Origin of the sequence: Carnobacterium sp. AT7 (assembly GCF_000171855.1) — a bacterium.
Lineage (GTDB): Bacteria > Bacillota > Bacilli > Lactobacillales > Carnobacteriaceae > Carnobacterium_B > Carnobacterium_B jeotgali.
Window position 1 is genome coordinate 1 of the sequence record NZ_ABHH01000011.1, and the last position, 57,671, is coordinate 57,671.

General features: G+C 34.8%; 58 protein-coding genes (1 of these 58 running past the window's edge). 7 read left to right on the forward strand and 51 right to left on the reverse strand.

Annotated elements, in window-relative coordinates; all coding sequences use genetic code 11:
• The 30 genes from ileS to dapG form a co-directional block, all read right to left on the reverse strand.
• Nucleotides 1–2,239 (reverse strand): isoleucine--tRNA ligase (gene ileS / locus CAT7_RS05630; protein ID WP_007723020.1); only part of this gene is annotated, 2,239 nt, incomplete at its 3' end.
• Nucleotides 2,240–2,597: 358 nt separating this feature from the next.
• Nucleotides 2,598–3,293: a DivIVA domain-containing protein gene (locus tag CAT7_RS05635; RefSeq protein WP_007723023.1), complete on the reverse strand. Its 696-nt coding sequence runs from the start codon at nucleotides 3,291–3,293 to the stop codon at nucleotides 2,598–2,600.
• 82 nt (nucleotides 3,294–3,375) lie between these two features.
• The gene (locus tag CAT7_RS05640; protein ID WP_007723026.1) at nucleotides 3,376–4,158 is read right to left on the reverse strand and encodes a YlmH family RNA-binding protein; all 783 of its coding nucleotides are present in this window, start codon (nucleotides 4,156–4,158) and stop codon (nucleotides 3,376–3,378) included.
• Nucleotides 4,159–4,178: 20 nt separating this feature from the next.
• Nucleotides 4,179–4,466, reverse strand: coding sequence for a YggT family protein (locus CAT7_RS05645; RefSeq protein WP_007723029.1), 288 nt, complete (start codon nucleotides 4,464–4,466; stop codon nucleotides 4,179–4,181).
• 21 nt (nucleotides 4,467–4,487) lie between these two features.
• Nucleotides 4,488–4,973, reverse strand: coding sequence for a cell division protein SepF (locus CAT7_RS05650; RefSeq protein ID WP_007723031.1), 486 nt, complete (start codon nucleotides 4,971–4,973; stop codon nucleotides 4,488–4,490).
• Between the two features lie 48 nt (nucleotides 4,974–5,021).
• The gene (locus CAT7_RS05655; RefSeq protein ID WP_007723034.1) at nucleotides 5,022–5,693 is read right to left on the reverse strand and encodes a YggS family pyridoxal phosphate-dependent enzyme; all 672 of its coding nucleotides are present in this window, start codon (nucleotides 5,691–5,693) and stop codon (nucleotides 5,022–5,024) included.
• A gap of 2 nt (nucleotides 5,694–5,695) precedes the next feature.
• A complete protein-coding gene (gene ftsZ / locus CAT7_RS05660) occupies nucleotides 5,696–6,952 on the reverse strand; it encodes a cell division protein FtsZ (RefSeq protein WP_007723036.1) in 1,257 nt (418 codons plus the stop codon).
• Nucleotides 6,953–6,987: 35 nt separating this feature from the next.
• Entirely contained in the window at nucleotides 6,988–8,319 is a 1,332-nt protein-coding gene (ftsA, locus tag CAT7_RS05665) for a cell division protein FtsA (protein ID WP_007723038.1), read from the reverse strand.
• A 134-nt stretch (nucleotides 8,320–8,453) separates the two neighbouring features.
• Nucleotides 8,454–9,401 carry a cell division protein FtsQ/DivIB gene (locus CAT7_RS05670; RefSeq protein WP_007723039.1) on the reverse strand — a complete coding sequence of 316 codons (948 nt, stop codon included), beginning with the start codon at nucleotides 9,399–9,401 and terminating at the stop codon, nucleotides 8,454–8,456.
• A gap of 24 nt (nucleotides 9,402–9,425) precedes the next feature.
• Nucleotides 9,426–10,529 carry an undecaprenyldiphospho-muramoylpentapeptide beta-N-acetylglucosaminyltransferase gene (gene murG / locus CAT7_RS05675; protein ID WP_007723040.1) on the reverse strand — a complete coding sequence of 368 codons (1,104 nt, stop codon included), beginning with the start codon at nucleotides 10,527–10,529 and terminating at the stop codon, nucleotides 9,426–9,428.
• A gap of 20 nt (nucleotides 10,530–10,549) precedes the next feature.
• On the reverse strand, nucleotides 10,550–11,935 hold the full coding sequence (gene murD / locus CAT7_RS05680; protein ID WP_007723042.1) for a UDP-N-acetylmuramoyl-L-alanine--D-glutamate ligase: 1,386 nt from the start codon (nucleotides 11,933–11,935) through the stop codon (nucleotides 10,550–10,552).
• Nucleotides 11,936–12,006: 71 nt separating this feature from the next.
• Entirely contained in the window at nucleotides 12,007–12,972 is a 966-nt protein-coding gene (gene mraY, locus CAT7_RS05685) for a phospho-N-acetylmuramoyl-pentapeptide-transferase (protein WP_007723044.1), read from the reverse strand.
• 12 nt (nucleotides 12,973–12,984) lie between these two features.
• Complete coding sequence (locus CAT7_RS05690) at nucleotides 12,985–14,463, reverse strand: UDP-N-acetylmuramoyl-L-alanyl-D-glutamate--2,6-diaminopimelate ligase (RefSeq protein WP_007723049.1); 1,479 nt, start codon at nucleotides 14,461–14,463, stop codon at nucleotides 12,985–12,987.
• A gap of 14 nt (nucleotides 14,464–14,477) precedes the next feature.
• Complete coding sequence (locus CAT7_RS05695; RefSeq protein ID WP_007723052.1) at nucleotides 14,478–16,652, reverse strand: penicillin-binding transpeptidase domain-containing protein; 2,175 nt, start codon at nucleotides 16,650–16,652, stop codon at nucleotides 14,478–14,480.
• On the reverse strand, nucleotides 16,649–17,032 hold the full coding sequence (gene ftsL / locus CAT7_RS05700) for a cell division protein FtsL (protein ID WP_007723054.1): 384 nt from the start codon (nucleotides 17,030–17,032) through the stop codon (nucleotides 16,649–16,651). Before ftsL ends, CAT7_RS05695 begins: the two co-directional genes overlap by 4 nt.
• A 30-nt stretch (nucleotides 17,033–17,062) precedes the next feature.
• Nucleotides 17,063–18,019 carry a 16S rRNA (cytosine(1402)-N(4))-methyltransferase RsmH gene (gene rsmH / locus CAT7_RS05705; RefSeq protein WP_007723056.1) on the reverse strand — a complete coding sequence of 319 codons (957 nt, stop codon included), beginning with the start codon at nucleotides 18,017–18,019 and terminating at the stop codon, nucleotides 17,063–17,065.
• Between the two features lie 69 nt (nucleotides 18,020–18,088).
• Nucleotides 18,089–18,520, reverse strand: a complete 432-nt coding sequence (gene mraZ / locus CAT7_RS05710) for a division/cell wall cluster transcriptional repressor MraZ (RefSeq protein WP_007723059.1) — start codon at nucleotides 18,518–18,520, stop codon at nucleotides 18,089–18,091.
• A 408-nt stretch (nucleotides 18,521–18,928) separates the two neighbouring features.
• Nucleotides 18,929–19,303 (reverse strand): DUF3397 domain-containing protein, encoded by a 375-nt coding sequence (locus CAT7_RS05715; protein ID WP_007723070.1) that lies wholly within the window; start codon nucleotides 19,301–19,303, stop codon nucleotides 18,929–18,931.
• Between the two features lie 216 nt (nucleotides 19,304–19,519).
• Nucleotides 19,520–19,699, reverse strand: coding sequence for a 50S ribosomal protein L32 (gene rpmF / locus CAT7_RS05720; RefSeq protein ID WP_007723076.1), 180 nt, complete (start codon nucleotides 19,697–19,699; stop codon nucleotides 19,520–19,522).
• 67 nt (nucleotides 19,700–19,766) lie between these two features.
• Entirely contained in the window at nucleotides 19,767–20,330 is a 564-nt protein-coding gene (locus CAT7_RS05725) for a YceD family protein (protein WP_007723078.1), read from the reverse strand.
• 118 nt (nucleotides 20,331–20,448) lie between these two features.
• On the reverse strand, nucleotides 20,449–21,636 hold the full coding sequence (locus CAT7_RS05730; protein ID WP_007723080.1) for a nucleotidyltransferase: 1,188 nt from the start codon (nucleotides 21,634–21,636) through the stop codon (nucleotides 20,449–20,451).
• A 16-nt stretch (nucleotides 21,637–21,652) separates the two neighbouring features.
• Entirely contained in the window at nucleotides 21,653–23,422 is a 1,770-nt protein-coding gene (gene recQ / locus CAT7_RS05735) for a DNA helicase RecQ (RefSeq protein ID WP_007723083.1), read from the reverse strand.
• Between the two features lie 98 nt (nucleotides 23,423–23,520).
• On the reverse strand, nucleotides 23,521–24,255 hold the full coding sequence (locus CAT7_RS05740; RefSeq protein WP_007723086.1) for a class I SAM-dependent DNA methyltransferase: 735 nt from the start codon (nucleotides 24,253–24,255) through the stop codon (nucleotides 23,521–23,523).
• 5 nt (nucleotides 24,256–24,260) lie between these two features.
• Nucleotides 24,261–24,617, reverse strand: a complete 357-nt coding sequence (gene rsfS, locus CAT7_RS05745; RefSeq protein WP_007723087.1) for a ribosome silencing factor — start codon at nucleotides 24,615–24,617, stop codon at nucleotides 24,261–24,263.
• A gap of 10 nt (nucleotides 24,618–24,627) precedes the next feature.
• Nucleotides 24,628–25,236 carry a bis(5'-nucleosyl)-tetraphosphatase (symmetrical) YqeK gene (gene yqeK / locus CAT7_RS05750; protein WP_007723089.1) on the reverse strand — a complete coding sequence of 203 codons (609 nt, stop codon included), beginning with the start codon at nucleotides 25,234–25,236 and terminating at the stop codon, nucleotides 24,628–24,630.
• Entirely contained in the window at nucleotides 25,226–25,870 is a 645-nt protein-coding gene (locus CAT7_RS05755; RefSeq protein ID WP_007723091.1) for a nicotinate-nucleotide adenylyltransferase, read from the reverse strand. Before CAT7_RS05755 ends, yqeK begins: the two co-directional genes overlap by 11 nt.
• A 43-nt stretch (nucleotides 25,871–25,913) precedes the next feature.
• Entirely contained in the window at nucleotides 25,914–26,228 is a 315-nt protein-coding gene (gene yhbY / locus CAT7_RS05760; RefSeq protein ID WP_007723092.1) for a ribosome assembly RNA-binding protein YhbY, read from the reverse strand.
• 49 nt (nucleotides 26,229–26,277) lie between these two features.
• A complete protein-coding gene (gene yqeH, locus CAT7_RS05765) occupies nucleotides 26,278–27,411 on the reverse strand; it encodes a ribosome biogenesis GTPase YqeH (protein ID WP_007723093.1) in 1,134 nt (377 codons plus the stop codon).
• Nucleotides 27,389–27,934 (reverse strand): YqeG family HAD IIIA-type phosphatase, encoded by a 546-nt coding sequence (locus tag CAT7_RS05770; RefSeq protein WP_007723094.1) that lies wholly within the window; start codon nucleotides 27,932–27,934, stop codon nucleotides 27,389–27,391. The genes yqeH and CAT7_RS05770 overlap by 23 nt, the downstream gene beginning before the upstream one ends.
• 170 nt (nucleotides 27,935–28,104) lie before the next feature.
• The gene (dapG, locus tag CAT7_RS05775) at nucleotides 28,105–29,310 is read right to left on the reverse strand and encodes an aspartate kinase (protein WP_007723095.1); all 1,206 of its coding nucleotides are present in this window, start codon (nucleotides 29,308–29,310) and stop codon (nucleotides 28,105–28,107) included.
• A 253-nt stretch (nucleotides 29,311–29,563) separates the two neighbouring features.
• Between dapG and CAT7_RS05780 the strand changes: the two genes are divergently transcribed.
• Nucleotides 29,564–30,205, forward strand: coding sequence for a copper homeostasis protein CutC (locus CAT7_RS05780; RefSeq protein ID WP_007723096.1), 642 nt, complete (start codon nucleotides 29,564–29,566; stop codon nucleotides 30,203–30,205).
• A 71-nt stretch (nucleotides 30,206–30,276) separates the two neighbouring features.
• On the opposite strand, the gene thrB is transcribed toward CAT7_RS05780, so the two are convergent.
• From thrB to CAT7_RS05800, 4 genes are all read right to left on the reverse strand, one after another.
• Complete coding sequence (thrB, locus tag CAT7_RS05785) at nucleotides 30,277–31,143, reverse strand: homoserine kinase (RefSeq protein ID WP_007723097.1); 867 nt, start codon at nucleotides 31,141–31,143, stop codon at nucleotides 30,277–30,279.
• The gene (gene thrC / locus CAT7_RS05790; RefSeq protein WP_007723098.1) at nucleotides 31,140–32,198 is read right to left on the reverse strand and encodes a threonine synthase; all 1,059 of its coding nucleotides are present in this window, start codon (nucleotides 32,196–32,198) and stop codon (nucleotides 31,140–31,142) included. Before thrC ends, thrB begins: the two co-directional genes overlap by 4 nt.
• A complete protein-coding gene (locus CAT7_RS05795; protein WP_007723099.1) occupies nucleotides 32,198–33,487 on the reverse strand; it encodes a homoserine dehydrogenase in 1,290 nt (429 codons plus the stop codon). The genes thrC and CAT7_RS05795 overlap by 1 nt, the downstream gene beginning before the upstream one ends.
• A 221-nt stretch (nucleotides 33,488–33,708) precedes the next feature.
• Complete coding sequence (locus CAT7_RS05800; protein ID WP_007723100.1) at nucleotides 33,709–33,942, reverse strand: YkuJ family protein; 234 nt, start codon at nucleotides 33,940–33,942, stop codon at nucleotides 33,709–33,711.
• Between the two features lie 179 nt (nucleotides 33,943–34,121).
• Here CAT7_RS05800 and CAT7_RS05805 point away from each other — a divergent pair, with 179 nt between their 5' ends.
• The gene (locus CAT7_RS05805; RefSeq protein WP_007723101.1) at nucleotides 34,122–35,303 is read left to right on the forward strand and encodes a pyridoxal phosphate-dependent aminotransferase; all 1,182 of its coding nucleotides are present in this window, start codon (nucleotides 34,122–34,124) and stop codon (nucleotides 35,301–35,303) included.
• Nucleotides 35,304–35,513: 210 nt separating this feature from the next.
• On the opposite strand, the gene CAT7_RS05810 is transcribed toward CAT7_RS05805, so the two are convergent.
• From CAT7_RS05810 to CAT7_RS05825, 4 genes are all read right to left on the reverse strand, one after another.
• Entirely contained in the window at nucleotides 35,514–36,389 is an 876-nt protein-coding gene (locus CAT7_RS05810; RefSeq protein ID WP_007723102.1) for an NAD(P)-dependent oxidoreductase, read from the reverse strand.
• A gap of 126 nt (nucleotides 36,390–36,515) precedes the next feature.
• Nucleotides 36,516–38,237: a phosphoenolpyruvate--protein phosphotransferase gene (gene ptsP / locus CAT7_RS05815; RefSeq protein ID WP_007723104.1), complete on the reverse strand. Its 1,722-nt coding sequence runs from the start codon at nucleotides 38,235–38,237 to the stop codon at nucleotides 36,516–36,518.
• A complete protein-coding gene (locus tag CAT7_RS05820; RefSeq protein WP_007723107.1) occupies nucleotides 38,237–38,503 on the reverse strand; it encodes a phosphocarrier protein HPr in 267 nt (88 codons plus the stop codon). Before CAT7_RS05820 ends, ptsP begins: the two co-directional genes overlap by 1 nt.
• A 168-nt stretch (nucleotides 38,504–38,671) precedes the next feature.
• Nucleotides 38,672–38,857: a hypothetical protein gene (locus tag CAT7_RS05825; RefSeq protein ID WP_007723111.1), complete on the reverse strand. Its 186-nt coding sequence runs from the start codon at nucleotides 38,855–38,857 to the stop codon at nucleotides 38,672–38,674.
• A 197-nt stretch (nucleotides 38,858–39,054) separates the two neighbouring features.
• Here CAT7_RS05825 and CAT7_RS05830 point away from each other — a divergent pair, with 197 nt between their 5' ends.
• On the forward strand, nucleotides 39,055–41,298 hold the full coding sequence (locus CAT7_RS05830) for an ATP-dependent Clp protease ATP-binding subunit (protein WP_007723113.1): 2,244 nt from the start codon (nucleotides 39,055–39,057) through the stop codon (nucleotides 41,296–41,298).
• A gap of 104 nt (nucleotides 41,299–41,402) precedes the next feature.
• On the opposite strand, the gene CAT7_RS05835 is transcribed toward CAT7_RS05830, so the two are convergent.
• Nucleotides 41,403–42,776: a TrkH family potassium uptake protein gene (locus CAT7_RS05835; RefSeq protein ID WP_007723115.1), complete on the reverse strand. Its 1,374-nt coding sequence runs from the start codon at nucleotides 42,774–42,776 to the stop codon at nucleotides 41,403–41,405.
• 144 nt (nucleotides 42,777–42,920) lie between these two features.
• On the opposite strand from CAT7_RS05835, the gene CAT7_RS05840 reads away from it, so the two are divergent.
• Nucleotides 42,921–43,202: a DUF1827 family protein gene (locus tag CAT7_RS05840; protein WP_007723116.1), complete on the forward strand. Its 282-nt coding sequence runs from the start codon at nucleotides 42,921–42,923 to the stop codon at nucleotides 43,200–43,202.
• 246 nt (nucleotides 43,203–43,448) lie between these two features.
• Here CAT7_RS05840 and CAT7_RS05845 read toward each other — a convergent pair whose 3' ends face one another.
• The 5 genes from CAT7_RS05845 to CAT7_RS05865 form a co-directional block, all read right to left on the reverse strand.
• Nucleotides 43,449–45,032 (reverse strand): peptide chain release factor 3, encoded by a 1,584-nt coding sequence (locus CAT7_RS05845; RefSeq protein WP_007723117.1) that lies wholly within the window; start codon nucleotides 45,030–45,032, stop codon nucleotides 43,449–43,451.
• Between the two features lie 144 nt (nucleotides 45,033–45,176).
• Nucleotides 45,177–45,725 carry a thermonuclease family protein gene (locus CAT7_RS05850; protein WP_007723118.1) on the reverse strand — a complete coding sequence of 183 codons (549 nt, stop codon included), beginning with the start codon at nucleotides 45,723–45,725 and terminating at the stop codon, nucleotides 45,177–45,179.
• A gap of 124 nt (nucleotides 45,726–45,849) precedes the next feature.
• Nucleotides 45,850–47,205 carry an FAD-dependent oxidoreductase gene (locus CAT7_RS05855; protein WP_007723120.1) on the reverse strand — a complete coding sequence of 452 codons (1,356 nt, stop codon included), beginning with the start codon at nucleotides 47,203–47,205 and terminating at the stop codon, nucleotides 45,850–45,852.
• 138 nt (nucleotides 47,206–47,343) lie between these two features.
• Nucleotides 47,344–48,438: an AI-2E family transporter gene (locus CAT7_RS05860; protein ID WP_007723122.1), complete on the reverse strand. Its 1,095-nt coding sequence runs from the start codon at nucleotides 48,436–48,438 to the stop codon at nucleotides 47,344–47,346.
• Between the two features lie 20 nt (nucleotides 48,439–48,458).
• Complete coding sequence (locus CAT7_RS05865; protein WP_007723124.1) at nucleotides 48,459–49,493, reverse strand: M42 family metallopeptidase; 1,035 nt, start codon at nucleotides 49,491–49,493, stop codon at nucleotides 48,459–48,461.
• A gap of 156 nt (nucleotides 49,494–49,649) precedes the next feature.
• Here CAT7_RS05865 and CAT7_RS05870 point away from each other — a divergent pair, with 156 nt between their 5' ends.
• A complete protein-coding gene (locus CAT7_RS05870; protein WP_007723126.1) occupies nucleotides 49,650–50,084 on the forward strand; it encodes a GNAT family N-acetyltransferase in 435 nt (144 codons plus the stop codon).
• Between the two features lie 74 nt (nucleotides 50,085–50,158).
• Here CAT7_RS05870 and CAT7_RS05875 read toward each other — a convergent pair whose 3' ends face one another.
• From CAT7_RS05875 to CAT7_RS05900, 6 genes are all read right to left on the reverse strand, one after another.
• Nucleotides 50,159–50,404: a DUF3006 family protein gene (locus CAT7_RS05875; protein ID WP_007723128.1), complete on the reverse strand. Its 246-nt coding sequence runs from the start codon at nucleotides 50,402–50,404 to the stop codon at nucleotides 50,159–50,161.
• On the reverse strand, nucleotides 50,388–51,407 hold the full coding sequence (locus CAT7_RS05880; protein WP_007723130.1) for a ComEC/Rec2 family competence protein: 1,020 nt from the start codon (nucleotides 51,405–51,407) through the stop codon (nucleotides 50,388–50,390). Before CAT7_RS05880 ends, CAT7_RS05875 begins: the two co-directional genes overlap by 17 nt.
• A gap of 71 nt (nucleotides 51,408–51,478) precedes the next feature.
• Nucleotides 51,479–52,828 (reverse strand): magnesium transporter, encoded by a 1,350-nt coding sequence (gene mgtE, locus CAT7_RS05885; protein ID WP_029278243.1) that lies wholly within the window; start codon nucleotides 52,826–52,828, stop codon nucleotides 51,479–51,481.
• Nucleotides 52,829–52,872: 44 nt separating this feature from the next.
• The gene (locus CAT7_RS05890; protein ID WP_035019426.1) at nucleotides 52,873–53,778 is read right to left on the reverse strand and encodes an RluA family pseudouridine synthase; all 906 of its coding nucleotides are present in this window, start codon (nucleotides 53,776–53,778) and stop codon (nucleotides 52,873–52,875) included.
• Entirely contained in the window at nucleotides 53,768–54,580 is an 813-nt protein-coding gene (locus CAT7_RS05895) for an NAD kinase (protein WP_007723136.1), read from the reverse strand. The genes CAT7_RS05890 and CAT7_RS05895 overlap by 11 nt, the downstream gene beginning before the upstream one ends.
• Nucleotides 54,581–54,639: 59 nt before the next feature.
• A complete protein-coding gene (locus tag CAT7_RS05900) occupies nucleotides 54,640–55,302 on the reverse strand; it encodes a GTP pyrophosphokinase (RefSeq protein ID WP_007723138.1) in 663 nt (220 codons plus the stop codon).
• Between the two features lie 187 nt (nucleotides 55,303–55,489).
• Between CAT7_RS05900 and CAT7_RS05905 the strand changes: the two genes are divergently transcribed.
• On the forward strand, nucleotides 55,490–56,071 hold the full coding sequence (locus CAT7_RS05905) for a CYTH domain-containing protein (protein ID WP_007723140.1): 582 nt from the start codon (nucleotides 55,490–55,492) through the stop codon (nucleotides 56,069–56,071).
• Between the two features lie 187 nt (nucleotides 56,072–56,258).
• Nucleotides 56,259–56,945 carry a DsbA family protein gene (locus CAT7_RS05910; protein WP_007723142.1) on the forward strand — a complete coding sequence of 229 codons (687 nt, stop codon included), beginning with the start codon at nucleotides 56,259–56,261 and terminating at the stop codon, nucleotides 56,943–56,945.
• 71 nt (nucleotides 56,946–57,016) lie between these two features.
• Here CAT7_RS05910 and pepF read toward each other — a convergent pair whose 3' ends face one another.
• Nucleotides 57,017–57,671, reverse strand: partial view of an oligoendopeptidase F gene (gene pepF, locus CAT7_RS05915; protein ID WP_007723145.1) — the final stretch only. The gene runs 1,163 nt beyond the window's last position; the window shows 655 of its 1,818 coding nt (coding positions 1,164–1,818); its start codon lies off the right edge, out of view; the stop codon is at nucleotides 57,017–57,019.

Here is a 57,671-nt window from a genome sequence, read left to right on the forward strand (position 1 = left end):
AGACTTCATAAAAGACAGTTTGCATTGCACGACGTTCATAAGAATCTTCCGCTTCAATATAAACAACATCTTTAGCAAAATCCAAGTAAAATTGAGATAGATCAACTGTACAGAAGTTGTTAATCAACTGATAGATAGAAGAGAACTCATATTTTTCATAATGAACTTCCACTTTTTCTACTAATTGGTTTAATCGGATCATTAGATATTTATCTACCGATCTTAAATCTTCAAAGGCAACTTTATTTACTGATGGATCGTAATCATCCGTATTAGCTAATAAGAAACGCATTGTATTACGAATTTTACGATAAACTTCAGAGACTTGTTTTAAGATTTCATCACTTACACGTACGTCAGCTTGAGTATCTACACTAGAAACCCACAAACGTATGATGTCAGCTCCCATTTGTTTGATTACTTTGCTTGGTGCAATCGTATTTCCTATTGATTTACTCATCTTACGTCCATCGCCATCTAAAACCATTCCTTGAGATAGTACGGTTTTATAAGGTGCTACTCCATTGATAGCAACACTAGTTGTAATACTTGAATTGAACCAACCTCGGTATTGATCTGAACCTTCAAGATACATATCCGCTGGGAAAGTTAAGTTTTCTCTTGCTCTTAAAACAGCTTCATGTGATGAGCCAGAATCAAACCATACATCCATAATATCCGTTTCTTTTGTAAAGGTATTATTTGGACTTGAAGGATGAGTGAATCCTGCTGGCAATAAATCTTTGGCTTCACGTTCAAACCAAATATTTGAACCGTATTCTCCAAATAAAGCAGCTACATGTTCAATGGTTTCAGGTGTGATGATAGATTCGCCATTTTCACCATAAAAAATTGGTAAAGGTACTCCCCATGCGCGTTGACGTGAAATAACCCAATCTCCACGATCACGAACCATGTTATACAAACGTTGCATGCCCCATTTTTGGACCCATTCAACGCCTTCAACAGCTTCTAAAATATCTCCGCGGAACTTATCAATAGATGCGAACCATTGCGGTGTAGCACGGAAAATAACCGGTTTCTTAGTTCTCCAGTCATGTGGATAGCTATGGGTAAAGAAGTTTAACTTCAATAGAGCTTCTTCTTTTTCCAACCATTCTGTAATTACTTTATTCGCTTTATCGTAAAAAATACCTTCTAATCCTGGAGCTTCGTCTGTAAAACAACCTTTATCATCGACGGGTGATAAAACACCTAATTTGTATTTTTGACCCACAATAAAGTCATCATCCCCATGTCCTGGAGCAGTATGAACAAGTCCAGTACCAGCCTCAAGAGTAACGTGGTCTCCTAAAATCAAAAGAGACGTACGATCATACATTGGGTGTTGAGCCGTCATTAACTCTAACTCTTTCCCTTTTAATTCTTGAATCGTCTCAACTTGATTCCAACCAATTTCTTGTGCTACAGTTTCAATCAAATCTTTTGCTACAACATATTTTTTACCATCTGCTACAACAACTGAATAATCGTAATCAGGATTAACGGTAATGGCAAGGTTTGACGGAATAGTCCATGGTGTCGTTGTCCAAATAACAAAAGATGTATCTTCATCAATTAAGCCTTTTCCATCAACTACCTTAAATGCTACATAAATACTAGCTGACTTAACATCTTTGTATTCAATTTCTGCTTCTGCAAGGGCTGATTCACTAGATGGTGACCAATAAATAGGTTTCAACCCTTTATAGATATACCCTTTTTCAGCCATTTTCCCAAACACACGAATTTGTGCTTCTTCGTATTCTTTAGTGAGTGTTACATATGGATAGTCCCACTCTCCAGCTACACCTAAACGTTTAAAATCTTCTTTTTGTTTATTCACTTGTTCCCAAGCATATTCTTCACATAATTGACGAAATTCAGCAATACTCATTTCTTTGCGTTTCACGCCTTTATTCGTTAATGCTTGCTCAATAGGCAATCCATGAGTGTCCCATCCAGGAACGTAAGGAGAACGGAATCCAGACATAGATTTGTAACGAACAATGATATCTTTACTAATTTTATTCAAAGCATGTCCGATATGAATATTTCCATTTGCATATGGAGGACCATCATGTAAGACGAATGTTGGTTTACCTTCATTGATTTTTTGACGTTGTCCATAAATATCTAGTTCTTCCCAGTTTTTTTGCCACTCTAGTTCACGAACTGGTAAATTTCCACGCATTGGGAAATTTGTTTTTCCTAATTGTAATGTTTCTTTCATTTTCATTAAAAATCTACCCCTTATTTATTATATTTATCTCACTCATTTAAAAATGACATGCTCATCATACAGCTGAGATTTATCAATTGCAACTATTCTTGCCAATAAAAAAAAGACTCCATCCCTAGAGGGACGAAATCTTCGTGGTACCACCCAAATTTAGAGAAAAAGTAACTACTGACTTTTTCATCTCTTAAGTAATTGTATAACGCCAATTAAACGGTTAATTTTACTCTAGTTCAAATTAACACTCATGGAGGATCTTACAAATAGAAGGGACTGTTAGACTTTCACTGGGTTCTAACTCGCTTAAATTAGTATTCTATCGTTTTTCTGTTCCATTCACTGATTTACTTTTTTAAATTTATTTAGGCAACTCAATAGCTGGCAATGTTCCTTCTATTGAATCTTGTTCTTCTTCATGGTTGTGTTCTGAATTAGCATTACTAACCTCAGTCGTTTTTTCAACTACTTCAGCGTCATCTTCTTCAATTGTATGATTACTTGCTTCAACATCAGCATTCACTGCATTATCTTTACTTTGACTAACGCTTAATATTTCTTTTAATGTTGGAATATTAAGAACCTCTTCTTCAGCCGGTCTTAATAAATCATCCCATTCAGAGTTTTTGACCATCTCTAATTGTGATTCTATCATAATCTGTAAACGTTGTTTAAAGACTCTGCTTTGCTTCTTCAATTCATCTGTTTCTGTTGTAATTTTCTTAGCTTTAGCAACAGCTTCATCTAATAAACGATCCGCATGTTTTTCAGCTTCAAGCCCTATAATATTTGCTTCTTTAGCTGCATTTTCTCTTAATCGATCTGCTGCGTCTTGAGCAACAATAATTGATTTGTTTAAAGCATCTTGAAGATTGTTAAAATGTCCTACTTTTTCTTCAGAAAATTGCAATTGTTTTTCTAATTCACGCTTTTCTTTTAAAACGATTTCGTAGTCTTTAATAATTTGGTCCAAATAATCATTTACTTGATCTTGATCGTAGCCTCGCATCTTGACAGGGAACTCTTTGTTATGTATATCCAAGGGAGTCAACACCATATAAGACACCTCCAATTTTCAAATTTAACGTGCTTTACTACTAAATTATCATAAACTTACTCACATGTAAATGAGTTACTGGTTATTTGTACAAGACACCTAACTGAAGGCGCCATTTATCTTTTTTAGTTTTGCCTTCTATTTCTTGTACTTGCAATCGTCCATAACCGCGAACTGAAACAATATCTAACAAACCAATTTCAAAATCCGGTCGAGTTAATTCTACCCAATTTAATTTCACTTTGCCAGATTCAATCATTTGTTTGGCACGTTGCCTAGAAATCTTAAACACACTAGAAACGAGCGTATCCAATCGCATAGATGAAACCGTTTGGTTTTCGATTGACCAATTATCTATCGGTATTAAAATATCTGTATACGCTCTTTCTTCCATTCGAACCGCAACTTTACCAATGCTAACAACTTGTTGCTCAATATAACTTTTTGTTGAATTTTCGACAAATACTTGCCAACGCGATCCGTCTGATATGATATCTCCAAAATAATCTCTTTTTAACCCAGTTGAAAGCAATGTACCTAATACTTTTCCATGAGATAATGAAGCAAATTTTGTAGGGTACCGTATTTCACAAATAGTTACTTCGAAATCTTCTTGTTTTGGTGTGAAATAGGCGGGGCAGATGAAAGCTCTCACTCGCTCTGCCGCCTCATAGCCACCAAAAGAATGAATAGTGATGTCACTATTTTTCCCAACTATTGTTTTAACGATATGCAATTGTCGTGGGTCTAAAAAATTTGTTAAGTAAGGAGTATATTGGTCTTCTACACTTCTTATCCAACCAATAACACTATCAATAAAGGATTGCTCTTCTTTTCTAAAATGTTGATAGACATTTTCAATCATAAGAAAAACACCTCCCTTACTTAATAAATAATTCTTATAATCAACTGAAAGAGTGAAAACAAACCGCTTTTAGCTAAATTTAAAACAATCAATGCAACAATTCCCGAAAAGCTGATCATGCCAATTGGTGGAATAAATCTTCTGAAAAAATTTAGATATGGCTCACAAATCGTTGCTAATATTTGGCCGAATTTAGATTGATAAGCCCCAGGAAACCATGACATTAAGATATAAACTACAATAAGCGTGGAATAAATATCTAAGCCTTTAGAAAGTACTGTATATAGTAATGATATAAAATAAGCCACTATTTATTTTTCCTCTTTTCTTTAGTAAAACTCTTTTTCTTGCATGACATCAGATAAGACACCATCAATTTCGACATTCTTAGGTGTGCATAGGAAAATTTCTTCTCCAATTCGTTGAATATCTCCACTTATAGCGTAGATTGTACCCGTTAAGAAATCAACGATTCTTTTAGCCTGATCTTCTTCAATCCGAGTGAAATTTAAAATCACTGATTGATTACTAAGCAGTAAATCAGCAATCTCTTGAACTTCAGAGTAAACTCTAGGCTCAAATACAACAATTTTTGATTGATAAGGATTTTCAGGATTTTTCATTGAGACTACCTTATTCGTTGTTGCAGGTTCACGACGAGTGTTAAACGCTCGTTGATTTTTCAATTCACGTTTTTCATCATTTTTTTTAGCACTTAGTTGTATCTTTTCTTTAGTATCAGCTACTTGTTCTACTTCAAACTCTTCTTCATCATTTAAGCCGAAAAATTGAGTGAAATTACTTAACATTCCCATTTAAAGTCCTCCTTTTTAAATCGATTTCGTTTTACTCCTAATCGATTTTTATTCAAAAAAAGACGTTCCAATTCGAACAAAAGTTGCTCCTTCTTCGACAGCAATTGTGAAATCTTTACTCATTCCCATACTAAGTTCAGTACAAGGCGCATATGGCAGAGCTTTATCTTTAATTGATTCTTGCAATTTTCTTAAATGAACAAAAGCAGAACGAATGACCATCTCACTCGCATTCAGTGGTGCCATAGTCATTAGACCCACTATTTTTATTTTTGAGTACTGTGAAAGACTCGTTATAAATGCATCAAGTTGCTCTGGGCTAACGCCACTTTTGGTTTCTTCCCCTGTAACGTTAACCTGAACAAAACACAAAACAACTTTATTTGCTCTTTTTTCAATCTCTTCAGCTAAAGACAAACGGTCAAGCGCATGAAAGTAATCAATATCATTGATTACTTTCTTAACTTTTCTTGCTTGTAGATTTCCAATGAAATGCCAAACTAATCTGTGATCACTTAACTCTTTTTGTTTTAATGCTAAACCTTCAGGTCGATTCTCAGCAAGATGTAGATAGCCTTCTTCAATTGCTTCAACAGCTTGTTCACTAGAAACACTTTTGGTTACTGCAATTACTTGCACATCAGAACGTTTTCGACTGGATTTGGCCAATGACACATCTAATAGCTGCTCGATTTTTTGACTATTTTCTTTTACGGACATTTTTATTTACGGCGTCTTCTAAAGAATGGAGGAGTATCAAGATTTTCCTCATCCTGATGGTTATCTTGCTCTTGTTTCTCTTCACGTTTAAAGATATCAAATTCAGGTTTTTCACTTTGTTGATTCAAATCATTTGATTGAGCTTTTCTTTGGTCACGTAAACTAGGTTCACGACGAATATCCCAATCACCAAATGGATCTTTTGCTTGATCTGCTTGTGGAGCAGACGCTTCAGGGATGTTTCTTTGCGTAGCGCTATTTCTATTTCGTTCAGATGTTTGTGGTTTTACTTCTTTGGCTTTATTTATATCAATACCTGTTGCAATAACTGTAACAATAACTTCATCACCAAGGTTTTCATTGATTGAAGTCCCAAAAATAATATTAACTTCTGTAGTAGATGCAGATGAAACGATATCTGATGCATCTTGTGCTTCAAATAATGTCAAATCAGAACCACCCGTAATATTTAACAATACCGATTCTGCTCCATCAATGGATACCTCTAACAATGGAGAAGAAATAGCTTTTTTAGTTGCTTCAACTGTTCGGTTTTCACCACTAGCCATTCCAATTCCCATCAATGCTGACCCTTGATTTTCCATCACTGTTTTTACGTCAGCAAAATCTAAGTTTACATATCCAGGTGATGTAATTAAATCTGAAATTCCTTGTACACCTTGTCGTAAAACATTATCTGCCTCATGAAATGCTTCAAGCATTGGTGTTTTCTTATCAACGATTTCTAGTAAGCGATTATTAGAAATAATGACTAAAGTATCTACGTGTTCTTTCATTTGTGCTACACCTTCTGCAGCAAAACGTCCACGTTTAGGTCCTTCAAAAGTAAAGGGTCTAGTAATAACACCAACAGTTAAAGCTCCTTGTTCTTTAGCAATACGGGCTACAATAGGTGCAGCTCCAGTACCTGTTCCGCCACCCATACCGGCCGTTACGAAAATCATATCTGCTCCGCGCAAAGCTTCAGCAATCTGTTCTTCACTTTCTTCAGCTGCTTTACGTCCAATTTCTGGGTTTGCTCCTGCTCCAAGTCCACGAGTCAATTTTGGCCCTAATTGTATTTTAACTTCAGCATTTGATCCTGCTAATGCTTGCAAGTCAGTATTTACTACAATAAATTCTACACCTTGAACATTTTCATCAATCATGCGGTTAACAGCGTTATTCCCTGCTCCACCGACACCTATTACTTTAATTATTGCTCCATTAGCTGGATTTGTATCAAATTCTAAGTCCATTCCATTTCCTCCTAATACAATTTGAATTTAGCTATTTAATCAAAAAAGTTTGAGATGAAGCTTTTTGCTTTAGTGCTCCACTTATCTTCTTTATTCTTTTCTTTTTTTACGGGTTTTTCTCTTTCGAATTCTAAAGAATTTATCTCATCATTTTCTGATAAGTATTCTGATTTAGCGTTATATGAAGAAGTTTCTTTTTTTGCAATACCCAACTGGTATTCTTTAACAATTTGATGGATTTCATCCAAGTTGGCTTCATATTGGATTAACCCGATCCCAGTGGTAAATGCAGGATAACGCATACCCATCTGATTGGGTATATAAAGCTTCACTGGTATTTCAAAGATATCTTCAGCCAATTCCACTGTACCAGGTAACGCAGCAGCACCACCCGTTAAAATAACTCCACCAGGTAATTCTCTCGCTCCTACTTTATCCAATTCATTTTTGACTTTTTCAAAAATTTGAACCAATCGAGCTTCTATAATCTCTGACAAATACCGTTCATCCATTTTTACTGGCTGACTCTTGCCAATCACTTCGACCGGGAATTTTTCTTCTTGAGACGTTTCCTCAGGCAAAGCATACCCATAGTCACGTTTAATGCGTTCTGCATTTTCAATAGTCGTATTCAAAACAACCGATATATCTTTCGTTACGTAATCTCCACCTTCTTGATTTACACTTGTGTATTTCAATTGATGATCATGCATAACTGAAGCCGTTGTTTGTCCACCGCCTAAATCAACCAATATAGTACCGAAATCTCTTTCACCACTAGACATAGCTACACTGCTAGCTGCCAAAGGTTGCAAGACAATATTTTGAATTTGCAGACCGGCTTTTTCTACACAACGTTTGGTGTTATGTATAACCGTTTTGGGGCCAGTCAACATGACTGCATGCATTTCCAATCGAACGCCAATCATCCCTCTAGGATCCTTGATTCCATCAAAACCATCTACGATAAACTCTTCAGGCAATATGGTTAAAATTTCTCTTTCAGGCGGAACCGATTTTACCATAGCAGCTGCCAAAACATTTTGGACATCTTCTTCAGTAATTTCACGATTTTCTCCGGATACGGCTATCATTCCATGACAAGCTTCTATTTCTACCGAATTACTTGGAATGCCTACAATAACATTATGAATATCTACATTTGCTTTTTGTTCTGCTTGTTTAATAGCTTTATTAATTGATTGTACGGTTTTATCGATATCAACGATAATTCCACGATTTAAACCTTCTGATTTTTCATTTCCTACTCCAATAATATTCATTTGGCCATTAATGTATTCAGCTACAACTACTTTTATTGAAGTGGTTCCAATATCTAGACTTACATACATTTCAGTAGTTCCCATTCATTGAAACCTCCTATTTCATCATTATTTTATTAAAACCTATAGTAATACCAATTTTAACATAAGCGTTACCAATTTACGAAGTATTTCAGCATTTTTTTCTATTTAGACAAAACCTTTTCACCTATTCTATTTTACTGTATTTCTGCGTCTAAATCGAGTTTTACGCTATTTTCATCAGAAATTGTTTTCGGTTCTTCTTTTTTTTCATTATTGAATTCAAAAGGAGAAAAATAGGCTCCAACTTCAATATTGAATGTTCCTTTTTGATCACCAATTTTTTTTACCATATCAGGGTAATAAATCATTTTTTCAGCAAAGGACGGAATAGAAGCGACCACTTCATTTCCATCATTCATGTATAACTTAATTAGATAATCATCTATCTCACTTGGTGTGTATTCCACTTCTGAAATGCTATTTTGAATATTCTCGTTTAGCAATTTGTATTGCTCAATCATTGCCTTTAAAGCTTTATTTTCTTCAAAACTTTTAAATATTGGTGGATTTCCAATAGATACTTTTCTACTTTCATTTACAATTTTCCCATTTTCCAGAATATTGTAGTACTTGTTTTCTTCAGCTAAATAAGCAACTGTTTGATACTCTTCAATTTTTATAATGTAATCATTCAGACCATCAAAACTAATCTTCATAGATTTCACTTGCGGCAACTCAGACAAGAGATTTTTTGAGATTTCTTTTCTCTCAAAGAAAACTTTCCAAAGGTTGTCTCCCGATTTAATTTGACTAACATCAATTATTTCTTGATCTGCAACTTCTTTTGTTCCGCTAACAGAAAGCATATCAACCTTGCTTAAGGGGCTTATAAAATACACAACTACTAAAATTGCAAATGAAAATAATAAAATAAGCGCAATCAATCGTGTAATCAATTTCTTTTGACGTTGTTTCTTTAATTTTGGCATAGTATCTTCTAACGATTTTGGATTTTTATTTGATTGATTTCTTGTTTCTCGAATTTTAGCGTGCTCATCAACGACTATTTTTTTTTCTTTCTTTCTTCCTTTTTTCAAGGAAGAAAGATGCAACTTAACTTGTTTTTTAGATTCTTTTTTCATGCATCTATCCTCCTTTAATAAAGGTTATTTTCCCACGATTTCATTTATCACATCAATTAATCGATCTGAAGCAAACGGCATGCCTATCTTTTTAGCATTTTTTGCCATTTCATGACGCTTAGTTGGATTCATCATTAATTCGTCTAACGTTTGAATTAATCGTTTACCCGTTAGTTCTGGCTCTTTAATTAAAAGTGCAGCATGCTTATTCACTAAGCTTTCTGCATTTTTTGTTTGATGATCATTCGTAACATATGGACTAGGAATTAAGACACTAGGCAACCCTAAAGCAGTAAGTTCAGCTAAAGTTGTAGCACCACTTCTAGAAACAACCAACGAAACGGTTGAAAAAACTTCTGGCATATTTGGAATGTATGAAACAACCGACACATTAAACTTATCATTTGCCATTTTAGCCAATTGGCTTTTAATGGTATCAAAATGAATATCTCCCGTAGCCATTAAAACTTGATAGTTTTTAGTAACTAACTCTGGCAGAGCCTCAATAAAAGCATCATTAATTTTTTTAGCTCCTCTGCTTCCACCAAAAATTAAAACAGTTGGTTTTTCAGAATCTAAATTATAAGCTTCTAATGCGGCTTTTTTTTGAACTGTACTAACTTCTTGTGCTCTAGGATTACCAGTAAAACAGACCTTTTCAGGGTATTTTGAAAACTCCATTTTGGCTTCTTCAAAACAAACAGCAATCTTAGTCACATAGCGTGCAAGAAATTTATTTGTTACACCGGCCACGCTATTTTGTTCATGAATAATGCTAGGGATTTTTAGTTTTGATGCAGCATAGACTACTGGAGCACAGACATATCCACCAGTTCCGATAACAACATCGGGTTGAAAATCTTTAACAATTTTCTTAGCTTGTTTAATGCTATTGATAAATAGCTGAATTGTTTTTAGGGTATCAAAAGAAATTGAACGTTTAAACCCTTGGATTTTGACAGCAGCAAATGGAATATTATAATCTTTTACAATTCTGCTTTCTAGGCCTTTTTCAGTTCCGACATATAAAAACTCAGCTGTTGGATCAACTTCTTGTATACGGCGCATAAGTGCTAGTGCTGGATAAACATGTCCTCCAGTCCCACCACCGGACAATAATATTTTCATTAGTTGTTAGACCAATTGGCCTATTCCTCCTCTTCTATTGCGTCTTCAACTAGTTGCTCAACAGAATGAATAAAGGCATCTCCACGGACCTCAAAGCTTCTATACTGGTCCCAACTGGCACATGCAGGAGAGAGTAAAATGACATCTTTTGCTTCACTTAATTCGTAGGCTACCGGTACAGCTGCTTCAACATTTTGAACATCAATAATCGTTGGAATTCCAGCTTTTTCGCCTGTTTCAGCTAACTTCGTTGCCGTTTCTCCAAAAACAATTAAAGCTTTTACTTTTCCACTCATAGCTGGAATCAAGTCATCAAAATCGTTTCCGCGGTCCAATCCACCTGCTAATAAAATAACTGGTACGTCAAACCCTTTTAATGCATTCTCTGTTGCCAAAGTGTTGGTAGCTTTTGAATCATTGTAAAAACGTCTTTCTTCGAACTCTGTTACAAATTGAGTCCGGTGTTTTACGCCCGTAAATTTTTCTAATGTCGCACGAATAGCTCCGTTTTCTTGATTTAATAATTTAGCTACAGCAATAGCTGCCATTGCATTCTCAACATTATGATCACCAGGAACCAAGATTGTTTCTTTGGCCATTACAGGCTCACCTTGATAATAAATAACATCATCTTGCAGATATACGCCATTGTCTAAGATTTCTTTTCTTGAAAAAGGAATGATTGTGGCTTTACTTTTTTCAGACAAAGCTCTTAACTCAGGCTGATCCCAGTTTAAAATTAAATAATCTTCTTCTGTTTGATTTTTGGTGATTGTCATTTTTGCTGCTACATATTCTTCTCTTGTTCCATGATAGTCTAAATGAGCAGAATAAATATTTGTAATCACAGCAATATGGGGTTTCAACTCAGTGATACCCATCAACTGAAAACTAGACAATTCCATAATGATTTCATCATCTTTAGTCGCTTTTTGAGCCACCAAGCTGGCTGGAGTTCCAATGTTCCCTGCCACATATGCTTGTCCTTTAGAACGTTCTGCATTTAATAATTCAGCAATCATTGTTGTAGTAGTTGTTTTTCCATTGGTACCCGTAATACCTATAACCATGCTCTCAGCTACTTCATAAGCTAATTCGACTTCGGTAATGACAGGTATACCTTTTTCAATCGCCTTCACAATAATAGGATTATTATACATAATTCCTGGGTTTTTCACGATCCATTCAAAATCTTCATCTAATAATTCAACAGGATGACCTCCTGTAACTACTCGTATTCCCGATTCTAACAATTCTTGAGCTTCAGGGTTCTCATCAAAATTTTTGTAATCATTCACGGTCACTAATGCCCCTAAAGAATGCAATAATTTAGCAGCATTCACACCACTTAAAGCTAATCCTAAAACTAAAACTTTTTTATGTTCATAACGTTTTATGTTTTTCATCACTAAACCTCTTTTTCTCAAGATAAGGATTTTTTATAATTTAAAAAGTATTTATACTCTTACAGTTAGTCTTATAGAATAATCGCTAGACAAGCTATTGCAGCTATTAAACCAATTGCCCAAAAAGTTAAAACAACACGCCATTCGCTCCAGCCGCTCATTTCAAAATGGTGATGAATAGGGCTCATTTTAAAGACTCTTTTGCCTCTCAATTTAAAAGAAGTCACTTGAATCATAACACTGGCTGTTTCCATAACAAATACAAGACCGATCAAAAGAAGTGACCATTCTTGATGCAACAAAATTGAAATAGCTGCTAATCCGCCACCTAAAGCTAATGAGCCTACATCACCCATAAATATTTTAGCGGGTTTTTTATTGAAAAAGAAAAAGCCAATCAATCCGCCGATAACAGTTAAACAAATAATTAAAATATCCAACTGTTGTTGATTCCAAGCAATTATTGCATATGCACCATAGGCAATGCTTGCTGTTCCAGCTACTAATCCATCTAAACCATCTGTTAAGTTAACGGCATTTGAAAACCCAACTAGCCAAAAAATAATAAATAGTCCATAGAACCAGCCAATATCAACTGTTCCTAAAAACGGAAAAGCTAGTTCAGTCGGCAGTCCATCATAATTGTAAGCAATAAAAAAGAGTACTCCACCGAGTATTTGACCGATTAATTTTTGTTTAGACGTTAACCCTAGATTTCTCTTTTTAAACACTTTAATAAAGTCATCTAAAAAACCAAGTAACCCATACAAGATTAAGATGAATAAGGATAATAAAATGCCTAACGAAAGGACATTCTGCCATATAGCAACCCAGATAGTTGATATAATAGCGGCTACTAGAAAAACGATTCCTCCCATTGTTGGAGTTCCTGTTTTTACTTCATGCCATTTGGGGCCTTCATCTCTAGTCGTTTGACCTAATTGTTTTGTTCTGAAAAATCCAATCACGATTGGCATAGCCATAATAGTTAAGGCAAATCCGCTCACAATTGCAATTACCATTTCTGTCCACTGCATTGTTTTTCGCTCCTATTTATTATTCTTTTTTAAATCTATTGCTCTTTTAGCTTCTTCAACATCATCGAAATGAATTTTTTCAGTACCAATGATTTGATAATCTTCGTGGCCTTTTCCGGCTATTAACACAATATCATTTGTGTTTGCTTGTTCGATTGCTGCTTGAATAGCTTCTCTTCTATCGGGAATCAATTGATAGGTCCCTTCTTCTAATCCATCGACCACTTCATGTAAGATTGCAATAGGATCTTCAGTCCTTGGGTTATCCGAGGTAAAAATGACTGTATCCGAGTTTTGTTGTGCAATTTCAGCCATGATTGGGCGCTTAGTGCGGTCGCGATCTCCACCACAACCAACAACACAAAAGACAGTACCTGTTTTAATTTCATTTACTGCGTTTAAAACATTCAATAATCCATCTGGAGTGTGAGCATAATCAACAATTACGGCAAAGTCATGATCACCTTTAACTATTTCAAAACGGCCTCTTACACCACTTATTTTTTCGATAGACTGAATAACAGAAGTCAGATCAAGTCCGGCAGCATAGGCTCCTGCTATTGCAGCTAGAGCATTTGATACATTGAACTTGCCAACTAATTGCAATTGTACTTCATATACTCGATTTTCAAAATTTAAATTAAACCGTGTTCCTCTATTTGTGATACTCAGATCAGTTGCTTTAAAATCTGCTGGTTGATCGATCCCATATGAGAATACACGAGCAGCTGTTTTTTCTTCAAAACTTCTACCCACTGGATCATCAAAATTTAAAATAGCAAATTTTGGTTTGCCTTGTTGATACCCATTTCCTAATTGTGAGAACAATAAACTTTTTGCTTCAGCATATTTTTCCATAGTATGATGATACTCTAGGTGATCTTGGCTTAAATTAGTAAAAATCGCAATATCAAAATCCGTTCCCCACACTCTACCTTGAACCAGCGAGTGAGAAGAAACCTCCATAGAACAAGTAGCTACACCGCTATCTTGCATTTCACGTAATGTCTTTTGTAAAGTGATGCTATCTGGTGTTGTGTTTTTTGTTTCGTATACTTTTGAACCAATACGACGGTACATCGTTCCAATGACGCCTGTTTTTTCTTTGTGGTCATGGAATATATAATCCAAAAGATGCGTAACGGTGGTTTTTCCGTTTGTTCCTGTAACCCCTATTACTCGCAAATCTTGACTTGGGTGATGATAAAAAGTTGCGGCTAAAATTGCCATAGCCTTCATCGTGTCATTTACATAAATAACAGGAACAGCTACTTCAATTGGTTCACTTGCCACTACTAAAGTTGCTCCTTTTTGAACAGCTTCTTTTGCAAGTTCATGCCCATCCTGAACAGAACCAATAATACAAACAAAAAGTGAACCAGGTTCAACTTCTCTCGTATCTTGGGTTACTTTAGTTATTTCTAAATTTTCGGAAAAATCCTTTGAAAAATTTGTTGTTTTTAATGGTTTAATCAATTCAATTGCTTTCACTATATTCACCTTTTCTATCCTTGTGGAGTTTCTAATTCTATCGTAATTTTATTCGTTCCTTGCATATTCGCATTAGGTTCCAAGCTTTGGCTTACTACGTACCCTTCACCTTTAAATGTAAATTCTAAGCCGGTTATTTCAGAAACCTTTAAAACATCATTTTTAGACCAACCCATCATATCTGGCATCGTCATTGCTCCATTTGTCATTAAAACAACACGTTGATTCTCAATAGTTGTTTCCTCTGGTAATGGCAATTGCTGTACTATTGTATCACCATTTCCTACAACGGTCACATTTAACTGAGTATCTTCTAATGATTTTAAGGCTTCTTCTTTCGCTATTCCAGTAACTTTCGGCATTTTCACAGTATTTGTTTCAGCATCTTCTTCTTCTCCCAAAGATAAATATTCTAATGCCCGTTTCATAATAGGATGATAAATCTCCTTAACTACTCCGCTTCCCGCTATACTTCCATCCTTGATTTCTGGTTGTTGTACCGTAATGTAAAGAAGTACTTTTGGATCATCTGCCGGTGCCATTGCTGCCACTGAGTAAATATAATCGGTTCCACCACTATAATACTTTTTAGTTTTAGGATTGACGAGCTCTGCAGTACCCGTTTTTGCTGCTATTTCATAACCATCAATTTGATAATCTACCCCAGTACCTTTTTCGTTATATACAACCTCTTTTAAATAAGACAATGTTTGATTTGCTACTTCTTTAGTAATCGGATTACCAACAACTTCAGGCTCAACGATTGTTTCTTTTCCTGTGTCAGAATCAACAAATTTACTTATATATTGTGGCTTCATCATTTGACCCTCATTTGCTACAGCAGTAAAAGCTTGTAGCATTTGGAACGCCGTTACTGTTAAACCTTGACCAAAGGCCGTATTAGCTTGTTCTAAAGGATAATCAAAAGCTACTGAACCTTTTGCCTCGTTAGCTAGACCAGAATTGGTTGTTTGACCCAAACCAAAAGCATTCATATATTCTTTCCAAGCATCGGGACCCATTTTTTCCATTAAGTTAGCAAATGCCACATTACTAGAACGCGCTAAACCTTCTAGATAAGATATCGTACCCCATCCTGCTGGATTATGATCATGTATCGGTATACCAGAAATCATTTTAACCCCAGATTGAAAATAAGCATTTGGATCAAAAACTCCTTCACTAATCGCTGCTGCTAAAGTTAAAATCTTCATTGTTGATCCTGGCTCATAAGTATTCTCTACTAATAAATTTTGCCATAATTGATCAATACCATCTTTAGTGGTTCCGTTAAAAGTTGGTCTTTGTGAAGTAGCAATAATAGCTCCTGTTTCTGGATTCATTAAAGTTGCGGTTACCATAGCTGAATTGTATTTTTCATCTATTTCACTCATAACATTTTCCATATAAACTTGCATTCGTTTATCTATCGTAAGGTAAATGTCATCGCCATTTTCCGGCTCAGTTGTTTCTACTTTAGAATTAGGAATCACATATCCAAAACTATCTTTTTGGTAAATAGTTTTGCCATCTGTTCCTTTTAGGATATCATCATAGGCCAATTCAATTCCCATCATTCCTGTTAAATCTGTGCTTGATTTCGCTTTTGTTGCCGTATCATCTTCTGCTCCAGAAGGCAATGCTGCATAGCCTATTAAATGTGAAGCAAAAATTCCATTTGGGTAAAGTCTCGTTGGGGTTTCTTCAAAGACTAGACCGGGTAAATTTTCTTCTTCGATACTTTTTTTCGTATCAAATGATAAATTCTTTCCGGCTTCACCAAACTCGACTTGAGAAAGACCCTTTTGATTTAATGTAGTAAGAATATCTTCTTTGCTCATTGAAATATGTTTTTCTAATATTTCAGCCGTTTTTTTCTTGTCAATTACATGTTGCGGTTCGTCAGGATTAGACCATTCGTCTGTTAAAACAGCTACTAAAGAATAAGAAGTAGCGTCCATAGCAACCGATTCCCCCCCAACATCATATATGGTTCCTCGGTTTGCTTCTAGGATGCTACTTCTTGTGTATAAATTGTCTAGGTTTTGGGATAAATCTTCTCCGTTTACTTCACCTTTTACCATTATAAATGCAATTCGTCCCGCAAAAACGACTAGCAAAAGAATCGTGCCAAAAAATAAAAGTATGGCAACCTTTTTTCTGTTTTTTAGAGGATTTTTATTGGTCATTTTATAACATTCCTTACATTTTCTTCCTTCATCTCTAGGCCGAATTTATTTGCTATTTCATATACACGATCATATCGAGATAATTCTTGCACTTCCTGTTTCAAATTATCATTGACAGTCGTGGTCTCAGCTATAGATGTAGTTGCATCTTGCAATGTGCGATTTGTACTAGCAATCGTTATTTCTAAAGAAATGCTAACAGCAATTAAAGTAAACAGAATCATTAGGACAGCACTTATAAGCATTTTTTCTCCTTTTGTAATCCCTATTCTTTTGGTTAAAGGAGTATGTATTATTTCCTTTTTAGGAGTAGGAGCTGTCTGGGGCTGAAAGGGTACTTCGACTTCAAGATTTCTAGCTAAATTACTTTCTAATGGCATATCCAATACTTCCTTTCTGTTTTCTAATGTTTACACTAGTTTATTTTGTTTTTCAGCAATTCGTAACTTAGCACTTCTTGACCGATTATTTACTTCTAACTCTTGTTCTGAAGGCAAAATTGGTTTTCTCGTAATTAATTTTAATTCAGGTAAAAATCCGTCTGGAACAACTGGCAATCCACGTGGCAATTCAGGACCTTTGGAGTGATCTTTAAAAATTGATTTAACGATTCGATCCTCTAAGGAATGAAACGATATCACACTGATACGTCCACCTATTGCCAATAACTCAATCGCTTGTTCCAAGGAATCTTCAACGGAAGACAACTCATCATTAACCGCGATTCGCACTGCTTGGAAAACACGTTTAGCTGGATGTCCGCCTTTTCTTCTAGCCGGTGCAGGTATTCCTGCTTTGATTAATTCAACCAACTCACTGGTTGTTTCGATTAGTTTTATTTCTCTAGCTGCCTCAATTTTACGAGCAATTTGTTTTGAAAATTTTTCTTCTCCATAACGGTAAAAAATTCTGATCAAATCATGGTAAGACCATTCATTGATTACTTCTTTAGCCGTAAGTGGAGCATCGGTATCCATTCGCATATCTAATGGAGCGTCTTGGTGATAACTAAATCCACGTTCTGCTTCATCTAATTGAGGGGAAGAGACACCTAAATCATATAAAATTCCATCAACTTCTTTTATTCCCAAATTGGCTAATTCATCTTTTATGTAACGAAAATTCGCTTTAATAAAAGTAACCATACCTTTTTCTACATATTCAGCTAACCGAATTTTTGCGTTTTCAAGTGCACGATCATCTTGATCAAAGGCATAAAGATGCCCCTTTTCATTCAATTGTGATAATAAATATTCACTATGACCGGCCCCACCTAAAGTACAATCAACGTATATGCCTTCTGGGGATAACGACAGCCCATCAACGGTTTCGCGTAATAAGACTGTTTCATGATTAAATGCTGTCATTTTTTTCGCCTACCTAACTCACTATTTTTTCTTAGTATTTTTCTTTTTTAATAATTGAATGATTGTTTATTAGAATCCAAAATCAATCATGTCTTCAGCAATACTGTCAAACATTTCTTCAGCATCATTGGAAACTTGATTCCACCTTGTCTCACTCCAAATTTCAATCCGTTCAGAGACACCAATAACATGACACGCTTTTTCTAATTGTGCGTATTCTCTTAAAGTTTGTGGAATATTGATTCTTCCTTGTTTATCTAATTCGCATTCAATAGCTGCTGAGTAAAAGAACCTTGTAAAAGCACGAGCTTCTTTTTTTGCTAAAGGAAGTTGTTTTAACTTTTCTTCAAGAGCAGACCATGATTCTTGTGGGTACCCAAACAAACATCCATCTAATCCACGAGTTAGAATAAATTTCTCGCCTAAATCAGATCGAAACTTTGATGGCATAATTAAACGACCTTTTGCATCAATGTTGTGCTTGTGTTCACCCATTAACATAGCTGTCTCACCTCAGACTCCATTTAGATGTTTTCAGTCTACCACAATGCCCCACTTTCCTCCACAATTATTCAAAAAAAGACATAATTCTTTTAATTAATGTAATATTTGTTATTTTCACAAGCCTATCACTTCTTTTTTATGTTTTTTTAAAGGTGGTGAATTCACCCATTTTTTATTCAAATATAAAAAAAAGAAGGGATAAAAGGACTAATTGTCCCTGTATCACTTCTCTTTTGGCTCTATACTTTTCAGCGTGGGCCATTGAATTTAGTTATTGCATAACATTTTGGAGGAATGGGATTGCTTGTAGCCCTTTAAAGTATTCAATGCGAATGACACCACTTCAACGCTTTTACAATTAAGCGGTGTTGGAGGCATCCATTATTTGACGAAGAGTCTCTTTTTTTAAACGGTTATCATATTAGCTACGACTAAACCGTAATACACTACAATTGCGCTGATAAAAACGAATCGCCAATATGTCTTAAAAAAACTTTTATACAAAATTTCACCTTTTTTTACCGCTATACTCAAGAGAATGATAATTCCTAGACTAAAAATAAAAATCAAAAAATATGGAAGCAAAGAAAAATCATATGTTAATTCACTCAGAATATGAATTCCTACTATTAAAAAAGGAACTAACAAATCTGGTAATTTAATAGCCGAATTTTGTTTTTTAAAATGCCGCTGTATTGCCTTACTAAACAATAGCAGCAAAATAATGGGCAAACAATATAAAATTATTTTGCCTATTAGTAAAGAAACGCCAGAATCCACTTTTATCCCACCTTTTTAAAATATATCCGTTTAACCAATTCTCTATTAACTGGCCTGTAGCATACTACAAATCATCTCTTTTTAAATTTAACGTAGTTTTTCTTTTTTGTATACTCTAAATCACTTATTTGCAGTAAATCAAAAAAAAAAAGCCCTTATTGAGCCATGGTCTCAATAAGGGTTTTCAAATCATCTCATGATGAATTGTGCAAAGAATTAAGCTTCTTTGCTGATTACTTCTTTACCATCGTAATGTCCACATGATGCACAAACGTGATGGCTTTTTTTCAATTCGCCACAGTTAGGGCATGCGTTCATACCTGGAACTTCTAATTTAAAATGCGTACGACGTCTGTTTTTCTTAGCTTTTGATGTTCTTCTTGCTGGTACTGCCATTCCTTACACCTCCTTAAAAATTGCTTCTATGCACAGATTCGCGCTACTAGAAGCGTATAATACATACTTATTTTTGGTCGTCTGATTCATCTTTAAACAAATCTTTCAAACCAGCAAAACGTGGATCTACAGTTTCTGATTTCTGTGTTTCTAAATCTGAAATGTATTCATCTTCAGAAACGACCAGCCAATCATTTCCACTAGGCATTTCTTGTCCTTCTATCTCTTCTTGCGTAAAAACTTGCAAAGGGAGATTTAACAAAACTTCATCTACTATAGGTTCAGCAAGATCAATTATATCTTTATCTAAAAGAATAACTGTTTCTTCCTCATTATCTATCTTAGATCCAGGTGTAACAGAAGGCGGAATATAAATTTCATCTATTCCAATTGACATAGGGAATAAAACTGGTTTTAGTGATCTTGCAGAGGGTAGTGTCACAGTTAATGAAACAACCATATGAAGCAAGATTTCTTTTTCATGAACAATGAGTGTTCCTTCTAAATCAATTGGAGAAACATCCATTAATTCTTTTTCTCGATTCATCAACGTTTTTTTTAAGTCAACAGTTTCCGAGAAAACTAACGGCTCATTGCGGTATTTTTGCAATTCGTTTAATGACCATTTCATTTCACATCACTCCTAAAGCAACAAAGATTATTATACTAGTGAATGAACCCTTTGTCAACGTATTTTACCTTACAGGGTTTTCTTGCTGGGCTTTGTTTTCATAGACATTTTCAAAAAATTATTTTAATGGTTGACGATAATAATCTTGTTCTTTGATTAAACCTAATTGCCCCATTTGATAAATTTTACCTGCTTTTATATCTGATGTCCACAAATTCTTATTTTTTTTAGTTACATTGGCAATCAATGGTAAAGAAAACCTTTTTTTCATTTCCTTTAAATAATTTCTTCCTCTGAAATTAAATCCTAATAAGTGTATGGCTTGGGGTTCTGTTAATTCATTGACCATATCTTCTTTTTTTAATTGAAGTAAAATATAGACACATAAGCGTTGTAGCCTAGTCCATGATACTCTTTTATTTTTTACCAATGATATAAATTGTTCAAAGCTTTCTGCCTCTTGAATGTACTCTTTTAAGCGATATTCAATTCCTTCAGTTACTTGATACACAGTCCGTAACTCTTCAAGTGATTGAACTTCTATTTGATACTTTAAGTACGGCCAATAGTTTTCCCAACTAACTAAGGGATGTGTTGTTAGTTGTTCAAAACTGCTATCTGGCATACTTAACTTCAGTTCTTCAATTCGTGCTTTATTTTTTTTTGATCCTACTAAACTTTCTCGAATAGCAGTAGCACTTGAGAAATTTTGTTCGTCTAATTCTTTTTCATGGTAATCCGATCCTACTCTTGTTATGGTGTAAAGTTCCATTGGTTTTTCATATAGCACATTTTCTTTGGCATATGCTAATCCCAAAATATTGTTTGGTGTTGAAAGAGAGACCAGCTGTTCTGGCATTAGTTCTTTAAGAATTTGGTCCATTTGAGAAGCATACGTTTTTCCTGGATCTCTATTTTCTTTAAACCGTTGATTGATAGTTGGTGTGTGCTGCTTCAAAAAGTGAGCTAACTTTTGGTAATCCGCACTTTCGCCCGATTCAGAACCAAAACAAATAGCATCGCAATTCATAGCATGCAACAACCCAACGGCACCTTTTGCAAAATAATCAGCTGGTTGAGTACTAAAAGCAACGGGTAATTCTATTACCAAATCTGCTCCAGCTGATAAAGCCATCTGTGCTCGAGACCATTTGTCTACAATAGCTGGCTCACCGCGTTGCAAAAAATTTCCGCTCATAATTGCAATAATTGTATCCGCACCAGATAGTTCTCTTGCTTTTTTCAAATGGTACACATGTCCATTATGCAAAGGATTATATTCGACAACTACACCACAACTTTTCATCTCTAGTAACCTCTCTTTAATTCGTTACTTTTGTTTTCTTTAAACAGGTTAAAAATGCTTCACCATATTTTTCAAATTTATTTTCACCCACACCTTTTACGGCTAACATCTCTGTTTCATTTTGAGGCATTAAAATGCACATTTGGTGCAATGTTTCATCTGAAAAAATAACATAAGGCGGAACTTTTTGATCCGTTGCAAATGCACGTCTTAACTCTCTTAACTGATCAAATAATGCATCATCAACAGCTACTTTCTGCGCTACTTTTGCTTGTTTTCTAGTAACAGTCATTTCCCCTTTTAAAACGGAAACGGCCTTTTCTGTTAATTTTAAAATAGGAAACTGACCGTCAGTTGGGGATAAATATTTTTCAGCTGTTAGATAATCAATCAATTGAGTAACTTCTTTTTGTGGTACACCTTTCATCAAGCCATAGGTTGAAAGGTTTTCAAAGTGCCATTGAGTAACTTTTTTATCTTTAGATCCTGTCAGTACTTTCATGATAAGGGATTTTCCATAAGTTTCACCCATTCGCTTAACACAAGATAATACTTTTTGAGTCTCTAAAGTTATATCCGTTGCTTCACGATCATCTAAACAATTGCTACATCTGCCACAATCATCACAGTTGTCTCCAAAATATTCAACAATATACCGTTGCAAACAAATTTGAGTAGAACCATATTGAGCCATTTCTCTTAATTTACGATATTCCTGATTCTTTAATTCTTCATTTAATTCGGATTGATCGATAAAGAATTTTTGAATTTGCATATCTTGCGGAGAAAATAACAAGATAGCATCACTTGGCAAGCCATCTCTACCCGCACGTCCTGCTTCTTGGTAATAGGCTTCAATATTTTTAGGAATCTGGTAATGAATAACAAATCGCACATTACTCTTATCGATGCCCATGCCAAATGCATTTGTCGCCACCATTACTGTTACTTCATCATAAAGAAACTTTTCTTGCCAACTGTTGCGCTCATCTTCCTTTAACCCACCGTGGTATTTGCCAGCTTTGATTTTTTTAGCATTCAGCAATTCATAAATGCGTTCCACTTCTTTTCGTGTACTAGCGTAAACAATTCCTGATTGACCTTTGTTCACTGTTAAATAATCTAATAAATAACGATTGCGCTCCTGACCTTTTACCACTTGAAAAGCAAGATTATCCCGTTCAAATCCTGTTTTAACGCTATTATCTGTATCGATACCTAACAAATTTATAATATCATTAGAAACGACCGGAGTCGCTGTAGCAGTCAAAGCTAATACGATTGGTCGATAATCCAATTGTTGAATAGATTCTCCTAAAGACAGGTAACTTGGTCTAAAATCATGCCCCCATTGTGAAATACAATGAGCTTCATCAATGGCTATCATTGAAATGGTGATTGAGTGCATCAAATAAAAGATTTCTTCTGTTTGAAATCTTTCTGGGGCAACATAAATGAGTTTATAGTCGCCATTGACCGCTTTTTTCAGTCGAACGTTCATCTCAGCAGCTGTTAAGGTACTATTCAAGTAAGTTGCTGGTATTCCTAACTCTGTTAAGGCATCTACTTGGTCTTTCATCAATGAAATAAGCGGTGATACAACAATCGTTACTCCTTCGAACACTAGTGAAGGAATTTGATAACAAAGCGATTTCCCACCACCTGTCGGCATAATAGCTAAGGTATCTTTCCCTTGCAATATTTTTTCGATTACTTCTTTTTGTCCCGTTTTAAATTCAGAAAAACCATAAATTTCTTTAAGTACATGATACGCCTGTGTTAACACTGTAACTCTCCTTTCTTTAGAAATCGCTATGTAAAAAAACAGAAAAATCTTAATCGATTTTTCTGTTTTCCATTAAAAAGTTTCTATTCATAAGCCGTTTACTTCGTACAAACAAAAAACCATCTTGGGCTTTCTTCTGTTATTTCTGATTCGCCAAAATCCGCACTTGCTTCAATTGAAGAAAAACCAGCTTTTGAGAGCATACTTTTGTACTGTTCTAACGAATATGTCCGTTCTTTGTGTGTTTCATCGTAACGGTCATAAAGATCTAATTCTTCATCGTAAACAAAGAAAGTTAAATCATGTTCAACAGAATGGGCTTTTTCTCCCGCATAACTTTTCCATAAAAAACTGATTTCATCTGATTGATCATTATACATGTATCCTGGAAATACCACATCTGTTTGATAGATCGAATGAACATCAAACAAAAACATTCCATTATCCGTTAATACATTATATACTTCCTGAAAAACTTTTAAAACAGCCTCTTCATTAGGCATATAACAAAGTGAATCTGAAAAACAAGTGACCGCTTCATATTGACCAATTTCAGACAAATCCATCATATCTGCTTGAATCAAAGGAAGTTTTACTTGTTCTTTCAGAGCACGCTCACTCGCTAAACTCAACATGTTGTCAGATAGATCTAACCCTGTAACATCGTACCCTCTTTTAGAAAGTGCTACAGCTAAAGCTCCAGTTCCACAAGCAAGTTCCAATACAGTTGGCTTTTTATTTAATAGCTGACTATCAACAAATTCTCCCCAACGATCATAGAGCGTTTCATCCATAATGGCATCATAAACTTGTGCAAATGTTTGATAACTCATTTGTCTTAGACCATTTTAGTGATGTCTACTAATGGAGCATCACCCCATAATTTTTCAAGGTTATAAAATGAACGTTCTGAATAGTGGAAGACATGGACAACTACATCTCCTAGGTCAATTAACAACCATTTAGATGATTCACGACCTTCAACTCTTCTTACATCAATTCCTGCTTCTTCAGCTTTATCAATGATTTCTTCAGCGATAGACTTAACTTGTTTTTCACTATTTCCGTGCATCACAATAAAATAATCTGCTAAAATCGAAATTTTGCTAACATCCATCGCGATGATGTCCTCTGCTCTTTTATCATCTGCTGCCTTTACTACTAATTCTACTAATTCTATACTTTTATTTATCATACTGTTCCTCCTAAGGATTGGCTACCCATTTATTATAAGTAGCAATTGTTTTTGGGTAAATTTTTCTGTTGTTTTCGATCAAATGCTGCAATGTTTGTTTTGTTTCATACCGCACTGCTGCTTGTAAATTTTCTGCCGCAAGCTTACGTGCGTATTCTACACCAGGAAAATCTCTGCCAGGTTCGATATAATCGGCAACGTAAATGACTTGTTCTAAGAGCGACATTTTTTCTGCACCTATTGTGTGATGTTTGATAGCATTTAGAATATCTAGATCAGCAATTCCTAATTCCTGTTTGACTAGAAAGGCACCTAGCAAGCCATGCCAAATATTGCTACCATAATCCAGCAATTCCAAATCAAACTGCTCACGATAAATTAAATCCTGCATCTCTTTGTCACTGCGTTCTTTTGCATAATCATGCGTTAATGCCGCAATACTAGCTGCTTCAATAGAGACATTATATTTTCCTGCTAATTGAATAGCTGCCTGCTCCACACCTAAAACATGCTGAAATCGTTTAAGGCTCATTTGGCTTTTAACAGCTTGAATCAATTCATTTCTTGTAAGTGATGTGTAATTTTTTGAATACACAAGTTGAATGAGTTTATTTTCCATTTTGATACAGCCCTTCACGCAGAATGTAGTCTAGCGTTTTTCCGGGAATCAAATAATTTACTGGGCAGTTCATTTCTAAATTTTTACGTAAAGAAGTAGAACTGATATCCATTGAAGGAACATCTACCCAAATAATTGGATAAGGGCTAAACAAGTTGTACCCTGGGCGATTAACTCCCACAAATTCTACTAGCTGGGCTAGCTCTTCTACTTTGTACCATTTAGGTAAATATTCCACCATATCTCCGCCAATAATAAAATAATAGTCTGTATCCGGATTTTCTTCCTTCAATTTTACTATTGTATCATAGGTATAACTTTTTCCACCACGTTCAATTTCAGCTTTTTCAACCTCAAATTTTGGATTTCCTTCGATAGCTAATTCAACCATATGAAGTCGATGTTTCGCATCGATTGCTTTTTTTTCATCTTGGTGTGGTGGATTAGCACTTGGCATAAGATAGATTTTTTCTAGACCCAATTGATGACAAACTTGATCCGCAATGATCAAGTGCCCGATATGAGGAGGGTTAAAAGTCCCTCCAAGGATACCCACTCTTTTTTTAGGTTGGATCTCAATTTCAAGTTCCGTTACTACTTGAGTGTTATTATTAGAAAAAGATTGCCTTTTCAAGCTAATCACCTTTCTTCATATAAATATTATTGAACAAAATTTATTATTTTGCTCTTGGTATTTCCGTAGAAATACGTTGGTATTTTTCTTGATTCGATTTTTTAAATAATACGATTACGCGACCAATGACTTGGACTGCATTACAACCGATTTCTTTTTCAAGAGCATCTGCTACGTCTTGAGCAACTTCGTCTGTATTTTGCAACAAACCAACTTTGATCAATTCTCTTTTTTCTAACGCTTCATTGATTTGAACAATAACTTCTTTATTTAATCCATTTTTCCCAATTTGAAAAATTGGATTTAGATGATGTGCCTTACTTCTTAAAAAACGTTTTTGCTTACCAGTTAAATTCATTTTATACACTCCATTAAGATCTGATTGATCTATTCTACTTTATTTGTATTTATATTAGAGATTTCCGAATAAGGACATCTATACCTTTTGGCGCCCATCCAGCTACGACACAGCCAGGTTCATTGACAGTTACCCAACCCAGTCCAGCAAAAACGATATCGGATTTTTCTTTAACCGAAAATTCAAAACGAACCAATTCAGGGAAGTTTTCAATTTCATTTTCGCGAGGAGGTTGCAATAATTTCCCAACTTGTTTTTGGTACAATTCATCTGCTTTTTCTAGTTTTGTACGGTGAATAAGCAAATCATTTGAAGTGAAACAAGTGAACGAATGTCTGCCTCCTTTTAAATAATCAAAACGAGCTACTCCACCGAAAAATAACGTTTGGCCTTCGTTTAATTGATAAACGATTGGTTTGATTTCTTTTTTAGGCGCAATCAATTTTAAATCTTTGTCTCCCAAAACATGAGCCATTTGATGACGATGAATAATTCCTGGTGTGTCAATTAAAAATTTGCCATCATCTAACGGAATTTCTATCCGATCAAGTGTTGTTCCAGGAAATTGAGAAGTTGTAATTAGGTCTTGTACACCAGCAGTTGACTTAATAATTTGATTGATTAATGTTGATTTACCAACATTTGTTACACCAACTACAAAGACATTTCGTCCTTTACGGTGTTTTTCAATCGTATCTAGTAATACTTCCATTTCAGCAGGCTTCATAGCACTAGTTAACAACACATCTTCCGGTCTTAAACCTTCCTCATGAGCTCGTTCACGTAACCATTGTGTCATTTTACCGCGTTTTAATGATTTAGGAAGTAAATCTACCTTATTTCCAACTAACAATACTGGGTTTTTCCCTACAAAGCGGTGCAAACCAGGTATTAAGCTCCCATTAAAATCAAAAATATCAATAACATTAACGATCAATGCGTCTTCTGAACCAAGTTCATTTAGCAACTTCAAGAAATCATCGTCTGTCAATTGAACATCTTGAATTTCATTATAATGGCGCAATCTAAAACAACGTTGACAATATATTTCGCCTTTTTCTTGTCCTTTTTCTAAGGCTGAAGTTGGTGTGAACCCTACCGCATTCTTGTCAGTTGTTTGAATAATGGCTCCACAGCCGATGCAACGAATCTCTTCTTCATTATTTAATTCTTTTATCGTCATTTATTGACTTCCTCCACCTCATATTTGGATCCTTTTTAATCATGTAATTCATAATATGCAGTTCCATAAAACGATTAAAACGAGTATTCCAAGCATCTGTATCTAGGATAGGTTTTACCAACACGTTACGCATGCCCGCAAGGTTTGCTCCCCAGATATCCGTCATAATTTGATCTCCTACCATAATAATTTCATCAGTAGAAAGATTTAATTTTTCGCTTGCTCTCTTAAACCCAATTGTTGTAGGTTTTAAAGCTCGAGAAACGTAGTCTAAATGCAACACTTTTGCAACGCGTTCTACACGTGTTGCTTTGTTATTAGAAAGAATTACAACGGGTATGCCCGCTTCTTTCATTACGTTAATCCATTCAATTAACTCTTCGGTCCCATCGGGGTTATTCCAGGCAATCAAGGTATTGTCCAAGTCGGCTAAGATAGCTTTTATATTTTGCTCTTTCAACTGTTCCGGTGTGATATGGTAAATAGCTTCTACCATATAAGTCGGCTTAAATATCGTTAACATTTTTTCTCCCTACTCACTAAAAGAGGAGTACCTCTTACAGTACTCCTCTAGTTTACTATTTTCTTAATTATACGCCAAATTATTAAAAAAACAATCATTACCGGTCTTTTTTAGGCTAATTCTCATGTGACCGCTGTATTTAATTTCTGAGTGAAACAACTGTACTTTTTTTAGTAGTCATTTGTTTGTAAAAAAACTTCATGCAGTTTATTCAAGGCTAGTTTCAATTTTTTTTCTTCAATTAATATCCAGATGGTCGTATAACTATCTGCCGATTGATAGATGGGTATCTGTAATTCTGACATTGCCGTAACAATTTTAGCTGTTACACCCGGAACACCTGTTATACCTGCACCTACAATAGCAACTTTCGCACAATTTTCGTGGGTTGCAAAAGTGACATTTTGATCATTAAGCAATTGTTTTGCTTTTTCAGAAATGGCTTGAGGAAGCGTAAAAACAATTTTCCCAGGAAATATATTAATGAAATCTAAACTAAAACCCGATTGAGCTAATAAATTAAACAATGATTCCTGAAGTGCTTCAGTTGTTTCAATTGTAAATTGGACTAAATGAGGCACATGTGCAATTCCAGTCACTAAACGTTGTGGCACACTTTGCATTTCTGAATTTGTAATCAAAGTCCCCATATCCGTTACCGGTTGATAAGTAGAGCGGATGCGAACAGGTATACCGGCTTGTTGTGCAATCTCAACGGCTCTCGGATCGATAACTTTCGCTCCTTCATGTGCCATATTGCTGACTTCATTGTAACTCACAACTTGTAAAAACTGTGCTTTTTCCACTAATCGCGGATCTGCTGTCATCATTCCAGAAACATCTGTAAAGATATCAATACACTCCGCTTCAAAGGCAGCACCTAGTAAAGCTGCTGTCGTGTCGCTGCCTCCGCGTCCAATAGTTGTTATATTTCCATGCTCACTTATTCCCTGAAACCCTGCTACGACTACAACATCATTTATTTTCAAATACTCGTAAATTAAAGAAGTATTAACTTTTTGTACTTTTGCCTGTCCAAAGTCTTCATTAGTCAGTATGCCCGCACTTTGTCCAGTCAATCCTGTGGCATGAATACCATTTTTTTTCAATTGATTTGTAAAGACGGCTGTAGATATCGTCTCTCCAACAGACAACAACATGTCCCGCTCTCTTAAGTCTAAATAACTTTTTTCTCCATCAACCATCGCTAAAAGAGAATCTGTTGCGTATGGATCACCCATTCTTCCAATTGCTGAAACAACCACTATTACTTTATAGCCTAACGAAACAGCATGTATGATGTGTTTTTCTGCCGCTAATCGACTTTCTTCGTCTTTAACTGATGTACCGCCAAATTTTTGAATTAAAATTTTCATTATTTACCATCCTTTGAAACGACTTATCTGTAAAAAATCGTTACTGTCTAATTGCTTATTAAAATAAACTAGTTTCATTTAGTATTTCTGCTCTATTATAGCGAAGACATTCTTTAGATTCAATTATCTTACAAATTTTAATAGAACTATTTAGTTGTTTTTTTGCTATACTACTTAGTGTTGGACTAGTAAATAAAAATATCATCCACTACGTTACCATTAGTCTAGAAACTATTAAAAGGAGTTTATTATTATGTATTTAAAAGAAGTTTGTTTAGAAAATTATACCTCTCTTCCTAAAGCCATTGCGCAAGGAGCAACAAGAATAGAACTATGTGACTACTTAGCCAGTGGTGGAACAACTGTCAGTAAAGGGGTTATGCATGAAGCAGCTGCTTATTGTGCTGAAAAAATGATTCCATTAATGGCCATCATTCGTCCTCGTGCGGGTAATTTCAATTACAATGACAGCGAATTAAAAATTATGGGGTATGATATTATTGAAGCTCGCAATTTGGGATTAGATGGAATTGTATTCGGTTGTTTAACAGCTGAAAATTGGATTGATGAAGATGCAATGGAACAATTATTAGAAGAAGCTTATGGATTGCAAGCTACTTTTCATATGGCTTTCGATATGATTCCAGTTGAAAAACAGTTTGACGCAATTGATTGGCTAGCAGAACATGGTGTACAAAGAATTTTGACTCACGGTGGAGATCTGAGTTTCCCAATTGAAGAAACACTTCCACACCTTAAAGAATTAGTCGATTATGCACAAGATCGTATCCTTATTCTTCCTGGCGGAGGTATTACTAACGAAAATGCGGATTCTATCCAAAAATATCTTGGCGTTTCAGAATTACATGGGTCAAAAATTGTGGGCGAACTTTAAGAACGTATTTTAGCATAAACTGTTATATAGAGAAAAGAGGCTAGGAAAAAAATCCTAGCCTCTTTTCTTATTTAATTCTGTACGCGTAGACCCTCTCGTTCAACATTAAACTGTTGAACAGTTGCATCTACAAATGTCTCTGTTAACAACTGTTTTAGTTTTTCTAATCTAGAGTGCGGTACTAAAATTAAAACGGTTGAACCAGCACCACTTAAAAAAGTTGCATAGGCTCCATTTTTTTTTGCTAAACTACGAATTTCAGGTAAATGAGGTACCAAATCTTTCCGGTATGTCTCATGCCATAAATCATTTTCCATCATCTCACCTGCTAATTTCAAATCATGAGCTAAAACCGCTGATATCATAACATTACTGATAGAACTAGCTTGAACAGCTTGTGAATAAGACAATTCTTTTGGCAGTACATCACGGCTTTCGGTTGTTAATAATTCATGATTTGGAATAACAGCTATTATACCCGTATCCGGAAAAACGTGTTTCATTGCAAAAACACTATCGTTAATTTTAGTTGCTACCACAAAATCTCCAAGTATAGCTGGTGCAGCATTATCTGGATGCCCCTCTAAGTTAGAAGCTATTGTCACTTTTTCTTTGTCATTTAGTTTTAATTCAGCCAACTGGTTTGCTAGTTCGATTCCCGCAATAATAGCAGCTGAGCTACTTCCTAATCCACGCGTTGCCGGTATCTCACTATTCATCCATAATTCTCTAGGATGAATAGTCGGAGCAAGAGAAAGAGCCGTTTGAATAATAAGATTTGTTTCATCCTTTGGAATACTTACTCCAAGGGTATGATGAATCACCCACTTTTCAACTTCGCCCCCTATTTCTAACGTTAGATAAAGATTTAGCGCTAACCCACATGAATCAAAACCAGGACCTAAGTTTGAAGTTGTCCCTGGTACAATTATCTTCATAACTTTTCAACACCTGCTTGCAAATGTTTTTTCATATCTTCTAAATCATCCATTTTTGAAATTGGAATAGTTGTTACTTCAAGCGCTGTATCTGGATCTTTCAATCCATTTCCAGTAAATACACAAACAACGGTTTCATCTTTTTTAATCGCTCCACTTTTGATATCTTTAATTACTCCAGCTAATGAAGCTGCTGAACCAGGTTCAACAAATACGCCATCCATTGCGGCTACTTTTCGATAAGCATGAATAATCTCATCATCTGTAACAGAATCTATCTTCCCTTTAGATTCATCTCGAGCATTTTCAGCTAATGTCCAACTAGCTGGATTACCAATTCTTATAGCAGTTGCAATCGTTTCAGGAGCTTCAATAATTTTTCCCTGAACAATAGCTGCAGCTCCTTCTGCTTCGTAACCATGCATTCTTGGCAGACCTGTTTGGTACAATTCATGCCATTCTTTAAACCCTTTCCAATAAGCGGTAATGTTCCCGGCATTCCCAACTGGAATAGCTAATACGTCTGGAGCTTTCCCCAGATCTTCACAAATCTCAAAAGCAGCTGTTTTTTGCCCTTCAATTCGATAAGGATTTACTGAATTGACTAAAGTAACAGCTTCCGTTTCCGCTAACTTCCTTACTGATTTTAAAGCTTGATCAAAGTTCCCTTGGATTGAAATAATATCTGCTCCATACATAACGGCTTGAGCTAACTTACCTAGAGCAATTTTCCCATCTGGAATAACAATATAAGCTTTTAATCCGGCACGTGCTGCATATGCAGCCGCTGCAGCACTAGTATTTCCAGTAGAAGCACAAATGATTGCCTTTGCCCCTTCTTCTTTTGCTTTAGCAACTGCCATGACCATTCCGCGATCTTTAAATGAGCCTGTAGGATTCAGCCCTTCATACTTTCCATAGAGTGTGACACCTAGCACTTTGGAAAGATTTGGTAATGGAATCAAAGGCGTATTTCCTTCATAAAGAGAAATCATTGGCGTTTTATCCGTTATCGGTAATAAATTTTTATATTTTTCAAGCAATCCTTGATACATTATTTCCCCTCCATTACTTTAAAACAAACAAGTAAATTCATTTCATTCACATCTTTAAGTACACTAACTAGTTCTTTTTGCTGAGCTTTAGTTATTTTATGTGTCACAATCACTACTTTTGCCATATCACTTGAAAGAGGTTGTTGAATAATCTGGTCAAAACCAATATCAAATTGACTAAATAGTTTTGTTAATGCTAAAAATTGCCCTGTCTTATCTTGCATTTCAATCGCAATGTAGTATTTATCACTTACTTCTGAATCCTCTGCAAGTCTTGTTTCATGTTGATAAGAACTAAATACATTTCCACTCGTACCTAAACGAATGTTTTTAGCTACTGTGATTACATCACTGACAACACTGTTAGCAGTTGGCAATTCTCCAGCTCCAGGCCCATAATACATTGTTTCACCAACTGCTGCTCCTACCACAACAACAGCATTGTTCTCATTTTGGACGCTTGCTAAGGGATGATTGATTGGCACTAATATTGGACCAACGTCTACACTAATCTTATTTCCAAATTGAATCGCCGAGCCGATTAATTTGATTTTATACCCTAATTTTTCTGCCATTTCAATATCTTTTTGCTGTAAGTTACGAATTCCTTTTGTCTCAATCTGATCTACTTCTACATTCATCCCAAAAGCTAAGCGCGTCAAGATGACCATTTTACGAGCTGCATCTATACCATCTACATCATTGGTTGGGTCGCTTTCAGCAAAACCGAGTTCCTGAGCTTCTTTTAAAGCTAGCTCATAAGATTTTCTTTCATTTGTCATTTTTGACAAGATAAAATTCGTCGTTCCATTAACAATGCCAAAAACTTTTTGGATTTCATCAGAAGCTAAACTATCTACTATTGTGCGTAATATTGGGATTCCACCAGCAACACTAGCCTCATAATATAGATCACAATGATTTTCTTTTGCCAGGGCAACTAGTTCATTGCCATGTAAGGCAATTAAATCTTTATTTGCTGTAACAACATGTTTTCCAGCTGCTAATGCTTTTTTAATATACTCTTTCGCATTATCAATACTTCCCATGACTTCTACAACAATATCTATTTCAGGATCATTGACAATCTCATTAGCATCAAGCGTTAATTCAACTCCTTCAGCAATTGAACCACGATTTTTTTCTATATCACGTACTAGAACTTTTTTTACTTTTAAGGATACTCCAGTGACTTGATTTAATTTTGGCTCATGATGTTTCAAGATACGTAAAACGCCACTTCCAACTGTTCCAAAACCTAGAATACCTATTTGCAATTGGTTTTTCATACTTATGCTCCTTCTATATAGTTTATTTCAGTTCATGATTTATATGAGTTTTTAGCAATTTATTTTTCATTTTTTTTTAACTATTGGTATTACCAGTATAACGAATTTCAAAAAAAATACTAGTTAGAAAAATACAAAAAAAGATGGATGAAAAAAATTCTTTTTAGAATTTTTTTCATCCATCTTTAATAGGTGTTTTTTTTTACGATTAAATGGCTATATTAATCTTGAAGTAATTCAAATATTTCCATAGCAACTAAGTCTACATCATCAAATTGATATACTTGTTGAGTAGATGTTTCTAATAGTTCAAATGTTTCGGTTTTTGCATCATACGTAATAACACAACGTTCGTTTCCTTCTTTTTCAAATCGACGAACTTGAACTTCACTTTCTGTATCTTCTAGCATAGCTTCCAATCGGCGAATAATTCCTACTAATTGTGAAGTTGTCATAGTTTCGTGCCCCTTTCAAACTTAACTCATTAATCATTCTACCAGAATTTTATACAAAAGACAGTAAACTCACTCTATTTTCATAAAAAAATAATCTTTATCCCAAAAAAAATGAATTTCCTAAAGAACTTGTGTTAATATAATTGCAATACATAATTCAAAAGGGGGCGCAAAAAGTTATGAATCCATTAGTTAATCAGTTTAATAATCAAACGTACAAAATTGAAATTTCAGACATCCGAAAATTTGATGAACGTGTGTCACCCATTCAAGATATTCTTAAATTAACTTTAGGCGAACCTGATTTCAATACTCCGAGTCATATTAAAATGGCTGCTATTGAAGCCATCAACAACAATGAGTCACATTACACAGGTACATCTGGTGATAGTCAATTACGTGAAGCTGCTTCAGCTTTTATTCAAAAAAAATATAACCTCTCTTATGATCCACAAAAAGAAGTATTAGTCACTGTTGGCGCTACTGAAGCCATTTCTGCATCCTTAGTGTCTATTTTAAATCCTGGCGATAAAATACTAGTTCCCTCGCCTATTTTCCCTGGTTACGAACCATTGATTACATTGAGCCAAGCAACGCCTATTTTCATTGATACGAGTATAAATGGCTTTGTGTTGACGCCTCAGATGATTGAGGACGCAATGGAAGAGCATGGTGCAAGTGTAAAAGCCATCATTTTAAATTACCCCAATAATCCGACTGGAGTAACTTACACTCGAGCAGAAATAAAAGCTCTTGCTGAAACCATAAAAAAATACCCTATCTTTGCTATAAGTGATGAAATTTATAGTGAATTAACGTATGATGTTGAACATGTCTCAATTGCTGAATATATAAGAAATCAAACGATTTTAATTAATGGGCTTTCAAAATCGCATGCAATGACTGGATGGAGAATTGGTTTTATTTATGCTCCAAAAGAACTCACTGCACAAATAATTAAAGTTCATCAATATCTTGTCACATGTGCCACTTCTATTTCTCAAAAAGCAGCGTTAGCAGCTTTGACCGTTGGGATAGACGATGCTCTTCCGATGAAAAAAGAATACCATAAAAGAAGAGATTATCTTTTTGAAGAGTTGACTCAATTAGGTTTTGAAGTCGCTCGACCAAATGGTGCTTTTTATCTCTTCGCAAAAATTCCGCAAGAGCATATACAAAATAGTATGGCATTTTGCATTGATTTAGCTGAAAAAAATAAACTAGCAGTAATTCCAGGTTCTGCTTTTGGAAGTGCTGGTGAAGGATACATTCGTATAAGTTATGCTGCGAGCATGGAAAAATTAGTGACAGCTGTTGAACGGTTGACCAGTTATATCAAGACTAACCATTCTGTTTTGTAAATCTATCCTTCTAAACTAAAACGGCTCTTCGTAAAATAGTGTGGCTGCTTCTAAAAATTATTTCGGAATAGACGTATTTGCTTGTAAGAGCCCTGGTACCGTCTTAAGCCTAAACTAAATTCATCTATCCATACTAAAAAGTATAGAGCCACTAAAACAAGCAGAAATGAAATTTATCTAATTTCATTTCTGCTTGTTTTTAGTTTTTTACTATTTTCCTTCTGGCCACCATAATTTAATGATCGCTTGCGTTCCATCGTTTTCAAAACCATTTTGTGCCAGCTCTTCATATAATTGTTTGGCTAAACGTGTAGATGGTAAATCTACAGAAAGTTTTTCAGCTTCATCTAATGCAATTTTCAAATCTTTGATAAAATGTTTTACAAAAAAGCCTGCTGTATAATCTTCTTTAAGGATTCTTGGTGCATAATTTGATAAAGACCAGTTTTGAGCACTACCTCCGCCAACGGTATCTAATACTTTTTCAAGATTTAAATTCGCCGCTTTGGCATATACCAATAATTCTGCCATTCCCATCATCGTTCCAGCAATCATGATTTGATTAGCCATTTTTGTATGTTGCCCGCTACCAGCTTTCCCTTGCAGGTTTACTTTAGCAGCAAATAATTCAAAAACAGGTTTTACTTTATCAAAAGTACGTTCTTCTCCACCGACCATAACAGTCAACGTTCCATTTTTAGCTCCTAAGTCTCCTCCAGAAACTGGTGCATCTAGAACTTCAATCCCTCTTTCTTTTCCTTCATCGTACAGTTTTTTAGCTAATGTTGGTGTACTAGTTGTCATATCCACTAAGATGTGTTTTTCAGTAGCAGTTTTAAAAATACCATTTTCACCAAAGTAGCTTTCTTCAACATCTTTTGGGTACCCTACTATTGTAAATACAATATCGCTACTTTCAGTTACTTCAGCTGGTGAGTCTGCCCATTTTGCTCCTAAACGAATCAATTCGTCAGCCTTACTTTTTGTGCGATTGTATACTGTAACTGAATAGTCAGCTGTTAACAAATGTTTTACGATTGAAGAACCCATTACCCCAGTTCCAATAAATCCAATAGTTTTTTTCATTAATATCCTCTCCTTATGTTCAACATACCTCTAGTATATCAGTTCTTGCAAATAGAACGCATTTATTTAATAAAAAACTCGCTAAAAAAAACACAAGAATCAATTGATTCTTGCGTCTCTTTGTTTTTATTTAGTATACGTTTTAACAAGTTCTGCAACTTCATCAGCAGTATCACAATCATTGATTGCTTTATCAGCTAATTCAGCCATTTGTTTTGTATCCAAACGTTTCATTAGACTACGTGTTTTAAGAATACTTGAAGCACTCATAGAAAATTCGTCTAATCCTAATCCTACAAGAAGCGGTACAGCCGTTTGATCTCCAGCCATTTCTCCACACATGCCAGTCCATTTTCCTTCTTTATGAGAAGCATCAATTACATTTTTAATTAAACGTAAAATTGATGGGTTATATGGTTGGTAAAGGTAAGAAACGCGTTCGTTCATGCGGTCAGCAGCCATTGTATATTGAATCAAGTCATTAGTACCAATACTGAAGAAATCAACTTCTTTAGCAAATTTATCTGCAATAACAGCAGCAGCAGGGATTTCAATCATAATACCAACTTCGATATTTTCTGAAACTTCCACGCCTTCACTTACTAATTTTGCTTTTTCTTCCATAAGCATTCCTTTAGCTTGACGGAACTCTTGTAAAGTTGCAATCATTGGGAACATAATACGTAATTGTCCAAAAACAGACGCACGTAATAATGCACGTAATTGTGTTCTAAACATATCCGGTTGTGCTAAACAAATACGAATTGCACGGTATCCTAAGAATGGATTCATTTCATGTGGCAATGTTAGGTAAGGCAATTCTTTGTCTCCGCCAATATCCATTGTACGAACAACAACAGCTTTACCTTCCATACCTTCTAAAACTTCTTTATAAGCTTTAAATTGATCTTCCTCAGAAGGAAAATCAGGAGAGTCCATATAAAGGAATTCTGTACGGTATAGTCCAACAGCTTCTCCACCGTTGTTTTTTACTCCTACTAAATCTTTAGGAGTACCAATATTTGCAGCTAGTTCGATATGCTTGCCATCTGCAGTTATTGTTTTTTCATTTTTCAATTTGTCCCACTCAGCTTTTTGATCTGCAAAAGCTTGCGCTTTTGTTTCATAAGTTTCAACATCAGATGCTTCAGGATGAACGATTACATCGCCTTCTAAACCATCAATGATGATAAGATCTCCTTCTTTAACTAAAGAAGTAATATCTTTCGTTCCTACGATTGCAGGAATTTCTAACGAACGAGCCATAATAGCTGAATGTGAAGTGCGTCCACCAATGTCAGTAACAAAGGCTTTTACAAATTCACGATTTAATTGAGCTGTATCACTTGGTGTTAAGTCATGTGCAACTACAATTACTTCTTCATCAATCATTGAAGGATTAGGAAGTTTGACACCTAATAAGTGACTCAACACTCGTTTAGTAACATCCTTGATATCAGAAGCACGTTCACGCATGTAAGGATTGTCTTCCATGGCTTCAAACATACCGATAAACATATCTGTTACTTCTTTCAATGCACTCTCTGCATTGATTTTGTTATCATTAATAGAGCTTTCAATGCTCCCGATTAATTCTGGGTCAGATAAAACCATTAAATGCGCATCAAAAACTTGAGCTTCTTCTTCTCCTAAAGATTGAGCTGCTTTAGTTCGAATAATCTCAAGTTCTTTTGATGCCTCTTTTAATGCCGATTTTAACCGGTCAATCTCTGAGTCAGAGTTCTCAACTGAAATTTTGTTGAAAGTTAAATCGGGTTCAGTTAGTAAGTAAGCTCTTGCTACTGCAATACCGTCACTTGCTGCGATCCCATTTAATTTTTCAACCATTATTCAGCCAAGCCTTCTTTCTTCATTGTTTCTTCGATTCCAGCAAGAGCTTCAGCTTCATCAGAACCGTCAGCAGAAATAACAACATCAGCACCTTGGCCAACACCTAGAGACATAACGCCCATGATTGATTTTAAGTTAACAGATTTACCTTTATATTCTAAGTTAATATCTGAGCTATATTTGCTTGCTGTTTGTACTAGCAATGTTGCTGGACGTGCATGGATACCTGTTTCAGCTATTACGTGAAATTCGCGTTTTTCCATAATTAAAAATCCCCTTTAATATATATTATTTTTGAGAACTACATCCAGTTTAAACTGTCAATTACATTCTTTCCAGCAAAAACATTCGATACAGCCCTTACAACTTATAAGACTACCATTTTTTTACTATTTAAACAACTATTTTCTCCAAATTGCCTCTACAACTTTTTACTTTGACCTATACCGATAAATAATATTTCCGTTATGCAAAGCCTCACCAACGATAGATTCTTTCTCTTCATGATTAATCCAAATTTCTCGAAACGTCATAAAATCTTTTTTTTCAATCATTAGGCTATCTATAGTTCCTTGGATCAGTTCTTTTAGTTGATTTTGTAATTCTTCTTTGGTCATAATTAAACCTTCCTTTACTATTAGTTTACAAATTCAATCATAAATAATTTGAGCTAAAAAAGCAAAAAAAAATAGTATCAATTACTTGAATGTCAAAATAGGTCAGTGTATAATAGTAACCAGAAAGGTCAGTAATGGTCAACTAAGACTTAACTGTACCTACTTTACTAACCTATTAAATGAAAGGTTGTGTTAAAATGTTCTGTCAAAATTGCAATCAACGTGAAGCAACTATCCATTTATATACCAATATGAATGGCCAAAAAGGTCAATTAGATGTTTGTCAAAACTGTTATCAACTTATTAAAGATAGTCAAAACCGAGGCGAAATCAAAAACAACCGCACACCGCAAGACCCTTTTGGTTTTGGCAATTTAGATCAATTTTTCCGTTCTATGCAAAATGCTCAAAATAATAATAACCAACAAAGTAACTCTAATACCCCTCCTACTCAAAATGGAGCTGGCGGACAACCACCTATTAATAAGAAGCCTGGACTTTTAGGCGAGTTTGGAACAAATTTAACAGAATTAGCACGGACTGGTGCGATAGATCCTGTTATCGGACGAGACAAAGAAATTGAACGCGTAATTGAGATTTTAAATCGCCGCACTAAAAATAATCCTGTCTTAACAGGTGAACCTGGTGTTGGTAAAACAGCTGTTGTAGAAGGTTTAGCCCAAAAAATTGTAGACGGAGATGTACCGCAAAAACTATTAGGCAAAGATGTTATTCGATTAGATGTTGCTTCTTTAGTTCAAGGTACAGGCATTCGTGGTCAATTTGAAGAACGCATGCAACAATTGATGGATGAATTAAAGAAAAATCCACAAATTATTTTATTTATTGACGAAGTTCACGAAATTGTTGGAGCCGGAAGTGCAGAAGGCAGTATGGATGCAGGCAATATGCTTAAGCCAGCACTCGCTCGTGGTGAATTGCAAATGGTTGGAGCAACAACCTTAAGAGAATATCGTACAATTGAAAAAGATGCTGCTTTAGAACGCCGGATGCAACCCGTTCGAGTTAGTGAACCTTCTGTAGACGAAACGATTACTATTCTCAAAGGTCTTCAAAAGAAATATGAAGATTATCATCATGTTCATTATACTGATGAAGCAATTACAAGTGCTGTAACTTTATCGAATCGTTACATTCAAGACCGCTTTCTACCTGACAAAGCAATCGATTTGTTAGATGAAACGGGTTCTAAGAAAAACTTAACCATACAAGTAGTGGATCCGAAACAAATAGAAGATAAAATTGCAGAAGCTGCTCAACAAAAACAGGCCGCTTTACAACAAGAAGATTATGAAAAAGCGGCTTTTTACCGTGATCAAGCTAAAAAATTCTCTGATATGAGAGATCAACAAAGCCCAGATTCAGATGAGCCTATCGTAACCGAAAAAGATATGATTGAAATTATTGAAAGAAAAACTAACATTCCAGTAGGTGAATTAAAAGAAAAAGAACAAGAACAGTTGCGTAATCTAGGTCATGATCTTAAAAAACATGTTATTGGACAAGACGAAGCAATCGATAAAGTTTCTAGAGCTATTCGCAGAAGCCGGATTGGTTTTAATAATAAAAGCCGCCCAATTGGTTCTTTCCTTTTCGTTGGTCCTACCGGTGTCGGAAAAACTGAATTAGCTAAACAACTAGCACTGGAACTATTTGGAAACAAAGAAGCTTATATTCGTTTTGATATGAGTGAGTATATGGAAAAACACAGTGTTTCTAAATTAATCGGTTCTCCTCCTGGATATGTCGGTTATGACGAAGCGGGTCAACTGACCGAAAAAGTACGCCACAATCCTTACAGCATTATTTTATTAGATGAAATTGAAAAAGCTCATCCTGATGTGCTTCATATGTTTTTACAAATTCTAGATGATGGTAGATTAACGGATGCTCAAGGTCGTACTGTCAGCTTTAAAGATACAATTATCATTATGACAAGCAATGCGGGTACAGGAACAGTAGAAGCAAGCGTAGGCTTTGGCGCAACCACTTCTGGTACTCAAAATTCTGTATTAAATCACTTAACAGATTACTTTAAGCCAGAATTTATTAATCGTTTTGACGGAATTGTTGAATTCAATTCTCTTACAAAAGAAAACTTATTGTTTATCGTTGATTTATTGATAAAAGATGTAAATGATATGCTTGAAAATCAAGGCATCACTATCGAAGTAACGCAATCTGCTAAAGAAAAATTAGCTGAATTAGGGTACGATCCAAAATTGGGTGCTCGTCCTTTACGTCGTGTCATTCAAGAACAAATAGAAGATCGTATCGCTGACTTCTATCTTGATTACCCTTCTGTAAAAGAATTAATTGCAAAAACTGATCATGAAGGATTGATTGTTGTAGAAGCAAAAGAGGTTATCTTAGCAGAATCCACTTCTGAATCAGTTGAAGAATCAGATGCTAAAGATTAGCTTTTTAACGAACTAATTTTAACCTAAAAAAAGCAGCTCGCAATCATTATGATTGCGAGCTGCTTTTTTGAATAGACTACTGATTAGACAACCTTTAAAACAAGTTAGCCTATAATAATTTTTTCAGTCGGATAATGATAATTCTTATCTTCTTTATGTTTTGGAACTAACAACATCACCATGTACAACATTCCTATTCTTCCTACAAACATTAAAATAATAATAATTAGTTTTCCTAACACTGTTAGTGTTGGTGTTATGCCTAACGACAATCCTGTTGTCCCAAATGCAGAGGTCACTTCTACAATCAAAGTAATTAGTTCGTGCGATTCACTGACACTCAAGACCAGTATACTAATCATGCATAACGTCATAGATAATATGAAAACAGCAATCGATTTTTGAACATCATCTCGACCAATTCTCCGTCTAAATAAAGCGACTTGATCGTGTCCCCTAATAAAAGAAATTAAGTAAACAACGACAATAGCTAATGTTGTTGTTCGTATTCCTCCACCTACAGAACTAGGACTTGCTCCGATAAACATTAAGATAGAAAATAGTAACAATGTCCCTTCACTAAAATTACCGAGCGAGGTTGTCATTAGTCCTGCATTTCTCGTTGTAACCGAATAGAAAAAAGAATAAAAGGCACTCTCAGTAAAAGTCATCCCTTTAAAAAATTGATTATACTCTAAAAGCCAAATACAAAGTGCTCCCCCGAATAATAAAATAAAAAAGGAAGAAACGGTGATTTTACTAAACAATGAAAACCGAAATGGAAGGACTTTTTTGGTTCTACGGTATTGCAAAAAATCTTTAACTTCTAATAATACTGGAAAACCAATCCCTCCTACAACGATTAAAAGCATAATAATTAGTTGAACAAAATAATCGTTATGAAAAGGAATCAACATTTGTCCGGTAAGGTCTACACCCACATTGGCCACTGCTGAAAAGCTTGTAAAAAACCCATGAAATAAAACTTCTTTTAAAGGCCAGTCGGAAAATATATAAAAATATGTGCTCAGAATCACTCCACCCACAAATTCAAAACCAAGAATAATGAGGATGGTCGTGCGTATTAATCGAACAGTACCACTTAATTTTGGCTGATTCATATCTGTCATGATGAGTTGTCGTTGCTTTAACGAAACCTTTTTTCTTCTGATAAGCATAAAAGAAGTGGATATCATCATCACACCTAAACTTCCTAACATAAATAAACACTGTAAAAGAATAATACCAGCAACGTTAAACGTTTCTCCTAAATTTATAGTTGCTAATCCCGTTACACTAACAGTACTCACTGCTGTAAAAATCAAATCAATAAAAGAAATATCAGCTCCTGGATCTCTGAAGATCGGCAAAACTAACAGAATGCTAGCAACTATAACAACCATAAAATAATACAATACAATCAATTGGATTGTTGAAAATCGATTAGAAATTTGTGCTATAAATTTATAAATATTCAAAAAACAACCTCCTTATTATGAATTAAAGCACTCTTTAGTTACTATTTCTTAATATGTAGGATTAAGAAGTAAAATGTTTTGAATTGTTGGGTTTTTAATTATATAATATTTGTAAATGAACGGTAAAAGAAGAGGTGAAAGATTATGAAACTAATAGACGTTACAAATAATCATTCTGAACTTGTAATGGAACAGCTGGGAAATACTGATGCTAATTTTGTAAAGGTTTTTTCTTTAGGACCTACTACAGTCATTTATTCTGGTGCTGCAACACATAAAGACGTTCTTTTACTAAACAAAGTGCGCAATATAAAGAATGCGGAAATCAGCTTTGCAATAGAAAATATTCTTGAAACAACTTTAGATAATGTTGACATTCTACATGCACCACACATTGTTGAGTTATCCATTCCTGTTGAAGACTAATGTTTAAAAGCTTATTAAAGTTATAACTCAACTTTAATGGTAACCATCTTTTATTTCAAGCAATCCTTTAAGATCTTATTTTTTATTATTGATTGATAAGTTTATTTGATGAGTAGAAGTTATTGGTGGCATAGGTTTGTCTGTTTAATAATAAATTTCTTTTGAAACTTTTACTTCATTTGCTAAATAACTAAAAAAAACAAACCATTCTAGATTCAAAATAGAATGGCTTGTTTTTTATTTTTTTTATAACAAGGATGTTAACTCTACATCAGGATACTTATCTGCAAACCAACGCATCGCAAATTGATTTTCAAATAAGAATAGCGGGTTATCAAATCGATCACGTACTAGTAAATTACGGCTTGAAGACATATTTTCGTCCAAATCTTCCGGTCGAATCCAACGAGCAATTTTATTCCCCATAGGTGTCATAACAATTTCAGAATTGTACTCATTTAACATACGGTATTGAAATACTTCAAATTGTAGTTGACCAACTGCTCCAACAATATAATCTTCAGTGTGAAATGTTTTATACAGTTGAATAGCTCCTTCTTGAACCAATTGTTGCACGCCTTTATGGAATGATTTTTGCTTCATTACATTTTTAGCATGTACTTTCATGAACATTTCAGGAGTAAATTGAGGAAGTTTTTCGTATTCCACATTTAATTTACCTTCGAAAATTGTATCGCCAATTTGGAAATTACCTGTATCGTAAAGACCAATAATATCTCCTGCAACAGCATGCTGTACAATCTCGCGGGTTTCAGCCATAAATTGAGTAGAATTCGACAATTTAATTTTTTTATTTGTTCTTGATAATGTTACATCTATTCCACGATCAAATGTTCCTGAACAAATACGCACAAACGCGATTCGATCTCGATGAGCAGGATTCATATTAGCTTGAATTTTAAAAATAAAGCCAGAAAATTCATTAGTCGTTGGTTCAATTTTTTCACCATCAACTGTATCATGAGCTGATGGACTTGGAGCAAAATTGATAAATGTGTTTAAAAATGTCTCTACACCGAAGTTTGTCAATGCTGATCCAAAGAATACCGGTGTCAGTTTACCAGAAGCAATTTTTTCTTCTGAAAATTCATTTCCTGCAACATTCAATAATTCAATATCTTCCAAAGCTTGAGTATATAAGCTTGATTTCTTAATGGGATGATCTCCCTCAATCTCCCCATCTTCATTCAATGGGACGACCTTTTGTCCATTTAAACCATTGATTTCAGGACGATGAACCTCAATAGTTTTATTGTAATTATCATATAGACCTAATAATCCTTTACCCATGCCAATAGGCCAATTCATTGGATAAGAATCAATTTCTAAAACTTCTTCTAACTCTTCTAATAATTCCAACGGCTCTCTGCCATCACGGTCTAATTTGTTGATAAATGTGAATATAGGAATGCCACGCATACGACAAACTTTAAATAATTTTTTTGTCTGAGGCTCAATACCTTTTGCGCTATCAATAACCATTACTGCACTATCAACTGCCATCAATGTACGATACGTATCTTCAGAAAAATCTTCATGTCCTGGTGTATCCAAGATATTGATTCTTTTATCTTTATAATCAAATTGCATAACAGAACTAGTAACAGAAATCCCACGTTGTTTCTCAATTTCCATCCAATCTGATTTAGCAAATTTTCCTGATTTTTTCCCTTTTACCGTACCCGCTTGGCGAATTGCTCCACCAAATAACAACAATTGTTCAGTAATTGTTGTTTTACCAGCATCTGGATGGGAAATAATTGCAAATGTTTTTCGTGACTCTACTTCCTTTTTTAAATAGTCTTCCATTATTTATCCCTCATTTAAGTCTTTTTATTTACTCTGATTCACTTGTCTCAATATCCTTAGTCAATAACGCCCTTAATAAGGGCAGCTTATATCATTAACCCAATTATTATAGCATATTTAGTAGGGTATTTTATACCCTATTCGCTATTTATTAAATCCGTATTCTTTAACATACCCTTTAACGGACCAAATATTCACTTCTGCTGCACTAGCTTTTTGTTCGGCTTTTTCAAGTCTCCCTAAGTAAAGCTCATCTCCATTTTCATATCCTACGCGTGCTAAACCTTCTTCAACCAATACTTCTTGTACTAATTCTCCATCAGCGTAAAGGTACGCTAGCACTCTTTCATAATCATCCACCTTCTCATGAGATGGGTCATATTCTATCGCTAACTCTTTTCCTTTCAAAAAATTTGTCAAGAAACTCTTTGCTTCTACACCATATGGCTGTGCAGATCCTGTTTTTGTTGTGCTACTTTCTGGAGTATCGATCAGAAGTAACCGTAATTTTTTTTCTTCGTTGTTTTCAGTAAATACTATTGTATCGCCATCTATCACTCTCTCAAGTTCAACTGCCACTTGATCATTTGTTATAGTAGTAGATTTTTCCTCTTCTTGGTCTATAACATATGATCCCGTAAAGAAAAGAACTATAGCAATGATACCCGAAATAATTTTTTTATTTAGTTTCATCTTTTTTCCTCCTATTCATTTACCTAAAAAAGGATCTGAGAAAGAAATCTCAGATCCTTTTTTTCCATTTTATTATGAATCATTGTACCTATCAAGTCCAACTAATAAACTTTATTCAGCTGAATTATTTAGCTAATTGGTCTTCTTGTTCACAAGCAGCTTGAGCTAAAATATTCAAGTAGTTCCAAGGACGGTCAAAATAAGGTTGGAAGAAGAAATCAACATAAGCAAGATCTTCAATCGTCATTTTATTTTGAATTGCTAATGATAGTGTATTAGCAGAAGCTGTCACATCATATTTAGACATAATTTGTCCACCAACGATGCGGTTTGTGCCTACTTCATAAACTAATTTCATAAAGACTTCTTCAGTTGTTGGCATAAATTCTGGACGGTAGTTGTCTTTAACGAAAACTGCGCGAACATCTAAACCAAAGTGTGCAGCACTATTTACATTTACCCCAGTTGAACCAATGTTATATCCAAACAAGTAAAGGCCTGAAGTCGATTGTGTTCCTCTGTATCTTACTTTAGGTTCAATGATGTTTTTCCCTACTAAAGTACCCATACGAACAGCATTCGTTGCTAAAGGAATATAAGCAGCACCGCCATTTGGATTGTAATGAACTGCACAACTGTCTCCAGCTGCATAGATATCTTTATCACTTGTTCTCATGTAATCATCAACAAGGATTGCGCCATTTGGCATCATGTCAACTTTACCTTTTAACAATTCATTGTTTGGACGGAAGCCCACACATAGAATAACTAAATCTGCTTCATATTCTCCATTTGGAGTTGTGACAGATTTAACAGAACCATTTTCATCAGCATTAAAAGAAGTAACAGCTTGGTTCAATGCTAATTTGATTCCGCGTTCTTCTAAAGTACTTTCTAACACATCTGTAAACTCTGGATCTAAATATTTGTTAAGAATACGGTCTAGCCCATCAATCAATGTAACTTCTTTTCCAGATTGTTCAAAAGCTTCTACTAATTCAATACCAATGTATCCTCCACCAACGATAACCACTTTTTTAGCAGTTTGGTTTTGTTTGATAACTTCTTCGGCTTGATTGTAGTTTTTACATAATAAAACATTTTTAGTTTCAATACCAGGGATTGGTGGTGTAATAGGCCAAGAACCTGTTGTATTAACTAATTTATCATAAGTCTCTTCGAATACTTCACCAGTATTCATATTTTCTACCACTACTTTTTTAGCTACTGTATCAATACTTTTAACATTGTGTTCCATTTTAATGTTCGCACCCAATTGAGTTAATTCTTCGGGGTTTGAATAGAATAAGCCAGCTGGATCTTTTACAACTCCACCAACATACATTGCAATTCCACAAGATAAGAATGAAACATTATCATTTCTTTCAAAAACAGAAATTTCTACAGACGGATTTTCTTTTAAAATTGTTTTAACAGCTGATGTCCCAGCATGTGTACATCCGATAACGACTACTTTCATTTTTGTATCCTCCTATAAGGCCTTTTAGTTTTGTGTCGGTAATTATTTCACGAAAAAGTTGTGATATAATGTTCATACTTTCACTGTGAACACTATATCACAAACTCTATAAAGAAAACAACAATTTACAATTTTTTTTTAAGTTGAAGCATGTTTTTTTCTAATCATAAACATATCCCTTAAATAAACAACTATTGTCTTAACAACAGCGTAGGTTGGAACCCCTAAAATCATGCCAAGGATTCCAGCAATATTTCCCGCAACTAATAAGATGATAATAATCGTTAAAGGATGAATTGATAAAGTTTTCCCAATCACATTTGGTGAGATGAAATTACCATCAATTTGTTGGACAACTAATACCACTAAAACTACTAAAAGTGCTTGTGTTGGTGAAATAGTTAACGCAATGATGACTGCCGGAGCTGCACCAATATAGGGTCCGATGTAAGGGATAATGTTGGTTACTCCTGCGATGATTCCCAACAATAACCCGTAAGGCATCCCTGTAATCATGTAGCCTAAATAAGTAAATACTGCTACAAATAAACAAACGAGTGCTTGTCCACTAATGTATGACGCAATGGTTTCATTCATTTGACCTAACAGTTCAATCATTTGTCCACGGTAATCTTTTGGAAAGAATTTTGCGACTGCTGGACGGAAATGTTTCCCATCTTTAAACATGTAAAACAAAATAATTGGAACCGTAAAGATTACAATTGTTGTATTCGCTAAAGCTCCTATCAAAGAACCTACGCTTGCAGTCAATGTAGTAAATATTGTATTTGCAATGTTCTCGATGGACAGGTCCATCTTGCCTATGCTTTTTTCCAAGTCGAAATTTTTAAGCATCGGTTTTTGCAGAAGTTCATTAGAGTACTCTTCTAATTTTTTTAGAACTGACGGTATGCTCGTAATCAATTGTCCCAATTGTTCTATCAAATTAGGTATCACTGAAATGGCTAAGAATACTATGAAGCCTAAAAATAATAGGAAAACAATTATGATACCATATTTCCGCTTAATTTTAATTTTCTCTAATTGTCCTATTAATGGGTTTAACAAGTAGTATAAAAAACCCGCTATAATAATTGGTGTAAACAATGTCGAAACAAATGTCGTCAAAGGTTGGAAAATGAAGTCAATTTTTGTACTCATATAAACTAATGTTGCACTAACTAGTAGCCAAACTGTCCAAAACATTAATTTTGATTTTTTAAAATAATCCATAAAAAGTTAGTCCTCTCCGGTTAATCTAGCATACTGCTCATTAAATATTGTTCAATCAATTGCTCTGTTGCGATTATGGATTCTTCATGTGTTCTTTCATAAGCATGGCTTGCTTCAATACCTGCACCAATCAACGCATGACGGACATCGGCTCCAGCTTTCATTGCAGCGGATGCATCACTCCCGTAAAAAGGATAAATATCTAATTGATAAGGGATATTGTGGTCTTCACAAATTTGTGTCAGTTTCTTTCTCAGTTCGTAATGGTAAGGACCACTACCATCTTTTACACAGATAGATACAGAGTATTCATCTGTTTGCTGATCGTCTCCCATTGCCCCCATATCAACTGCTAGATACTCAACAACTTTCTCAGAGATATTCGAATTTCCACCATAGCCAATTTCTTCATTCGTTGAAATGTAAAAATGAGTTGTATACGGCAGTATGATTTTTTCAACACTAATTTTTTTCAAAAATTGTAATAATATTGCCACGCTAACTTTATCATCTAAATGACGAGATTTAATAAAACCGTTTGTTGTAATTTCAGTTCTAGGATCAAAGCTGATGAAATCCCCTACAGCTATGCCTAGGGCTTTTGTATCTTCTTTTGTATGAACTTTTTCGTCAATACGAACTTCCATATTTTCTTGATTTCTTTCGGCAGTTCCCGCATCTTTATAAACATGGACACTTGTTTGATGCATCAGGATTGTACCGGATATTTTTTTTTCAGCGGTATGTATTGTACAGTACTCGCCTTCAATTGCGTTGTAGCGAAAGCCACCAATTAAATCTAATTTTAGGCGTCCATTAGGTTTGATAGCTCTTACCATTGCTCCTAATGTATCTACGTGTGCTGTTACGAATCGTTGTTTTTGATGGTTCGTTCCTTTGACAGTTACCATTAAGCTACCTTTGTTTGTTTTATTAGCTTCATAGCCTAACTGCTTTAGATACTTTTCGATAAAAGCAATAATCTCGTACGTATTTCCTGTTGGTGAAGGAATCGTTGTTAATTTTTCAACCAGTTGAATTGTTTTTTCATTCATTATATTTACCCCATTCTTATTAAATTATCTTCTTTAGTATAGTTCATCCACTCTAATAAATAAAGAAATCCAATATAATATGCCACTGTCTTTTTTGTTATAGATTCCTTTCATAACTTGTGTTACGATTTTACTTATATAGAAAGAAGGGATACTGTGGAATTTATCTGGACAACCGATTTAAACTCTAGCTCTTACAATGATGCTATTGAAATTAGAAAAAAAGTATTTGTAGAAGAACAACTAGTTCCACCAGCATTAGAAATTGATGATTTAGAAGATCAAACGATCCATGTCATCGGCTACATTGAAAATAAAGCAGTCGCTACTGCTAGGCTCTACAAAAAAGATGCAACTACATTCAAAGTCCAACGAGTTGCTGTTTCGCTTGATTTTAGAAAGAAGAATTTAGGAAATCAATTGATGTTAGAAATTGAACGTTATGCTCAATCTAAACATTTCAAAACGCTTGTACTTGATGCACAGGATCATGCGTTAGTTTTTTATGAAAAATTAGGTTATCATATGAAAGGCGAAGGTTTTTTAGATGCGGGTATTCCACATCATATGATGTCCAAGAAACTTAGTTGATCTCTTATCAAACAGGCAAACTAAAAAGTACTGTAAACAAACAGAAGAATCATCTGTTTGTTTACAGTACTTTTTTAATTCAAGTTATTTTTCTTATTTAATAATTTTGCTCTTTTCTGACTCATTTTAGCAAGTCGCGAATGTGTCTCTTCTTTTAAAGGAATAATAGTAAGAACTTGCTCACCTTCAATCGTTACCTCATACAGTTCCCCGATGCGATAATTTTCTGGTAACAAATCTTTTGTCACATGATATGATGGACCTTCATCAGGAATAAATCGAGCTAGTTCGCCTTCAATCTCTTCAAGCATCATCTTCATCAAGATTCTCTCCCTTTTCAGTTTGAATACTGTAGGTTCCATCTTCATGAATAGTAACAGTAATCGTTCCATTTTCAATCGTTCCATATACCGGAATAGACTGTTCCCTCAAACGATTAATCGCTTCTTCACCAGGATGACCATAGCTATTGTTTTTGCCTGCTGAAAAAATAGCAAATTCTGGTTGACTGGCCTGGATCCACTCTTGGCTAGTACTTGTATCGGATCCATGATGCCCCATCAAGATAAAGTCTGCTGTAACATCCATTCTAGCTTCAACAATCGCTTTTTCAATACTTTGAGAAGCATCCCCACTGAATAACCCACTTACTTGATTGACAGTAATTTTAGTAATTATTGAGTCATCATTTTGATCGTCGTCTGACTGCTCATTTGGACTTATGACCTCAATTTGAAAAGGTCCTACTTGTTTATTTTCACCAGCTTTTGGTTCACTGTATATGGCATTACTTTCATCTACAGCATCCAATACTCGTTCGTAAATTTTACTAGTAGCATCATTTCCATTCATCCAAACCTCTTTAACATCATAATAGTTAATGATGAGATCTCCATAACCAATATGATCTGAATCATTATGCGTAAAGATAAGAAGATCAATCGTTCCACCTGTTCCAACATATTGATCCAATTGTTGAATAATTTTCTTATCTTTATCTTCATAACGACCACTATCTATTAAAATAGTTGTGCCATCTTCGGCTTGAATTAGTGTTGCTGATCCTTGACCAGCATCTAAGAAACGAATGGTCGTTTCTTGATTTTTTGTTTGATCAACTTCTTCTTTTTCTGGATTAAAGATAGCCACTAATTCTTCTTTAAATGACTCTATTCTTTCATTTAACGTAAGGCCAGTCTGCTTATTTTCTCCTAAAAATAATCCCATAAAAAAAACAATTAAAAGCACAATTCCAGTAAAAATCCATTTTGTTCGTTGTTCTTTTTGTTTCTTGGTCATCTTTTTTTTCTTTCTATTTGCCACAGATGTTCATCCTCTTCTAGCGCAAATACTGCTATCTATTTAGTCGTATTCGCTCATTCACTAACGTCCTTCTAAACTAAATAATTCATAAACAATGCAGCAATGTTAAAGTAAATCAATACACTGGTTAAATCTGTCAGTGTTGTAATAAATGGGCCACTAGCAACGGCAGGATCGAACCCTAATCTTTCCATCAATATAGGGATAAAACTTCCTGCAAGATTGGCAATGGTTATGGCTACCAACATCGCTATTCCAATCACTAATCCTAAAATGAAATTTTGTTGCCAAAATCCTACTGCTAAGAAGATGGTCACACCTGTCACAAGACCAGTGATTAGCCCAGAAGCTATTTCACTCATAATCAATTTTCCAAAGTTTTTTTTATTTTCATCATTATCAGCTAATTTTCGAACAGCTACAGCTAGTGATTGAGTTCCTGCATTTCCTGCCGTTCCTGTTATTAAGGATATAAATACAGCTAAAATGCTAGCTTCACTAATCATTTCTTCATAATTGCTGATTAAAGTTGAGGTTCCTATTCCAAGAAACAATAATATAATTAACCATGGCAGTCTTTTTGATGCCACGACAAACGGATTTTCAGATCGTTCTTCTACATCGACTCCGGCTAAACCAGAGTAATCACTGGCCGCTTCATCATTAATAACGTCAATAATATCATCTATCGTGATGATCCCAATTAATCGTTCTTCGTTATCTACTACTGGAATCGCTAGAAAGTCATAATCTTGCATCGTACGTGCAACGTCTCTTTGATCATCATTGCCATTGACGAATACTAAACGGTCTCCCATGATGTCTGAAATCATTTCATCGTCTTCATGTACAATCAAGTCTCTTAACGAGATGACACCTACTAAACGTCTATTTGAATCGACTACATAGACATAATAAATCGTTTCAGCTTCTGGCGCCTTCTTTTTTAATATCGCCATAGCCGATTGTATTGTCTGATTTGCAAAAATTGAAATGTACTCAGTTGTCATAATTGAACCAGCTGTATCATCTTCATACTTCAATAATTTGTTAATACCCTCAACATCTTCTTTAGGCATTAAACTCAAGTATTTTTTGATTGTAATCGGTTCTAACTGATTCAGCATATCTACAGCATTATCGCGGTACATTTCACTTAGCATATCTGCAGCATATTGTGGATTCATTTCTTCTAAATATTTTTCGACCGATTCTTCTTCTTCCTCAAGAATTTCAAACATATCTGCCATTTCTTTTGGAGATAAGAAGTTATACGTTCTTAACCGTTCATTTTCTGATAAGGATAGATAAACTTGGCTTTGTTCATAAACGTGTAATTCTAAAAAATTCTCTCTAAATAATGTAATATCTTGAGTAGCTAAATAACCTTTTAATTGTTCTATTTGTTCTTCAAATTCCATTTGTACTTCTTTCAAGGGCTACACCCCTTTCTAAGTTCGTTCCATTAACTATTAACCTTTTGCTGCTGATGTAGCCATTGGGTAATGTCTTCTGGGTAATCAAGTTTAAGGTTTATTTTTTTATCTGTAAAAGGATGTTTAAAATTTAATTCTCTACAATGCAATGCTTGTCTTACTATCCACTCATTTTTTTTACCGCCGTATAAGTCATCTCCCATTAGCGGATGACCTATATGAGCAAAATGGACCCTAATTTGATGTGTCCTACCTGTATGCAATTGAATATCCACTAAAGTGGCTTGCGGGAAAGCTTCTTTTATCCAATACTCTGTTAAAGCTTCTTTCCCAGATTCATGAGCTCTTCGAGTGATAATCGAATCTGTGGTTCGCGCAATTGGTGCATCAATAAACCCATGTTCAGATTCATTGAATTGTCCACTGATTAAGGCAGTATATTTTTTTGTGATCTCTTTAGCTCTTAATTTTTCATCCATTAATGCATGTGCGTATCCGTGTTTAGCAAACAACATAAGACCGGTAGTATCACGGTCAAGTCGCGTTACGATATGAATGACCTGGTCATCATAATTTTGACGTACATAATACCCTTTTACTCGATTAGCCATAGTTCCTTCAGGATGTACTTGAGATGGTACTGAAGCTACACCAAAAGGTTTATTTACAACCAAGTAATGCTCATCTTCATACACAATGTCAATGGGAATATCAATGGGAATCGTTGTTTCATGAGGAGCTTCATCGGGAATCGTAATTTGGACAGTATCTTTATTTTTCAAAAGATAGCGTACCGTTACTTCAATCTCATTGACTTCAATTTTCCCTCCATGAAACTTTATTTTTGCTAGTAAACTACGTGAAATTCCTTTTGTTTTTAGGTATGACTTCACTTGTAAACTAGCTGGCAAATCATATATCCAACTAAATTTCATATTTTTTTTTCGCTCCAATAAAAGCATCTTCAACTCGACTCCAGAAATGAGTATGTCGGTATCGAGCAAAGTGAATACGTTCTTTCGCAATGCTATAAGTTAATTCAGTAATATTCTTCTCAGAAGAAGTTAACTGGTCAATCGTTAAGACAAATCCATCTGTAGTTAGGGGTTTTATCCTAATCCATTCATCTCGTGCTACTATCAATGGAGATCCTAAAATACGAAAAACTCGGTTGTTGATAGGCGCAATCTCAGTTAGTTGTAGTGCTTCAAGTCGTGGATGGATAACAGCTCCTCCAACAGATTTATTATAACCTGTTGAACCAGTAGGGGTTGAGATACACAGTCCATCCCCTCTAAACCTTTCAAATAATTCATCCTTTATGAAGACATCACATACCATAGTCCCATCTATCCGTTTCATTGTTGACTCATTTAGTGATAAAAAGTGTGATGATTCTTTTTGCCCTTGATAAGTAACTTTCACATCAAGCAAAGGATAACTGACACTTTCTCCTTTATCATTGAGCAGACTTTCAACAAGTTCTACTAATTCATAATCTCGCCAATCAGTATAGAAGCCTAAATGTCCCGTATGCACTCCTACAAACCTTACTTGGTGAAGCATATGGGCATATCTGTGAAAAGCGGACAATAGCGTCCCATCTCCACCAATCGTTACAACCACATCTGGATCTTTATCATCGAGCAGAAGGTGATTTTCCAAGCAGAGTATCCGAAATTGTTCGGCTAGCTTTAAAGATTGCTCAACGTTATTATTAACTACTGCTATTTTCAAAGCTATTTCCCCCTTTTTCCATTTAAACATGTTGCTGTAGCTGCTTCAATCAATATGCATCACAAAAAATCATTGTTACTTGACGGTTCATTAATAACTGTTCTTTTATTATTAGAAAATAGATGCTGTGCTTCTTGTATTTCTTCTCTAATTTGAGACATCTCTTCGTCTAGCTGAAACGCGGCCTCTGCAGCTCTCTTTAAGCGTAAATTGATGGCATCTGGAAACTCACCTTGGTATTTGTAATTTAAAGAGTGCTCAATAGTTGCCCAAAAATTCATAGCCAATGTTCGTACTTGTATCTCAACTAATATCTTTTTTTCACCATGAATCAATTGCACTGGGTATTCGAATACGACATGATACGAACGGTATCCACTTTCTTTCTTATTTGTGATATAATCTCGCTCTTCGATTATTTTCATATCGTTCCGACTTCTTAAAAGTCTGACCACTTCATGAATATCCTCTACAAATTGACACATAATTCGTAATCCTGCTATGTCTTGCATTTCAGTCTCTAAGTTCTCAAAAGCAATATTCCTTAGTGCTGCTTTTCCAATGATACTATTTACTGGCTTTACTCTTCCAGTAACAAATTCAATTGGTACATGCATATTTCCTTTAGTGTATTCTTTACGAATACCTTTTAATTTAATTTTCAATTCTTCAACAGCCTGATTGTAAGGCGTTAAGAAATCTTCCCAATTTTTATCCACCATTTTATACCCTCTTTTAGGAACTTATGATTTTGCACTTTTTCAAAGTGCTTTGTAGATTCATTTTAACATATTTAACTAAAAAGAAGAAATAGACTAAAATAGAAATAAGATGGTATGATTGGTGAACAAAATCAGTGCCAGAAGAACAAACTATTAGTGCACTGAGTAAACTAATTCTAAATAGGAAGTGAAACAAATATCTCAACAAGTAGAAATTGAATTTAAAAATAGTTTAACAAAGAATGAATTCACACAATTAATAAGCAGTTTAAACTTAACTGAGAAAGATTCTTATCTCCAAGAAAACTATTATTACGATACGAAAGATTGGAAGCTAAAAAATTCCCACTCGGCTTTACGTATTCGTTTATTTTCAGATTCAGCTGAACAAACTTTAAAAACGCCTTTTGAACAAAATCTTTTAGAAACAACTGATGCTTTATCTTTAAAACAAGCCAAACTTTTTTTGAACACTCATACTATCGCATCAAAGGGTCATGTAGCTAAGCAATTAAGTGTTTTACAAATCGATTTAAATGAACTTGTTTTGTTTGGTTCTTTAACCACAAAGCGTTACGAAAAGAAAATCGATCAAGGATTAATTGTATTAGATGAAAGTTCTTATGGTACTAAAGTAGATTATGAATTAGAATTTGAAACAAGCTCTCGTGAAGTGGGTGAAGTTTATTTCGACCGTTTTCTGAAGCATCATTCCATTGAAAAACGACCGACAAAAAATAAAATCGTTCGAATGATGGAATCTAAATGACTGATAATCACTGATTATTAAAGGATTCGTCATTAAATGTGGCGACTTTGTTACAAGACATAATGAGTTTTGTTCAAAAATGAGACCCTTTATTATATTTTTTTAGCTATTTTTGATAAAGTGTATTTGTTAACAAAAACAGAACACGTATATAGATTTAAAAATACTAAGGCTAAGGTGAAGATAAATGTTCTCAACTACTCATACTAAAAATGAATCCACTCTTAATGAAATGTTTGAAATTTATTTATTTATTAATCCAATCGACTCAACTTGTTTACAAGCCGAAAAAGAAGTTTTAAATTTTATTGAGAATTCTACTGGTAAAATTCGTGTGAATTTCGTTCCAGTTCATAATTTGAGTACAGTTACTCAATACCTTGCTACAAACAACTTGTCAAAAGGTGATTTAAAATTACGCAATACTGTATGTTCTGTGACATATGATATTTGTCTATATTATACCGCTGCAACTATGCAAGGAAAGAAAAAAGGACGTAACTTCTTAATAGAATTGCAAACTGCACTACTTGAAGAAAAAGAACCTTTTTCAGAGCATCTTATATTAGAAGTTGCTAAAAAAGTTAAACTGGACATTCCTATGTTTCTAGAAGATAAAGAATTAGATTTCACAAAAACGTCTTTTGAAGCCGATCAAAAATTGGCTCGCGAGATGAGTATTTCTAGTGCTCCTTCCTGTGTATTATTTAGCGACCACCATAAAGAGCATGGGTTATTGATTGAAGAAGGCATTACAGTAGAATTGTTGCAAGCACTGCATAATCCTAATCCTATGATTATCGAAGCCAGAAATCAAATGATCTCTAAAACAGACATCCATTCAATGAATAAAGCAGCATTGCAAGTACTATAAAATTTTCATTTTATACTCTAGCACAAATAAAAACACTAAGCCAAGGCTTAGTGTTTTTATTTGTTTATACTTTATTTTTTTAACGTTTCAATAAGTGTTTCTAACTCATTTAATCTTGACTCGAAAACTTTCATAGCATCTTCTATATAAGTTTTCTCAGTCATATCTACTCCCGCTTTTTTCATTACTTCGATAGGATAATCACTGTTTCCAGATTTTAAATAAGTCAAGTATTTGTCTAATGCCCCTTCTTCACCTTTAACGATTTTATCAGCTAAAGCAGTAGCAGCTGAAAAACCTGTCGAATATTGGTAAACATAATAATTATAATAAAAGTGAGGTATTCTAGTCCATTCCAAAGCGATTTCAGGATCTTTTTCAACATCTGGACCATAATAACGTGCATTCAGTTCACCATAATAATTAGTTAAAAATTCACTGGTTAAAGGTGTTCCTTTTGCTGCTTCTTCATGGATGAAATGTTCAAATTCTGCAAACTGAGTCTGTCTGAAAATTGTACCTTTAAATCCATCCAAATAATGATTTAAAACATATGCTCTAACTTTTGGATCTTTTTGTGTTTCTAATAAATAATCAGTCAAAATATTTTCATTTGTAGTAGACGCTATTTCTGCTAAAAAGATAGAATAATCTCCATACACATAGGGCTGATTGGTTCTTGTATAGTAACTATGAGCGCTGTGACCTAATTCATGGACAAGTGTA

Bases quoted from the DNA above. Each gene is read 5' to 3' on its own strand.
- mgtE (WP_029278243.1), bottom strand. From the start codon at position 52,828: ATGGAATTTGAAGAACAAATAGAACAATTAAAAGGTTATTTAGCTACT.
- yqeH (WP_007723093.1), bottom strand. From the start codon at position 27,411: ATGACGATAAAAGAATTAAATAATGAAGAAGAGATTCGTTGCATCGGC.
- ftsL (WP_007723054.1), bottom strand. From the start codon at position 17,032: ATGCCATTAGAAAGTAATTTAGCTAGAAATCTTGAAGTCGAAGTACCC.
- CAT7_RS05860 (WP_007723122.1), bottom strand. From the start codon at position 48,438: ATGGATTATTTTAAAAAATCAAAATTAATGTTTTGGACAGTTTGGCTA.
- CAT7_RS05845 (WP_007723117.1), bottom strand. From the start codon at position 45,032: ATGGAAGACTATTTAAAAAAGGAAGTAGAGTCACGAAAAACATTTGCA.
- rsmH (WP_007723056.1), bottom strand. From the start codon at position 18,019: ATGACAGCATTTAATCATGAAACAGTCTTATTACGCGAAACCGTTGAT.
- rsfS (WP_007723087.1), bottom strand. From the start codon at position 24,617: ATGATAAATAAAAGTATAGAATTAGTAGAATTAGTAGTAAAGGCAGCA.
- mraZ (WP_007723059.1), bottom strand. From the start codon at position 18,520: ATGTTAATGGGTGAACACAAGCACAACATTGATGCAAAAGGTCGTTTA.
- CAT7_RS05640 (WP_007723026.1), bottom strand. From the start codon at position 4,158: ATGATTGAAAATGTCTATCAACATTTTAGAAAAGAAGAGCAATCCTTT.
- CAT7_RS05770 (WP_007723094.1), bottom strand. From the start codon at position 27,934: ATGTTAACGATATTTAAGCCGACTTATATGGTAGAAGCTATTTACCAT.
- CAT7_RS05840 (WP_007723116.1), top strand. From the start codon at position 42,921: ATGAAACTAATAGACGTTACAAATAATCATTCTGAACTTGTAATGGAA.
- CAT7_RS05670 (WP_007723039.1), bottom strand. From the start codon at position 9,401: ATGAAAAAAGAATCTAAAAAACAAGTTAAGTTGCATCTTTCTTCCTTG.
- CAT7_RS05795 (WP_007723099.1), bottom strand. From the start codon at position 33,487: ATGAAAAACCAATTGCAAATAGGTATTCTAGGTTTTGGAACAGTTGGA.
- CAT7_RS05725 (WP_007723078.1), bottom strand. From the start codon at position 20,330: ATGAAATGGTCATTAAACGAATTGCAAAAATACCGCAATGAGCCGTTA.
- dapG (WP_007723095.1), bottom strand. From the start codon at position 29,310: ATGAAAATTTTAATTCAAAAATTTGGCGGTACATCAGTTAAAGACGAA.
- CAT7_RS05830 (WP_007723113.1), top strand. From the start codon at position 39,055: ATGTTCTGTCAAAATTGCAATCAACGTGAAGCAACTATCCATTTATAT.
- ftsZ (WP_007723036.1), bottom strand. From the start codon at position 6,952: ATGGACTTAGAATTTGATACAAATCCAGCTAATGGAGCAATAATTAAA.
- CAT7_RS05650 (WP_007723031.1), bottom strand. From the start codon at position 4,973: ATGGGAATGTTAAGTAATTTCACTCAATTTTTCGGCTTAAATGATGAA.
- CAT7_RS05875 (WP_007723128.1), bottom strand. From the start codon at position 50,404: ATGAAGATGATGCTTGAAGAGATTGAAGGCGAACTAGCTCGATTTATT.
- ptsP (WP_007723104.1), bottom strand. From the start codon at position 38,237: ATGGTTGAAAAATTAAATGGGATCGCAGCAAGTGACGGTATTGCAGTA.
- CAT7_RS05780 (WP_007723096.1), top strand. From the start codon at position 29,564: ATGTATTTAAAAGAAGTTTGTTTAGAAAATTATACCTCTCTTCCTAAA.
- CAT7_RS05890 (WP_035019426.1), bottom strand. From the start codon at position 53,778: ATGAAATTTAGTTGGATATATGATTTGCCAGCTAGTTTACAAGTGAAG.
- CAT7_RS05855 (WP_007723120.1), bottom strand. From the start codon at position 47,205: ATGAAAGTAGTCGTTATCGGATGTACACATGCTGGGACATCAGCTGTT.
- CAT7_RS05900 (WP_007723138.1), bottom strand. From the start codon at position 55,302: ATGGTGGATAAAAATTGGGAAGATTTCTTAACGCCTTACAATCAGGCT.
- CAT7_RS05825 (WP_007723111.1), bottom strand. From the start codon at position 38,857: ATGACCAAAGAAGAATTACAAAATCAACTAAAAGAACTGATCCAAGGA.
- CAT7_RS05740 (WP_007723086.1), bottom strand. From the start codon at position 24,255: ATGAGTTATCAAACATTTGCACAAGTTTATGATGCCATTATGGATGAA.
- murD (WP_007723042.1), bottom strand. From the start codon at position 11,935: ATGAAAAACATAAAACGTTATGAACATAAAAAAGTTTTAGTTTTAGGA.
- CAT7_RS05810 (WP_007723102.1), bottom strand. From the start codon at position 36,389: ATGAAAAAAACTATTGGATTTATTGGAACTGGGGTAATGGGTTCTTCA.
- rpmF (WP_007723076.1), bottom strand. From the start codon at position 19,699: ATGGCAGTACCAGCAAGAAGAACATCAAAAGCTAAGAAAAACAGACGT.
- thrC (WP_007723098.1), bottom strand. From the start codon at position 32,198: ATGTATCAAGGATTGCTTGAAAAATATAAAAATTTATTACCGATAACG.
- yhbY (WP_007723092.1), bottom strand. From the start codon at position 26,228: ATGAATTTAACTGGTAAGCAAAAACGTTTTTTAAGAAGTAAGGCACAT.
- ftsA (WP_007723038.1), bottom strand. From the start codon at position 8,319: ATGGGAACTACTGAAATGTATGTAAGTCTAGATATTGGAACCACTTCA.
- CAT7_RS05695 (WP_007723052.1), bottom strand. From the start codon at position 16,652: ATGACCAATAAAAATCCTCTAAAAAACAGAAAAAAGGTTGCCATACTT.
- mraY (WP_007723044.1), bottom strand. From the start codon at position 12,972: ATGCAGTGGACAGAAATGGTAATTGCAATTGTGAGCGGATTTGCCTTA.
- CAT7_RS05865 (WP_007723124.1), bottom strand. From the start codon at position 49,493: ATGAATGAAAAAACAATTCAACTGGTTGAAAAATTAACAACGATTCCT.
- thrB (WP_007723097.1), bottom strand. From the start codon at position 31,143: ATGAAGATAATTGTACCAGGGACAACTTCAAACTTAGGTCCTGGTTTT.
- CAT7_RS05805 (WP_007723101.1), top strand. From the start codon at position 34,122: ATGAATCCATTAGTTAATCAGTTTAATAATCAAACGTACAAAATTGAA.
- CAT7_RS05730 (WP_007723080.1), bottom strand. From the start codon at position 21,636: ATGAAAAGTTGTGGTGTAGTTGTCGAATATAATCCTTTGCATAATGGA.
- CAT7_RS05820 (WP_007723107.1), bottom strand. From the start codon at position 38,503: ATGGAAAAACGCGAATTTCACGTAATAGCTGAAACAGGTATCCATGCA.
- CAT7_RS05655 (WP_007723034.1), bottom strand. From the start codon at position 5,693: ATGTCCGTAAAAGAAAATAGTCAAAAAATCGAGCAGCTATTAGATGTG.
- CAT7_RS05850 (WP_007723118.1), bottom strand. From the start codon at position 45,725: ATGAAACTAAATAAAAAAATTATTTCGGGTATCATTGCTATAGTTCTT.
- CAT7_RS05800 (WP_007723100.1), bottom strand. From the start codon at position 33,942: ATGACAACTTCACAATTAGTAGGAATTATTCGCCGATTGGAAGCTATG.
- murG (WP_007723040.1), bottom strand. From the start codon at position 10,529: ATGAAAATATTATTGTCCGGTGGTGGGACTGGAGGACATGTTTATCCA.
- CAT7_RS05910 (WP_007723142.1), top strand. From the start codon at position 56,259: ATGTTCTCAACTACTCATACTAAAAATGAATCCACTCTTAATGAAATG.
- yqeK (WP_007723089.1), bottom strand. From the start codon at position 25,236: ATGGAAAATAAACTCATTCAACTTGTGTATTCAAAAAATTACACATCA.
- CAT7_RS05635 (WP_007723023.1), bottom strand. From the start codon at position 3,293: ATGGTGTTGACTCCCTTGGATATACATAACAAAGAGTTCCCTGTCAAG.